Origin of the sequence: Pseudomonas sp. GXZC (assembly GCF_026967615.1) — a bacterium.
Taxonomy (GTDB): domain Bacteria; phylum Pseudomonadota; class Gammaproteobacteria; order Pseudomonadales; family Pseudomonadaceae; genus Aquipseudomonas; species Aquipseudomonas azotoformans_A.
In genome coordinates this window covers 5,744,378-5,800,921 of record NZ_CP114115.1, presented here as the reverse complement: position 1 = coordinate 5,800,921, position 56,544 = coordinate 5,744,378, and the positions used below count along the sequence as shown (strand labels likewise).

The window sequence follows — 56,544 nt, the reverse complement described above, 5'->3', positions numbered from 1 at the left end:
GCAATTGCTCCAGGGTCGGCTGCGGGGCAGGGCGGTTCCAGTACCAATAGCCGCCACCCAGGACCAGGGCGAGCAGCACTACAAAGGCCAATACATACCGCCAGGAGCGTCGAATCATCAGCGTTTCACCAATCCAGTCAAGCCGCCCGCGATCAGGGCGGCGGTATCGGCCAGTGCCACCAGCGGATCAAGTCCTGCGGGCACGGCCATGTAACGGGGTTCCCAGTCAGGCTGGAACTTGTCTTTGAAGCGGCGCAAACCTTGGAAGTTATACAGTTGCTCGCCACGACGGAACACCATCGAACCCAGGCGTTGGGTCAACGGGGCGCCGCGTCGTGGTTGCAGGCCCGACAACGGCACCATGCCGAGGCTGAAGCGGGCGTAGCCGTGACTCTTATAGTGTTGAATCAGGCCGACCATCATGAACTCCATGGTCAGCTTGGGCGCATCCGGGTGGGCGCGCATCAGGTCGAGACTGGCCAGGTCGTGGTTGTAGGTCTCGAGCAGGTTGGCGAAGGCCACCGGGCGCCCTTCGAAGCGAATGATCGCAATACGAAAGTGCTTGAGGTAGTCGTCGCTGAAGCGTCCCAGGGAAAAGCCTTTTTCCCGCACATTCTTGCCGGTCAGCCAGGCATCGGAGATCACCTTGAGCTCGTCCATCGGCGCGGTGCCCGGTTCGCAGATCTCCAGGGACAGGCCGTCCCGCGAGCCACGGTTCCAGGTGTAGCGCAGGTCCTTCATCTCTTTGCCCTTGGCTTCCAGGTCAAAGCGTTTCAGGTCGACACGGGCTTCTTCGCCCAGCTTGATGGCGGTGAGGCCGATGTCCATGTAGTACGGCAGGTTCTCGGCGCGGACCTGGTAGAACACCGGGCGCGCGTGGTGGATGTCGCACAGGTCACGGAACTGCCAGATCATCTCGGCCCGCGGCTGGGTCGGGCCGATCGGGTCGTACAACGCTACCAGGCTACGGCCGCGACGGGCATACATCAGGAACGCTTCATCATTGGGGTGGAACAGCAGCGCCTTGTCACCGGTAAGCGCCAGGCCACCGTCGGGCTGGGACGAGGCCATCAGGATCTTACTGGCGCGCTCCAGTTCGTCGGGTGTCGGCAGGTGGATCACCGGGCGGGCGGTGCGCAGCAGCCAGGTCAGCGACACAACCACCAGCACCACAGCGGCACCCAACAGCGAACGCAGGCCGCGTGGGGCGTTGGCGTCGAGGGTGAACTGCCACCACAGCTGATGGCTGTAAGGCACGTCTTGATAAGCGAACAGCAGCAGCCAGATCGAAGCGCCCAGCACGCAGACACTGGCTACCAGGTACAGCGGCGAGAAGGGCAGTTCGGTCAGGCGGCTGGCGCGATAGAACGAGCGTCTGAAGATCGCCAGCAGGATCGCGGTCATGGTCATCAGGCTGGCTTCTTCCCAGTCGAAACCCTTGAGCAGCGAGAGCAGGGCGCCGACCAACAGCAGCACCATGGTCAGCATCCAGGCGGCCGATAAGCGTCGGCGCAGGCCCTGGGCCAGCAACAGGCACAGCACGCCGATCAGGCTGGCGCCAAAGTGCGAGGCGTCAATCAGGCGGTGGGGAATCAGGAAGCCGATGTTTTCCAGGCGTGAGTCGATTTCGGGCGTGGCGCCAGAGAACAGCAGGACCACGCCGGACAAAAAAACCAGTACGGCCAGCACTGGCGCGGCCAGCCCAGAGGCAACCCGCAGGCTTTGCTGGGTCTGGAACAGTCGCTGCGCTTCGTTGACCAACAGGAACACGCAGGCAATCAACAGCGGCAGCACCACATAGATCATGCGATACAGCAGCAGGGCGGCGGCCAATGGCGCGGCACCCAGTTTGTCAGCGAAGGCCGCCAGCAGGATCGCTTCGAATACGCCCACACCGCCCGGCACGTGGCTGAGCACACCGGCGGCCAAGGCCAGCAGGTACACCAGCAGGAAGGGACCGAACGGTGGCGCTTCCGGCAGCAGCATATAAAGAACAGTGGCGGCAGCGGCCACGTCCAGCGCGGTAATGATCAGTTGCAGGAAGGTCAGGCGGCGACCCGGCAGGCGCAAGGTACGACGACCGGCTTTGACCAACAGGTTATCCGGGTAGGGTTGTTCCGGCAGGCGACGGCGATAGATGCCGATGCACAACACCGCCGACAACAGCAGCACCGCGCCAGCAATACCGCCCAGCACAGCTTGTGGCAAATGCAGGTAGGTCGAAGCGGCGGGCAGGTTGCTCAGTGTCGCCAATGCGGCCAGTGGCGGCAGTGCTGTGCCGAGCGCCAGGCTGGCGAACACTGTCATGTGGGCGACTTCCGAAGCCCCGATGCCATGGCGTGCATATAAACGGTAACGCACCGAACCGCCGGAGAGCATCGACAGGCCAATCGCATTGCCGATGGCAAACGCGGTAAAGCCACCCAGGGCCAGGGTTTTGGCGGGCAGGTTCACGCCCGCGTAGCGCGCACCGGAAAATTCGTAGCCCAATAGAATGACGAAACCGGCGACGGCCGCCGCAAACGCGCCGAGCAGGGCGGGCTTGGGCACTTCCAGGATCGAATCGTGGAGGGCGTAGAGGTCCAGTTCCAGCAGCAGGTGGCGGCAGGCGATCAGGGCGATGGCGAACAACAATAGAGTGACGGCCAGCCCGATGGGTTGCCGGTACTTACTCACCAGATCCAGCCAACGCAAACGGGTGGGTGTGATCGGTTGTTCTGCTGTGACAGTGTCTTGTGGTTCAGACGAGTTGGCGCGCATCAATCACCTCGTGGATTGTGCGCGACAGGATGGAGGTATCCAGCCAAGTTACCAATCCCTATGGACAAAATAATTACAAATATTAACGCGTATCACCGGGTGCGGCGACTGCGGCCATTGGTCGTAGAGGGTAGCGCTTGAGCATTGAGCATAGCTTGCAATGAGATGGACTCTACAAACCGCGTGCGGTTTCATGAAAGATGCCATGCCATTGTTTCAGAAGAACTTTTTCACCGGATACAAAAAAGGCCACTCTTTCGAGTAGCCTTTTTTGATGTTTGGTTGCGGGAGCCGGATTTGAACCGACGACCTTCGGGTTATGAGCCCGACGAGCTACCAGACTGCTCCATCCCGCGTCTGTGGGCGGCATTCTACAGCCCAACGGCGGGGTGTCAACTGTTAATGGATATATCGGTCAAATAACTGCTCAGGCAACCTAAGTTTCAGATTGGAAAAGGTTTTTGGAGTGAGCGGGCTTGCTGTGGTGAGCGGGCTTGCCCCGCGCCAGGTTGCGAAGCAGCCTGCATAACTGACAGACACAAAAAAGGCCACTCTTTCGAGTAGCCTTTTTTGATGTTTGGTTGCGGGAGCCGGATTTGAACCGACGACCTTCGGGTTATGAGCCCGACGAGCTACCAGACTGCTCCATCCCGCGTCTGTGTGTCGGCATTCTACAGAGGAACGCGGGTGTGTCAACCCGTGAATTGAAGAAAAGCGCTTGTGGTTCAATCGGTTAGCTCTCCAAGGAGGCCTCTCGATACCTCGCCAGCCCAGTCTGGCCGAGGCTTTCAGCTCTATCAGCAGGCCAAATTCGATTGAGAAAATAAATTCATCTGGGATTTTTCCTACCGCTCAAGCGGAAGAATCAAACTACTGGTGCTATATACAGGTGTGAATGCGATACTGGCCACCCGTAGGTACACACCCCGTTTATATGACGCAGCGCAAAATCATCCACGTCGACTGTGATTGCTTCTACGCCGCCATCGAGATGCGCGATGACCCGAGCCTGGCGCAAAAACCGCTGGCCGTAGGTGGCTCGGCAGATCGCCGTGGGGTGATCGCCACCTGCAACTACGAGGCGCGGGCCTATGGCGTGCGCTCGGCCATGTCGTCACGCCACGCCTTGAAGCTGTGCCCGGACCTGACCATCGTCAAGCCGCGCATGGATGCCTATAAAGAAGCATCGAAGGAAATCCAGACGATCTTTCGCGACTACACCGACCTGATCGAGCCGTTGTCGCTGGATGAAGCCTATCTGGACGTGTCCGACAGCCCACATTTCGGCGGCAGTGCCACGCGCATCGCCCAGGATATTCGCCGGCGTGTCTCCAACCAATTGCATATCACCGTGTCCGCCGGTGTAGCGCCGAACAAGTTCCTGGCCAAGATCGCCAGCGACTGGAAGAAGCCCAACGGACTCTTTGTGATTACTCCCGACCAGGTCGAAGACTTCGTCTCGCAATTGCGCGTAAGTAAGTTGCACGGCGTAGGCAAAGTCACAGCGGACAAGCTTGCGCGCCTGGGGATCGAAGACTGCCTGCAGTTGCGCGAATGGAACAAGCTGGCGCTGGTGCGCGAATTCGGCAGTTTTGGCGAGCGGCTGTGGAGCCTGGCCCGTGGGATCGATGACCGCGTGGTGCAGAACGACAGTCGCCGGCAGTCGATCAGTGTGGAAAATACCTACGACGTGGATTTGCCGGACCTCTCAAGCTGCCTGGCCAAGCTCCCTGAACTGATGGAAACCCTGGCCGGACGCATGGCGCGCATCGACAGCAGTTATCGGGCGGGCAAGCCGTTCGTTAAGGTGAAATTTCATGATTTTACCCAGACCACCTTGGAGCAGGCGGGGGCAGGGCGGGATCTGGAGAGTTATCAACAGCTGCTGACGCAGGCGTTCAATCGAGGCGGGAAGCCGGTGCGGTTGCTGGGGATTGGGGTGCGGTTGCTGGACCTGAGTAGTGGCAATGAACAGCTGGAGCTGTTCAGCCACTAATCATTTTCAGCGAGCCCCGGGATCCGCCACCAACCGCCCCGCATCCTTGGTCAGCGCTTGCAGGAATTCCTGCTGCAACTCGGGATCATTGCGGGTCAGTTCGATCAGGCTTTGTTCCAGCTCACTGGCTTCTTCTTCCAGGCCCAGCTCAGACAGGCGCTTGACGCGGTGCACCCACTGGCTGACTTCGTCGTCTTCCAGGTCGTCGTAGATCAGGCCGTGCGCTTCCAGCAACTTGTTGCGCAAGGTGCTGCTGACCGCCAGCGTGGAGTCCGAATGCACGTCGTCCTGGCCATCTTCCACGCTGATCTTCAAGGTCGTGACGCGGTTCAGGTCCTGCTCGGCAAATGGGCTGTCCAACAGGTTCAGGCGCAGTACGCCGTTACGGTCGGTGGTCAGCTCATGGACCTGCTTGCCGGCGGTGACTTGCACCGGGCGTTCGCTCCAGGGCAGGCTCGAATACTCCACACGCTTGTCGCGCTGGACTTCATCGATCCCCGCCAGGTTCTGTTGCGCACGGCCGTGGGACTGCACGTTCATGAACGGGTTGAGACCGTCCACGCCGTAGGTCAGCCAGTCACGCGTCACGCTGGTCGGCAGGTTGCCAAGGGCGAAGACGTTCACCACATTGGCGCCCGCGCCGGCCACCAGGGCTACGGCACCCAACGGCATCTCATAGAGTTTGCGCCAGGGCTGGTAGGGCGTGTAGCGGTCGTAACGACGGGTGACTTCGAACTCGGTGACCTCAAAGGTCTTCTGCTCGTGAATACGGACCCGGCGTTGCGGCAGCTCCAGCACTTTGGGTTCGCCTACATCGATCTGCAGGCTGTGGTCGAGCAACTTACGCTCGACCCGCTCCTCGTGCTCACTGCGTTGCGACATCTGGTTGGCGCAGCCGCTGACCAGCAGGGCGCCGCACAAGGCGGCGCCCCCCAGGGCTCTGGTGTTTCGCTTGAACATGACTTCTCTTGATCTGATTTTCAGCGACGAATACGCGCCTGAAGGAAAGACAGCACGTCAGCCACCGGCAACGGTTGGGCTTCGGCTTCGGTCCGGCTCTTGTATTCCAGATTGCCATCGGCCAGGCCGCGGTCACTGACCACGATCCGGTGCGGGATGCCAATCAGTTCCATGTCGGCGAACTTGATGCCTGGGCTGGTTTTCTTGTCCCGGTCATCCAGCAATACTTCAAAACCGGCGGCCGTCAGATCGGCATACAGTTTGTCGGTGGCTTCGCGTACTTGCTCGGTTTCATAACGCAGCGGTACCAGGGCGATCTGGAATGGCGCCAGGGTGTCGCTCCAGATGATGCCGTTCGCGTCGTTGTTCTGCTCGATGGCAGCGGCCACCACGCGGGAAACGCCAATGCCGTAGCAACCCATTTCCAGGATCACCGGCTTGCCGTTCTCGCCCAGCACTTTGCAGTTCATCGCCTGGCTGTACTTGTTACCCAGCTGGAAGATGTGCCCGACTTCGATGCCGCGCTTGATTTCCAGGGTGCCCTTGCCATCCGGGCTTGGGTCACCGGCCACGACGTTACGCAAGTCGGCCACGGTCGGAACCGGCAGGTCACGCTCCCAGTTCACACCGAAGTAGTGCTTGTCGTCGATGTTCGCGCCGATGCCGAAGTCGCTCATCAGCTCGACTGAGCGGTCGATGATGATTGGCAGCGGCAGGTTCAGCGGACCGAGCGAACCCGCGCCGGCGCCAATGGCGTCACGCAGTTCGGCGTCGGTAGCCATGACCAGCGGGCTGGCCACGCCAGGTTGCTGGGCGGCCTTGATTTCGTTGAGTTCGTGATCGCCACGGATCACCAGGGCGATCAGCTTGCCTTCTTCTTCGGCGCGCACGATCAGGGTCTTGATGGTTTTTTCAATCGGCAGATTGAATTTTTCCACCAGGGCCGCGATGGTCTTGGTCTCTGGCGTGTCCACCAGGCGCAGCTCTTCAGCCGGTGCTGGGCGGGAGGTTTCCCGTGGCACGGCTTCGGCTTTCTCGATGTTTGCCGCGTAGTCGGAGCCGTTGCTGAATACGATGTCGTCTTCGCCGGACTCGGCCAGCACGTGGAATTCGTGGGAGCCAGCGCCGCCGATGGAGCCGTTGTCAGCTTCAACCGGGCGGAATTTCAGGCCCAGGCGCGTGAACACGTTGCAATAGGCCTGGTGCATGCGGTCGTAGGTGACCTGCAGCGATGCCTGGTCGGCGTGGAACGAATACGCGTCCTTCATGATGAATTCACGGCCGCGCATCAAACCGAAGCGTGGGCGGATTTCGTCACGGAATTTGGTCTGGATCTGATACAGGTTCAGCGGCAGCTGCTTGTAGCTGCTCAGCTCGTTGCGCATCAGGTCGGTGATCACTTCTTCGTGGGTCGGGCCGGCGCAGAAATCGCGGCCATGACGATCCTTGAAGCGCAGCAACTCAGGGCCGTACTCTTCCCAGCGCCCGGATTCCTGCCACAGTTCAGCCGGTTGGGTGCTCGGCATCAACACTTCCAGAGAGCCGGCAGCGTTCATTTCTTCACGAACGATGGCTTCGACCTTGCGCATCACCTTCAAGCCCATGGGCAGCCAGGTGTACAGGCCGGAGGCCAGTTTGCGGATCATGCCGGCGCGCAGCATCAGCTGATGGCTGATCACGACCGCGTCGGAAGGCGTTTCTTTCTGTGTGGCGAGCAAATATTGACTGGTACGCATGGTAGGCCGTTGTCGGTTGCTTGGACTTGAAATGACTCTGGATTGTACGGGCGCAAACTGTCGCCGTACAGGCATCAGAATGTAGGGCTGTCTGTAGGAGCAGAGCTTGCTGTGGCGAGGGAGCTTGCTCCCGTTCGACTGCGTAGCAGTCGCCGGCTTTTTCAGGGGCGCTTCGCACCTCAGCGCAAGCAAGCTTGCTCACCACAAAAAGCCAGTCTTTAAAGGGTTATTCTTCAACAGCAGGCGGATTCAACTTCGCCCGCCGATTCTCCTGAAACCAATGCAGCGCAATCAGCACCAGCGTCGGCACACCCAGCATGCAGGTGATCAGGAAGAAGTTGTGATAGCCGAACTTCTCCACCATCACCCCCGAATACCCACCGATCAGGCGCGGCAACAGCAGCATGATCGAGCTGAGCAACGCATATTGGGTGGCGGAGAACTTCAGGTTGGTCAGGCTCGAAAGGTAGGCCACGAATGCCGAGGTCGCCAGCCCTGAGCTGAAGTTATCCAGGGAAATGGTGAAGATCAGCATCTGCAGGTCCGGGCCCATGTCGGCGAGCATCACGAACAATAGGTTGGTGCCGGCCGACGCTACGCCGCCGATGAACAGGATCGGCAGGATGCCGAAGCGCACGATCAGCAGGCCGCCCATGCCGGCGCCGACCAGGGTCATGATCAGGCCGAAGATCTTGCTGACCCCGGCGATCTGGTCCTTGGTAAAGCCCTGGTCGATGTAGAACACGTTGGCCATCACGCCCATTACAGTGTCGGACATGCGGTAGGTGGCGATCAGCCCCAGCAGCAACAACGCCTGCCAGCGGTAGCGCAGGATGAAGTCGTTGACCGGCGTCAGCACCGGCGCCAGGCCACGCCGACCCATGGCCGAGAGGCACAGGGAGGTCAGGGTGATATAGAGGATGGCGCGCAGGAACGCGCGGTCTTCCATGAGCAAGTCCCACAGGCTCATGCCGTGGAACAGCACGCTTTCGAAATCGGTGTTGAACAGTTGGGTGAACATCGCCGGCACTGACACCAGCAACACGATCAGTACGAACACCGATGCCAGCTGATGCACGAAGCTGTAACGCCCGGCCTGCAACTGGGTACGCAGTGGCACATTGGGTTCGCGCATGAACAGGGTGGTCAGCAGCGCCGGGATCATCAATAAGCCGAACAGCACATAGGTGCCGGTCCAGGCCGAGTGTTTATAGTTGAAACCGGTGGAACCGAAGCCTTCTGCAAAAAACAGCGCACCCGCCGTGGCGAGCAGGGCGGCGATGCGATAACCGGACATGTAACTGGCGGCCAACGCAGCCTGGCGGCTGTCGTCGGCGATTTCCAGGCGGTAGGCGTCGACGGCGATGTCCTGGGTGGCGGACGCAAAGGCGACGATGACAGCGATAGCGATCAGCCAGGACAAGTGTTTCTGAGGGTCGCAAAAACCCATGCCGATCAACCCAAGGATCACCAGCGACTGGGCCAGCACCAGCCAGGAGCGACGGCGTCCGAGTTTGCCGAGCAGCGGCAGGCGCCACTGGTCGAGCAACGGCGACCACACCCATTTAAAGGCATACGCCAAACCGATCAGGCTCGCATAGCCGATGGTCTCGCGGGCCACACCGGCTTCACGCAACCACACTGAAAGCGTCGAGAACACCAACATGTAAGGCAGGCCGGCGGCAAAGCCGAGCAACAACAGGACTAACGTCGAGGGGCTGGCATAGGCAGCGAGCGCGGCGCGCCAGGTTTTACGGGGCATGGGCTGGAGTCTGCCTCAGATTTGCGGAAACAAAGCGCGCACTCTAACCGCTGTGCTCTACCGGGCGCCAGCCATGGCGCTGAATATCAACGCGATTGTTCAGGATATTGACACCTTCATCGCGCAAACGCGCCCGCTGCTCGTCACCCGAAGCACTGCCCACCGGCAGACTTATCCGACCACCGGCACCCAGCACTCGGTGCCAGGGCAGCCTGGTGTCTTCGGGGAGTTGGCTGAGGGTGCGTCCCACCCAACGCGCCGCACGGCCGAGGCCCGCCAAGTGAGCCAGCTCGCCGTAGCTCACCACGCAGCCTGCGGGCACTTGGGCCAGGGTCAGGTAGAGCGCGGTGCGGCGCATTTCGGCGGGGCTTTGTGGCGTTTCGGCGGGCTGATTCACGGTGGGCATATCCATTGATACCGACGGCACAATTGTAGGAAAGGTCTGTAAGTGTGCTGATGAGAATTGAACTCAACTTAAATCCTTGAGTCAGTCCTAGCTATCTAACACGATAATCGCCCCTTTTTGCCAACCTTGAGCTCCCGATCCGCTTATGTTGTCCAGAACCCTGCTGTGCCTCGCTGTTTTCAGCGCCTCCACGCCCTTGCTCGCCGATACCGTCTGGTTGAAGAACGGTGACCGCCTGACCGGCAAGATCAAGGTCTTCGACGGTGGCAAGCTGCTGATCCAGACCGATTACGCAGGCGCCATCCCGGTGGACTGGAAACAGGTGAAAACCCTGGAGAGTGATCAGGAACTGCTGGTCAAGCAGGACGCCTACACCGGCGAGAAGGCCAAGTCGCTGAAAGCAGCGGATGACGGCAAGGTGGTGCTGGCCAACGGTGAAGCGCCCAAGACCGTCGATTTGGCCAGCATCCAACAGATCATCAAGCCCAAGCCGGTGATCGAAGACCTGGTGTGGAAAGGCAACGTGGACATGGCGCTGGACTATAAACGCGCCGACAAAGACACCAATGACTACGACATCGACTTCAAGACCACCGCCCGCCATGGCCAATGGCGTCACACCGGGCAGGGCGAGTACAACCGCGAGTTCCAGGATGATGTCACCACCACCGACAACTGGGCCCTGGAATACGACCTTGACCGCTTCCTGACCGAGCATTGGTTCTGGCAGGGCCGCTTGACCTACAAGCGCGACAAGGTTGAAGACCTGTCCCGCCAACGCACCGTCGGCACCGGCCCCGGCTATCAGTTCTGGGACGATGAACTCGGCGCGTTCTCCCTGGGCTCGCTGGTCAACCGCACCGACTATGAATACGCCGACGGCGGCAAGGACAACTTCTATTCCCTGGCCATGAAGTGGAACTACAACCGCTACCTGGTGGGCAAGACCGTCGAGTTCTTCACCAACGGCGAAGTGGGCAAGCCGATCGGCGGCCCGGCCGAATACTCGCTGGATGCGGAAATGGGCCTGCGCTACAAAGTCACCGAGTGGGCTTCGCTCAACCTCAAGGCCGAGCGCGACATCATCAGTGGCGACTCCGACAGCAGCTTGAGCAAGACCCGTTACACCGCAGGCTTCGGCGTAGCCTGGTAACACGGGCGAACAAAACCTGCTTGGCAACCTTTGCCGATAATGATTACCTTGCGTTGAGATTCATTCCCATAGGCTCCATAGGCCATGGGCGACTGATTATCCGAGGAGTCATACGTTGAGCGCACAGGTTGCCAAGAACGCCCGAGAGCTGTTGCTCAAGGAATACCGTGGGGCTCTCTCCACACTGTCCAAAGCCATGCCTGGCTTCCCCTTCGGTTCGGTCGTGCCGTATTGCCTGGATGAGCAGGGCCGCCCGCTGATCCTGATCAGCCGCATTGCCCAGCACACCCACAACCTGCAGAAAGACCCCAAGTGCTCGCTGCTGGTGGGTGAGCGCGAGGCGGATGACGTGCAGGCCGTCGGGCGCCTGACCTACCTGGCCGAAGCCGAAAAACTGGAGGAGGGCGCTGCCATCGAGGCGGCTGCCGAGCGTTATTACCGCTATTTCCCCGATTCAGCCAACTATCACAAGGCCCACGACTTCGACTTCTGGGTACTCAAGCCGGTGCGTCACCGTTACATCGGCGGCTTTGGCGCGATTCATTGGGTCGACCAGCTGACATTGGCCAACCCGTTCGCGGGCAAGGCCGAGCGCAGCATGATCGAACACATGAACAGCGATCACACCAAGGCCATTGCCCATTACGTCGACCTCACCGGCCTGCCGACGTCCGAGCCTGCCCAGTTGGCCGGCATCGACAGCGAAGGCATGCACTTGCGTATAGGCCAATCCTTATATTGGTTGCCGTTTGCGGAGTCTTGCAACACGCCGACACAAGTACGCGAAGCCCTGGTTTCATTGGCTCACGCCGAGGTCTGGCCGAAAAAAGAAGCCGCTGACGCTTGAATTCACGAAACGGCGACGTCATCTAAGGTGGACTGGCAAGGCATTCTTGCGTTGAGGAACCATTTGATGCGCCCTTTTTTATTGCTCTTTCTGCTGTTCCCGGTGTTGGAGCTGTTCGTATTCGTTCAAGTCAGCAGTGCGATCGGCTTTTTCCCGGCCCTGTTGCTGATCATTCTCGGCTCGATGCTCGGCGTTCTGGTGCTGCGCGTCGCCGGCCTGGCCACGGCGCTGCGTGCCCGTGAAAGCCTGAACCGTGGCGAGCTGCCCGCCCAGACCATGCTCGAAGGCCTGATGATGGCCCTGGCCGGTGGCCTGTTGATCCTGCCGGGTTTCATCAGCGACGTGGTGGGCCTGGTGATGTTGCTGCCGCTCACCCGCAAACTGCTGGCCGGCAAGATGCGCCAGCGCGCCGAAGAGGCTGCGGTTCGCCAGCGTGCGTTCGCCGATGACCTGCAACCCCGTGGCGGTCCGGCTCCGCGCCAGCCGCTGGGGCGTGAAGGTGATGTGATCGAAGGCGAGTTCGAACACCGCGACAGCAAATAACCGCTTCACTGGCACGGCACCTCTGGGTGCCGTGTTGCTTTGAGCCGTCGGCACACGTAAAAAAATTACGCCGAGGCCCCTTGTAATAAGCTTATGCGCCCTTATGTAACGGTCACCGCAAGGTTTCTGGTGGCGACACCAGACAGACTTCCGCGTCTTGCTTGGCGAGGCGCGACCGGCACAGCCGGAATACAACCCGCCGGTACTGACACCGGCCGATGAAAAACACAATTAGGAGAGATCGACAATGAGCAAGCTTCGTCCTCTGCACGACCGCGTCGTAATCCGTCGCAGCGAAGAAGAAAAGAAAACCGCCGGCGGGATCGTTCTGCCAGGTTCGGCTGCTGAAAAAGCCAACCACGGTGTGATCGTCGCTGCTGGCCCAGGCAAAACCCTGGAAAACGGTGAAGTGCGTGCTCTGGCCGTTAAAGTCGGTGACAAGGTTGTATTCGGCCCTTACTCCGGCAGCAACACTGTGAAAGTTGACGGCGAAGACCTGCTGGTCATGGCTGAGAACGAGATTCTCGCCGTACTGGAAGCGTAATTTCCCCGCTCATTTTCCCGTTACTCCAAAGTATTTAAGGATTATCGATCATGGCTGCTAAAGAAGTTAAATTCGGCGATTCCGCCCGCAAGAAAATGCTCACCGGTGTCAACATCCTGGCTGACGCAGTAAAAGCGACCCTGGGCCCGAAAGGCCGTAACGTGATCATCGAGAAGAGCTTCGGCGCTCCGACCATCACCAAGGACGGCGTTTCCGTAGCCAAAGAAATCGAACTGGAAGACCGTTTCGAAAACATGGGCGCGCAGCTGGTCAAAGACGTTGCCTCCCGTGCCAACGATGACGCAGGCGACGGCACCACCACCGCTACCGTCCTGGCTCAGGCCATCGTCAACGAAGGCTACAAAGCCGTCGCTGCCGGTATGAACCCGATGGACCTGAAGCGCGGTATCGACAAGGCGACCATCGCTATCGTTGCCGAGCTGAAAAACCTGTCCAAGCCATGCGCTGACACCAAGGCAATCGCTCAGGTAGGCACCATCTCTGCCAACTCCGACAGCTCCATCGGCGACATCATTGCCGAAGCCATGGAAAAAGTCGGCAAAGAAGGCGTGATCACCGTTGAAGAAGGCACTGGCCTGGAAAACGAACTGTCGGTTGTAGAAGGCATGCAGTTCGACCGTGGCTACCTGTCCCCGTACTTCGTCAACAAGCCAGAAACCATGGTTGCCGAGCTGGACAGCCCGCTGATCCTGCTGGTCGACAAAAAGATCTCCAACATCCGCGAAATGCTGCCAGTACTGGAAGCCGTTGCCAAAGCCGGCCGCCCACTGCTGATCGTTTCCGAAGACGTTGAAGGCGAAGCCCTGGCAACGCTGGTTGTGAACAACATGCGTGGCATCGTTAAAGTCGCAGCCGTCAAGGCGCCAGGCTTCGGCGACCGTCGCAAGGCCATGCTGCAGGACATCGCCGTCCTGACCGGCGGTACCGTTATCTCCGAAGAGATCGGCCTGAGCCTGGAAAGCGCCACCCTGGAAAACCTGGGCAGTGCAAAGCGCGTGACCATCTCCAAAGAAAACACCATCATCGTTGACGGTGCTGGCGTAGAGCAGGACATCCAGGCTCGCATCACCCAGATCCGTGCCCAGGTTGCCGAGACTTCGTCCGACTACGACCGTGAAAAACTGCAAGAGCGCCTGGCCAAGCTGTCCGGCGGCGTTGCAGTGATCAAGGTTGGCGCCGGTTCCGAAGTTGAAATGAAAGAGAAGAAAGCCCGCGTTGAAGACGCCCTGCACGCAACCCGCGCAGCCGTTGAAGAAGGTGTGGTACCTGGCGGTGGCGTTGCGCTGATCCGTGCTCTGGAAGCCCTGGCCAACCTGACCGGCGACAACGCTGACCAGAACGTCGGTATTGCCGTACTGCGTCGCGCTGTTGAAGCACCACTGCGCCAGATCGCTGCCAACTCCGGCGACGAGCCAAGCGTTGTGGTCAACGAAGTCAAGAACGGCAAAGGTAACTACGGTTACAACGCTGCGACTGGCGTCTACGGCGACATGATCGAAATGGGCATCCTGGACCCTACCAAGGTAACCCGTTCCGCGCTGCAAGCAGCAGCCTCCATCGGCGGTCTGATCCTGACCACCGAAGCTGCAATCGCCGACAAGCCGAAGGCTGAAGGCGCAGCTGGCGGCGGTATGCCAGACATGGGCGGCATGGGTGGCATGGGCGGCATGATGTAAGCCAGCCTTACCCGGCTAATAAAAAACCCGCCTGCAGTGATGCAGGCGGGTTTTTTTATGGGCGACTGTTCGCTCAGCCAATCCCGCGTCGACGCAACAGCTTCTTGAATGTCATCCCGCGGGCCAGGGTGGGTTGGCCGATAAAGAGCACACGTGCAGCGGACCACGATGCAGTCGTACTGTCGAGAGGCTCTTCGGCAGGCACATATGCGCTTGTGCGGGGTATGGGCCTCCCCCAGTGGCAGGCCAGCAGTGAACTGGCGGCGATACACAGCGATAGCATCAACGTAAGCAAATGCTTCTTGGGGGGACGCATGAACGGGCTCTCCAACCTGATCCAAAGGACAGGACCCAGGGCACAGGGCTAATCCTGGATCAGGTGGCGAGGTTACGGAGAATGCCAGCGGTTCACTGTCACAGGCTGTAACACGCGGGTTAGCGTGGGCGTAGGGGCAGGATCAGGGTCAGGCGTGCACCGCCCAAAGGGCTGCGCGTAACGGACAGCTTGCCGCTATGCCATTGGGTCGCACGCCTGGCCAGCGCCAGCCCGAGGCCGAAGCCACCGGGCTCATCGCCGCCAATGGCCAGCCGTACAAAGGGTTCGAATACCTTTTCGCGGTTTTCGGCAAGGATGCCAGGGCCGTCGTCGTCCACGTGCAGCACAAGATGGTGCTCATCCTGGCAGGCCGCGCTGACGCACACCTGTTCGCGGGCGTAGGTGACGGCATTGCTCAACAGGTTGCGTACGATCAAGTGCAATAAGGCGCGGTCGCCGATCAATTGCAGGTCCGCCGGCTCGGTGTCCAGGCTCAGGCGGCGTTGGTGCCCGTCGAGCAAGGCAAACTCCTGATGCAGCCAGTCGCGGATAGGGATGGGCTCATGTTGCAGGTCGGTGGGCGCACCGGCCATCCGGGCAAAGGTCAGGCTGGCGCGGACCAGGGCTTCGAGTTCTTCCACATCGGTTTGCAGGCGTTCCTGCAAGCGGGTACGGGTGAGTGAATCGTCGCTTTTGCTCAGCAAGGTCAAGGCGAAACGCATCCGTGCCAAGGGTGTGCGCAGTTCGTGGGAAACAGCTTGGGACACCTCCCGGTGACGCTCGCTCATGGCCGTAATGTCCTGCGCATGTTGTTGCACGGTTTGCAGCAGCGGCGTCCATTCCTTGCCCATGGCCGGCAGCATGGCGTTGGGCGTGCGAGCCAGGGTGCCCAGGCAGGTATTGAGGGCTTCCACATCGGCGCGACGCTGGCGGCGTGCGCGCAGACCCAGCCACATCCACAGCACCAACGGCAGGCCAGCCACGCACGCGGTGATGCCATACACCGGGAATTGCAGCAGATCCTTGACCTCAGCCGTTCCCCACATCGGGCCGAACTGGATCAGGGTGGTGTCGTCGAGCGGAAAGTAGGTGATGTCTTCATCGCTGCTCTGCGCCGGTTGTTGGTGCTTGAGCATGATCAGGGCTTCGGGCGGCAGTTCGATCGCGTCCAGCTTGACCAGGCTGATCGGGTACTGGAAGCGCGCACGCAGCGCGTCCATGCGCGCTTCACGCTGCGCGGCCGGCAAGGGCTTGAGCTGCTCCGCCACCAGGTAGCCAGGCCCGGCCATCAAGCGCAAAAAGCTGTATTCACCGACAAACACCGAGGCATTCGCGCACAGCCACAACAGATAAAGCGTCAATGCGCCCCAACTGGTGCCCGCCACGATTGCCATCCAGGGTCGTACGTTAGAGAGCATGCTGGGCGCCTTGCGGGATTTCGACAAATAGGTAGCCCTGGGCCGTGATGGTCTGGATGGTCACCGGGCAGTCCAGGCTCATCAACTTCTTGCGCAGACGCGACACGCGCATGTCCACGGAACGATTGAGCCCGTCGTACTCCAGGCCACGCAGGTTTTGCAGGAGCTTTTCGCGGGTCAGTAGCACCCCGCAATGGCGGGCGAAAATCGTGAGCAACTCGAACTCGGCTACTGAAAACTGCAAGGGCACCTCATCGAGCCAGGCGAAGTGGTGGTTGAGGTCCAATCGAAACGTGCCCCACTGGTAATAAGCACGCGAGGCTTGCGGATGGCGACGCAGCAACGAGCGGATCCGGGCCAGCAACAGCAGTGGGTCGACGGGTTTAACCACATAGTCATCCGCGCCAACGTTGAACCCGGTCAATTGCTCGGCGTTTTCGTCCAGCGCCGTCATCATTAGGATCAAACCGGGGTAGTGGTCGCGGATCTGTCGGCACAGGGTAAAACCATCGATGCCCGGCAACATCACATCCAGGATCAGCAACGCCGGCTGCTCATCACGGATGCGCTGGGCCGCGCGATCGCCGCGATGCTCCACCGACACGGTAAACCCTTCGGCGCGCAGGAACTCGGCGGTCAGTGCGGCCAGTGGGCGGTCATCTTCGATCAGCAGCAGGGTGTCGGACATGAAAGGGCGTCGTCGCCGGAGAATGGGCGCAAGTGTTACGCCCTTGCCCCTGCGCAGGCAAGGGCTCGGGGTGACGATCAGCGGGCGCTGATTGCTGGCGTCACGTCCTTCGGCGCTTTCCAGCTCAGCAATTGCTGTTTGAATCCATAGCTGGCGGCCTGGTAGTAAGTGATGGCGCGCAGGATCAGCGGGTCATCGCTGCCCACCCGCAACTCCTGGCTTTCCCCCAGCGCCTGGTCATGGCGACGCAGGCCCTGGCGTGGGCTGAGGATCGCCAGGTCTTTGCCGTCAAACAGTCCCAGGTGCTGGTAGTTGCCGACCACTACACGCGGTGGCAGCGGGTTGTCTTGCAACAGGTTGCGACCGAAGAACGTCGATTCGTAGCTCAAGTTGATCAGCCCCAGCAAGGTCGGCGCCAAGTCGATCTGACTGGCCAGTTGCGCGGTCTCCCGTGCCTCGACCAGCTTGGGGGCATAGATGAACAGGGGAATCTGGTAGTTGGTGATCGGCAGGTCTTCCTTGCCGGCGCTGCCGGCGGTGTGGTCGGCGACGAACACGAAGATCGTGTTGTCGAACCACGGCTTCTGGCGTGCAGCCTCCAGGAATTCGCCGATGGCATGGTCGGTGTATTTCACCGCGCCGTCGCGGCCGTTGCCGGATTTGATATCGATGCGCCCATCGGGATAGGTGTAGGGGCGATGGTTGGACGTGGTCATCAGTTGCAGCAGGAAGGGCTGCTGCTTGGCGTAGTCCGCATCGGCCAATTTCAAGGTTTGTTTATAGAGGTCTTCGTCGGCCATGCCCCAGGCGTTTTTAAACGATATTTGCGACTCGGGCACGCTGCTCTGGTCGACCACCCGGTAGCCGTTACCACTGAAGAACGCGTTCATGTTGTCGAAATAACCGCGCCCGCCGTAGACGAATACACTGTCGTAGCCGATGGCGCTGAGTTGCTGGCCCAGGCTGGCGAAGCCGCTTTCGCGACCGATACGCTTGACGATCGAACGGCCCGGTGTCGGTGGGATCGCCAGGGTGATCGCCTCCAGGCCTCGGTCGGTGCGGGTGCCGGTGGCATAGAAGTTGTTGAAGTACAGGCTTTGTTTGCGCAGGGCATCCAGGTTGGGCGTCAGGTTGCGCTCGTCGCCGTTGCTGCCCATGTACTTGGCACTGAAGCTTTCGATGGTCACCAGCACGATATTGGGTTTGCGCAACGTGCCGGGGTTGGTGATAGCACGGCGGATATCCAGCGGGTCTTTGTCGATGAAGCGGGCGTTGGGCTCACTGAGTTCGGCGCGCACCTGCTTGGCAACCACGTCCGCCGGCAGACTTTTGTAGAACTGGGTGTAGTCCAGTTCGTTGTTACGGAACGCGGCAAAAAACTGATAAGGGCCATTGCTTGCCAGCTCGTTCTTGTAGGCGTTGCCGCCTTGGGTGCGCGGGCTGTCCTGGCTGATCAGTTGCAGGCTGAGGCCTGCGACCACCACAAGGCCCAGGGCGTTGACCAGGCGCCCACGCAGCGGTGGCAAAGGCGCATTCATCGCGGCATTGAACGGTTTGCGCAGGGCCAGGCTCAACACAATCGCGAGCATCGCCAACAGGCTGAGCAGCTTGCCGATCGGGTAGGACTCCAGCACGTTGTTCAGCACTTCATCGGAATACACCAGGTAGTCGACGGCGATAAAGTTGAAGCGCACGCCGAACTCATCCCAGAACAACCATTCGGCGACCGAGGTGAACAGCATGGCAAACAGGCTGACCGTCAGCACCGCCTGCAGGAACCAGCGGTGGCCACGACGACGCCACAGGGCCGGTGGGCAGAGCAGCAGGTACAGACCCAACGGCAGCGCCGCGTAGGCCAAGAAACCCAAGTCGTAGAGCAGGCCCACGCCAAACACCGGTAGCAGGTTGCCACCGACTTCATCCAGGTGAGTGATGAGCAACACGCTGCGCGTGAGCAGGAAAATAACCAGCCAGGCACCGGTTACCAACAGCAAATAGCGCATAGGCGCTGTTTTGAGAAACCCCATGTCTATGTTCCTTATATCAATGGGCGGCGATCTTCGCTCTGACACTGTAGTCAACTTGTGAAGCTATAGTGAAAATCTCGTTCAACTAAAATATCGGTTGAAAACCTTAATCGACGGGCCTTCCAGGTCTATCCCTGAGCCACAGTTGGCCTTAAGCTGCGCGAGCCAACACGGCCGTTACCGCGTACGGAGACACTGCCCATGCGAATTCTATTGGTTGAAGACAACCGCGATATTCTGGCCAACCTGGCCGATTACCTGGGGCTAAAAGGCTATACCGTGGACTGTGCGCAGGACGGTTTGTCGGGCCTGCACCTGGCCGCCACCGAGCATTACGACCTGATCGTGCTCGACATCATGCTGCCCGGCATCGATGGCTACACCCTGTGCAAACGCCTGCGTGAAGATGCGCGCCGTGACACACCGGTGATCATGCTCACCGCCCGCGACCAACTGGATGACCGGCTGCAGGGCTTCAAGTCTGGCGCCGATGACTACCTGCTCAAACCGTTTGCCCTGTCGGAACTGGCCGCGCGCATCGAAGCGGTGCTGCGCCGTGCCCAGGGTGGCGGGCGCCGCGCCCTGCAAGTGGGTGACCTGAGCTACGACCTCGACACCCTGGAAGTGACCCGCGAAGGCCGCCTGCTCAAGCTCAACCCAGTTGGCCTGAAACTGCTGGCGGTGCTGATGCAAAAGAGCCCGCACGTGTTGCGCCGCGAAATTCTCGAAGAAGCCTTGTGGGGCGACGACTGCCCGGACAGCGACAGCCTGCGCAGCCACGTCCACCAATTGCGCCAAGTGATCGACAAACCGTTCGCCAAGCCGTTGCTGCAAACGGTGCACGGCGTCGGTTATCGCCTGGCTGAGGGTCGAGATGGAGTTTAAGCAAAGCCTTGCCCAGCGGATCATCATCGCCTTTGCGTTGATGAGTGCGTTGGTGGCGGGGGCCTTCGCCATGGGCATCGTCGCGACGGTGCACCTGGTGGAAGAGAAGTTGATCTCGGCGGGCCTGGGCGGTGACCTGCAGCGCTTGCTGCTGATGGACACGGTCGAAGACTGGCGGCACCGGCCCGAGCCGGATCAGCTGTTTTACTTCAGCGGTGGCCCTGGCGATTTTGAGTTGCCCAAGGATCTGCGTCACCTTGAGCCCGGCTTCCATGAAGTGTTCCGCGAAGCGTTGTCGTATCACGCCATGGTCGAAGTGGTCGACGGTCGGCGCTACGTGTTGCTGCAGGATCAAAGCGATTTTGAAGAGCGCGAGCGCGTGCTGTTTGCCGTGGTGCTGGTGGGTTTCGTCCTCAGCCTGGCGCTGGCGGTATTCCTCGGCTGGGTGTTGGCGCGCAAGGTGATGGCGCCGGTCGTGCGGCTGGCCCGTCAGGTGCGTCACCGTGACCAACTGCTGGGCCTGGCGCCGCCGTTGGCACCGGATTACGCGGCGGATGAAGTGGGGGAACTGGCCGTGGCCTTCGATGCCACCCTGGGACGCCTGCGTCAGGCGCTGTCCCGTGAGCAGTTGTTCACCAGTGATGTCAGCCATGAATTGCGCACACCGTTAATGGTATTGGCCAGCTCCTGCGAGCTGCTGCTGGAAAACCCGGCCATCGACCAGCGTGGGCGCAACCAGGTGCTGCGTATCGCCCGGGCCTGCGAAGAGATGCGCGAACTGGTGCAGACCTTCCTGATGCTGGCCCGTGCCCAGCATGATGAGTCGGCCATGTCGCCGCAGGTCAGCCTCGCGCAAGTGGCCGATGATCTGCTCGGTATCTGGCGCGAGCCCATCGAGCAAAAAGGCCTGGAGCTGATCTACAACCCCGGTCACCCCCTGGACACGCGCTATAACACCACCTTCCTGCACGCCGTCATGGGCAACCTGCTGCGCAACGCCCTGCACTACACCGAACACGGGTTTATCCGCCTGACCCTGGAACCCACGGGCTTTGTGGTGGAAGACAGCGGGGTCGGTATTCCCGAAGACAAACGTGAGGCGATGTTCGAGCCGTTTGTACGCGGCAGCGAGAAACGCGGAGAAGGCCTGGGCCTGGGGTTGTCGCTGGTCCAGCGCATCTGCGAGAACCAGGGCTGGACCGTGAGCCTCAGCACCATGGAGCCCAATGGCTGCCGCTTTCATGTGCAACTGAGTCAGGTCAACGCCTGACTCCACCCTCTGCCGCTATCCTGCCAGAGATCACCGTCATTCGGCGAAGATGGCCCCATGCCATTGTTTGTGTCTGTAAAGTCTTGAAATGTATGGGGATTGGACAGGACAAGTTTTTCACAACGGGTTGACCTGTTGATCACAGACTGCTGCTTAAGGTTGTAGGCATCAGCAACTGGAGATCCGTTGATGTCTACCCCGACCAAACTCGAATTTTCCGAAAAGTACGACGACGAACACGCCCAAGAGTATTTGCTCAAGCATCAGGACAATCTGGCCCGCCGGTTGTCCCACAAACGCGACGAGCAATTGGCCCGTGGCGCGCTGGCGATGGCCGGTGAGCCTGGCCTGGTGCTGGACTTGCCGTGCGGTGCCGGGCGTTTCTGGCCGCTGCTGGCCGAAAAGCCCAACCGCGTCATCATTGGCGCCGACAACTCGGCGTCGATGTTGAAGGTGGCAACGGTCGCCCAGCCCGCCGATGTGGTGAAACGGGTACGACCCTTGCAGACATCTGCGTTTGATATCGATCTGCCGGATAACTCGGTCGACAGCATTTTTTGTATGCGCCTGTTGCACCACATTGGTGATCCGGCGCACCGACTGGCGATATTGCGGGAGTTTCAGCGCGTTACCCGTGACAGCGTGATCGTTTCGCTGTGGGTCGATGGCAATTTCAAAGCCTGGAAACGCAAGCGTCTCGAAGAGCAGCGTCGCAAAAAAGGTGAGCAGGAAGGTTACCAAAATAGATTTGTGTTACCGGCTGCTACTGTTGAAGCAGAATTCGAAGAAGCCGGTTTCCGTGTTCAGGAGTCCCTGGACTTCATTCCGCTCTACGCCATGTGGCGAGTGTATGTATTGCGCAAGAGGTAACAGGATGGCAGTTGAGTGCGTAGCAGGCAGTCATGTAGCGCCCGAAGAACGCTTTGATTATTTCTGGCGCCAGCAAGGCGAGTGGGTCGAAGAACCCAACCGTCGGCGTGGGGGTGAAAGTGGTGTGCAACGCGTGATGAGTGCCAATGGACGCTTGCTCTACAGCAAGCGCCAGACCGGGCACATCTACCGCAGTTGGTTGCACCCGTTTGGCCGTCCCACTGTGTTGCGTGAGCGGGATGCCATCAAGGGCCTGCGCCTGTTGGATGTACGCGTACCCGAGATGGTTTTTTGCGAGGCGCGCCGCGACCCTGAGCACCACTGGCAGGCACTGTTGGTGACTGCGGCCCTCGATGGCTTCGACGAAATTGAAAACTGGTATGCCGCCGGCGGTCGTGAACAGTACGGCGAACTGGTGCATGAGCGCGTGCTCAAGGAGCTTGCTGGCACCTTGGCGCGTATGCACCGTGGGCGCTGGCAGCATGGCTGCCTGTACATCAAGCACATTTTTGTAAGGGTGACCGGCCAGGGCGACTCGGCCAACGTCGAAGTGGCGCTGCTGGATTTCGAGAAATGCCGCCAACGCTTGACCGCTTATCGGGCCGCCTCCCATGACATGCTGCAACTGCGCCGCCATTCGTCGTGGAACGACACGGACTGGAAGAAACTCAGCTACTTTTACGAGACGGCGTTTGGCAGCGCTATCAAGGGTTTAACCAGATGAAGCTAGAAATAGCACGAGGTTTGTTCCTGGTCGGGGCGTTGGGCGTTGCAGCCTTGGCGCTGGCGGCCTGGGAACAGCCTCGCACACAGGTGCTCAGTGCAACGCAGGGTGGCGCGCAATGCCTGTTGCCGCGCGTCGCCAAGGCGAGCACCGCAGCCAAGCCTGATCATGAGTTGTTGCTGTTCATGTTTGGCATGTCTCAAGGGATGAGGCCACAGAGTTGAAACGATTCAAACCCCCAGGAAAGGGCCTTGCGATGCGAGGCCCTTTTTTTTGCTGTGCGCCAGCTCAGATCAGATGCAGGTGGTTATCCCAGAGCCCGGCGGGCAATTCCAACGGCTTTGCCACCAACGGTTTCTGACGACAATCGTAGAACCGGCAACGACCTTGGCCCGAGGTCACGACAAAACCATCCTCAACGGCGCCGACACCGGCACAGTCGGGCAGTGGTCCATCCAGGCGCAGCTCGCCACTGTCCATGTCCCAGATAAAGAAGCGGTTGCCCCGTGGAGCCGTCAACGCCACCAGGCGCAAATCGCTGTGCACCGCGACGCTGGCGGTGTAGTGCCCCATGGCCTGCAACTGCTCATCGGCCACCGGAAACGCCATGAATGGCTGGCCCGGCCGCTTGATCGCCAGCAACTCGGACCGCTCCTGTGACGCGCCCATGAACTGCTGCCCGGTGAGGATGGTGCCATCGCTGGCAATCCCCATATGGCGCACGCTGTTCATCTGCTGGCCCAGGGTTTCCTTGCTGATCAGGCTGCCGTCGCGGTGCATCAGCACCAGGCTTGGCTCCATGGCATTGAGGTTCATTTCCACGCGGCTTTCGGCTTCGGTGCGAATGCCGCCGTTGGCCACCACCAGCGTCTCACCGTCGGGCATCCACGATACCTGATGCGGGCCGATGCCGTGGGTGGAAATCTCGCCGGTATGCAGCAGCCGCTCGCCTTCGAACTTGTATACGCCGAGCAGGCCACGGCCGGGGTCGGTCGTGTCGTTCTCGGTGGCGTACAGCCAGTCGCCGCTCTTGTGAATGACCGCGTGGCCATAGAAATGGCGGTTCGCCTTGGAGGTGATGGTTTGCAGCAGCGCGCCATCACGCAAGTCGATCAGGTAACTCTCGGTGCCTGGGCGACGGGCGACAAACAGTGCAATTGGCAGCGTCGGGTGGTTGATGATGTCGTGGCAGCGCTGGCCGACCTGGGTGGCAAACACCTGCTTGCCGTCCAGGCGAAAGCCCACGGCATAGTGCTTGCCGTCTGCATCATCCCGCGCCGAGAGCAGCAGCGGGCCCTTGTCTTTCCCTTTGAACAGCGTCCAGCCGCCCAGAGTGAGCGCACTGAGCAGCACGCTGCCAACCGCCAAAGCCTGTCGCCTGAGCATCATTAGTCACCGTCGTTGGCGTTAAAGCCCAGTTGGATACCCAGCGCCTTGGCCAGTTCGCCTTCGTGCAGGCGGTGGACGACGTTGAGGCTGTCGTAGAGATCGTTGAGCTGCTGGCGCCCGGCGTCGTCGGCCAGCAGTTCATTAAGGGTGCGCTGGTTGCTGGCGAACAGCTTCAGCGACGCGGCGTAGGCGGCGTCGATCTTGTCGGCCAACGGCTTCTGCTCGGACGGCAGCAGGCCACGCAGGCCTTTGTTGTCGACGCCGACCCATACGGTCTGGGCGGCGGCAAGGCTGGCTTCGAGGCTTTGCAGGGACGACTGGCTGCGCCATGCATCGGCCTGGAAGGGCTGCGGGATGCCCTTGGTCTGGCGGCCCATTGGCGTGCCGAGTTTTTTCTTCAGAGTGTCCAGTGCGGTCACTTGGACGCGCAGCAGATCGGCAATGGCTTCGTGGGAATCGGCGTAGCGCTGGTTCGGAAACTTGGTCATCTGCGCCAGCATGCCGTCGGTGCTGTTCCAGCTGGCCAGGATCTCTTCGGCCAGTGCTTTTTGACGGTCGCCGATGGCCACCAGCAGTGGGCAGTAACGGGCTTTTTGCGCGTCGTCGGCGATGTCGGTCTTGGCGTCGTAGAGGATGTATTCGTAGGCCGACAGGCCTTGTACCACCACGCTGGACTTGGCCAGGGCGGCGCCATCGATCTGCGGCTGGCTGGCGACCAGTTGCTCGACCTGGCGGCCGACCAGGTTCTTCTTGTCCGGCCAGAACTGCACCTGCCACGAACGGTTGCCCTCGGCCAGCGGGCCGATCAACAGCGGTTGCAGCTCGGCCCAGGCCTTTTGCGCGTGCAGGAAGTCGGCGCGGGCGGTGTCCAGGCTCTCTTTGCCTTGGCAGTAGGCCAGGGCGCTGACGGCCAGTTGGCGGTCGGCTTCGACCCAACGGCTGTAGGTCGGCAGGATCACTTGCTTGGCGATGGCCGCCGAGGTCACCGCTTGCGGGTCTTGCGGCGAGCAGGCACCGAGGGCGAGGGCGGCCAGGCTGGTGAACAACAACTTGGGACGGAACATGTCGAGCTCCCTTCTGTAAGTGGGGCGAAGCTTATAAAGAATTCAGGAACGCCAGCAACGCAGCGCGCTGTTCGGCATTAAAGGACAACACATGCTGCTGCGCCGCGTGTGCTTCACCGCCGTGCCACAGCACGGCCTCCAGCAGGTTGCGGGCGCGGCCGTCATGCAAGAACTGGGTGTGGCCACTCACGGTTTGTGTCAGGCCAATGCCCCACAACGGCGGCGTGCGCCAGTCGCGGCCACCGGCCTTGAATTCGCTGCGGTTGTCGGCCAGGCCTTCGCCCATGTCATGCAGCAGCAGGTCGCTGTACGGACGAATCACTTGGTTGGCCAGCTCAGGTTCAGCGGCATTGGCTGCCGTGGTGAACGCGGGTTTGTGGCAACCCTGGCAACCTGCCTGGTAGAACAGGTTCTTGCCGGCCAGCACCTGTGGCGTGTTGACGCCACGGCGCGCCGGCACGGCGAGGTTGCGGGTGTAGAACAGCACCAGGCGCAGGATGTTGTCGCTGACTTCCGGCTCGCCATCAGGGCCATTGCCGTTGGGGGCCTGCTTGCAGGCGACTTGGGCATCGGTGCAGTCATCGAAGGGTCTCAAAGAGGTGGTGAGGCCCATATCACCAGAAAACGCGTGAACATTTTGTTGATTGAGGTTGGGTTGCCCGGCTTTCCAGCCAAAACGCCCGAACACGGTTTTTTGCTGTGCGTCGTCCCAGACCCAATTGGCGCGGCCGACGATGGCTTCTTTGTCGGCGGTCTTCGGGTCGGTATTGCGCAGGATATCGGCGTCGCTGATGGCTTCGAGCAGGCCCAGGCCGATCATGGGCGGGGCGATGCGTGCGGAGAAGCGTGTATCCGGATGCATCGGGCCGTAGCCGAGCTGGGTGATCTGCAGGTCCGGCTTACGCAACTCGACCACCGTGCCGTCCTTGAACGTCACGTTGACCGGTGTGTAGTCGACCCGCACCTTGCCTTCCGGCAGCACGCCCGGCACAGCCATGTCCTGCAATTGCCCGCCGTAGACCGGCTCGGGCACCACGCCGAGCTGTTCGATGAGCTTGGCATAGGGCGCCGCATCCGGAATCGACAGGCGCACCAGCATCGACACTGCATTCGGTGCGTCGGGCAGCGGCGGGTGCCCACGGCCATCCTTGATATGGCAGTTCTGGCAGGCATTGGTGTTGAACAGCGGTCCAAGTCCATCACGTGCGGTGGTGGTGGACGGCGCGATCACCCAGGGGCTGCGAAAGAAGCTGTTGCCGACGCTGAAATCCAGGCGGCGGGTAGGCGACAGGTTGGCCGAGGGCAGGGAAAACGCGTTCTGGTCGCGCTTGTTCACAGTCGCGGCACCGCCCGCCCGTGATTCACCCGGCTCGGCCTTGGTAAACCTGGGCGCGTCATCGCAGGCGGCCAGGCTCAAGGCCAGCACGGCTGCGGACAGGCGAAAAAGCGAACGGAACATCAAGTTTCCCGGACGAAGGCAAAAAATAAGGTCGCAAAGTCTAACAGGGCGGGGCGCAATGAATAAGAGCAATTATCGTTTGGTCGAATCCGATTCATTCCCGCTAGAATGGCCGCACATTTTTCTCTGGAGGTGGCCAATGCAGGCTCTCGACGCTTTGCTCAACCGTGTTTCCGTGCCGCGTCTGCTGGAACCGGCACCGACCCAGGAGCAGCGCGACGTGCTGTTCGCCGCCGCGATGCGCGCGCCTGACCACGGCCAATTGCGCCCTTGGCGCTTCCTCACCGTTGAAGGTTCCGCTCGCGAACAGATGGGCACGCTGCTGGCCGAGGCTGCGCGCCTGCAAGACGCCGATGCGCCACAAGCCGCCATCGACAAGGCCCAGAACGGCCCGTTGCGTGCGCCGTTGGTGGTGGTGGTGATTGCCCGTTTGCAGGAACACTTCAAGGTGCCGAAATCCGAGCAATTGCTGGCAGCCGCCTGTGCGGCCCACGGCATCCTGCTGGCGGCGTATGCCCAGGGGATTGGCGCCGTGTGGCGCACGGGTGAACTGTCCTATTCGGCCCATGTCGCCAAAGGCCTGGGGCTGACGGCAGACGAGGAAGTGATTGGCTTCCTTTACCTGGGCACGCCGCAGAATCCGCCGCGTACGGCGCCCAAGGAAGATGTGGCGGCGTTTGTCAGTGCCTGGACCGGCGTTTAAACCCTGAACTGATCCATCAGCTTCATCTGCTGGCTGGCCAACGCATTGAGTTGGCTGCTGATGGCCGCCGACTCGGTGGCCTGGCCGGTGAGGGTTTCGGTCACGGTGCGGATCGCCGAGACGTTGCGGTTGACCTCTTCGGCCACGGCGCTCTGTTGTTCGGCGGCGCTGGCGATTTGCAGGTTCATGTCGCTGATCACGGTCACCGCATCGCTGATCTTGCCCAAGGCCTGCACCGCTTGATGGATCTGCCCGGCATTGCTCTGGGCCTGGCTCTGGCTTGAGTGCATGGTCGCCACCACGCCACGGGTGCCGCTCTGGATGCGTTCGATGACCAGGCGGATTTCCTCCACGGAGTCCTGGGTGCGCTTGGCCAGGTTGCGCACTTCGTCGGCCACCACCGCAAAGCCACGTCCGCTTTCTCCGGCGCGTGCCGCTTCGATGGCGGCGTTCAGCGCCAGCAAATTGGTCTGCTCGGCGATGCTGCGGATCACTTCCAGCACCGAACCAATCTGCTCGCTGTTGACCGCCAAGGCTTCGACTTCGCCCACGGCCTTGCTGACTTCTTCGGCCAGGGTGGTGATGTCGCGGGTGCTCTGCTCGATGATCGACATGCCTTCGCGCGCCGACTGATCCGCCCCGCGTGCCGCGCTGGCGGCATTGGAGGCGCTGTTGGCGACGTCGTGGGCAGTCGCGCTCATCTCGTTGGAGGCCGTAGCCACTTGGTCGATTTCGCGGAACTGCACCTGCATGCCTTCGCTGGTCTGGCGCGCGATGGCGGAGGACTGATCGGCGGTGCCACGGGCTTCGGTGATGCTTTGCTTGATCTGGGCGATGGTCGGTTGCAGCTTGTCGAGGAAGCGGTTGAACCAGTTGACCAGTTCACCCAATTCGTCCTTCTTGGCGTAAGCCAGGCGTTGAGTCAGGTCGCCGTCGCCGCTGGCGATGTCTTTGAGCATGGCGGCCACGCTGTTGATTGGGCGAGTTACGCCGGTGGCGGTCAGCCAGATCAGCAGCAGGCCCAGCAAGCCGGCCGCGGCGGCCACCAGCAGCGCCTTGAGGGTGCCGGCGGCCTGGGCGTCGTCGAGTACGCCTTGCAGTTTCACGTTATCGGCGAGCATCACGTCTTTGGGCAGCTTGATCACCACGCCCCAGGCTTTGGCGTCGGCAATCGGCTTGACCGGGTACACGGCCCGAATGGTGCCGTCCTGTTCGCGGATCATGCGGTTATCACTGGCCAGCAACTGCACGATTTCCTTGCCTTCGGCGCCAAGGGTGTCGATCAGGTTCTTGCCGACCTTGGCCGGCTCACCGCTGTAGGCCGCGATCAGGCCGGTGCTTGAAAGGATTTCCAGGTGCGCGGCGCCATTGAACAGGTCTTTCTGTGCGATATCAGTGGTGGCTTGCAACGCATTCAGGGCAATGTCGACGCCCACCACGCCGATAACCTTGCCGTCCACGATCAGCGGCAGCGAGATGGTCGTCATCAACACGGGTTTGCCGGCCACGGTGTCTTCGTACGGGTCCAGCAGGCAAGTGTTACGCGTGTCGCGTGGGCAGGTGTACCAAATGTTGTAGGGCGTGCCGCTGAGGTTGAGGGTGGTCTTGGTCAAGTCGTCCTCGACCATGATGGTGTTCAGGCCTTCGCCTGCGGCGCGGCTCCAGTAACTGGAGAAGCGGCCTTTTTCGTTGGAGACGCGGGCTTTGTCGTCGATGAACTCGCTGTCCTTGCCGTCCAGGCCATTGGGCTCGAATGAAAGCCAGATGCCCAACACCTTATTGTTACGGTCAAAGGCGGTTTTCAGGCTCTGGTTGAGCGCCTCGCGCAACGCCCCAGCTTCAAGCCCGCGCTGGGTGGCCAGCTTGCGCAAGTCCTTGATCTGGTCGGCCAGCGCGGTCACGGCCACCAGGCTGTCGCCGAAGGTTTTCTGCAACTGCACCGCTTGCTCGGCAGCCTTGGCCTGCAGCAATTGCTCAACGCTGGCGGTGAGCATGCGCGAACTGGAGTCGCTGACCAGTTGATCGTTCTGGTTGGTGTTGTAGATGTTGATGCCGACGACCAGCGCGATCACCCCCAACAGGCAAAGGCCCGACAGCAACACGATTTTCAAGCGAATGGAGAGGGTGTCGAACATAGGTTCACTCACGAATGGACTTGTTGGAAGGCACGCAGTGCAGGCCAAGTCCATTCAGCGCTATGTCTGAAACATCGGCGTCATGAATCAATTCATGAGAGAGAGGCGATGAGCGGTAGTAAAAACCCTACACGCGCCGTTATACGGGCGCTGCGAGCCGTTCCGGGCGTGACCAGATCCACAGGTTGCCCAGGCTCATCCCGGCGATCGCCAGGTAGATCGGCCAGCCGTGATCAAGCATCACCAGCATCAGGATGGCGCACAACAGCATGCTCACCGTGGCACTGACTTTGGCGCGGCGGGCGATGATCTTGCCGTTGCGCCAGTTGAACAGGATGGGCCCGAACAGCCGGTGGTTTTCCAGCCAGGCGCTGAGGCGCGGTGAGCTTTTGGTGGCGGCCCAGGCGGCGAGCAGAATGAATTCGGTGGTGGGCAACCCCGGCACGACAATCGCCACCAGCCCGATGCCCAGGCTGACGTAGGCCAGCAGGCCGAAGAGGATCCGGGCGATTTTCGAGGTGGATTGGGTTTTGCGAGTCATGGTGAAGCTTATCTGGTAGGGAAAATGCAGATTATCTGAGCTGGAATGCAATCAAGTGTGGGAGCTGGCTTGCCTGCGATAGCAGTATGTCAGTCAGTGCATCTATATCTGACGCACCGCTATCGCAGGCAAGCCAGCTCCCACATTGATCCGGTTTCTACCGGAACATTACGCCAGTTCAGGGGCGCTAGCGTACGCTTGTTCCAGCAAGACGGTGAAGCGTACAAACGCGTCGATTGCGCCTTTTTCCACCGCAGCCTCTTCTTCGGCGCTGAATTCCAGGGCATCGAGCGTACGGGTGAAGCGCTTCCAGCCTTCGGCACGACCACCGGCGGGCTCACCCAGGTGACGGGCACCGAAGGTTTCGCTCAGGCCCAGGCCCACGGCGCGCTTGATCAGGAACGCAGCGCCCAGCTTGGAGCCTTCGGACACGAACAGCCAGCCCAGGGCTTCGGCTTTGCTCGGGCTCTTCACGGCACCGGCGACCGGTGCAGGCACTTCGGTGTCGAGGTCGCCCAGGTCCAGCTTGGCGGCTTCGGCGCGGCAACGCTCGGCCAGGTCCGGCACGATCTTGATCAGCTCGGCATCGTTGTACAGCGCTACCAGTTCCGACTGGAACAGGTACTGCGCGACCACGAAGCGGGCGAAATTGGCCTGGGTTTCAAACGGCGCGTGGGCTTTGACCAGGGCGTCAAGCTTGGTGTGTGGTTCATTGGTGATCTGGTTCAGGCGCTGGGAGCGAAGGTTTGGGCGTTCTGCGGTTGGAGAAGCGGTCATGAAAAAGTCCTTGAGAAGGGGAGCGCCTGGGTGCCCTAAAGAGAGCTGTTATCAACTAGACGAACAAGAAGACGCGGTACAGTAAAAAATCCTCACCTCGTCGATGAAATTTCGACGAGGTGAGTGGGGCGGATCAGATGTCCCAGATCAGGTTGATCGCAAAGTTGCGACCCGGCTGGGTCAGGCGGTCGAGGTTGGCCGGGGAGGTCACGCCGGCTTCGCCGACGCCGTCGTAGCTGCGTACGTCGTCCCAGTTCCAGTACTTCTTGTCGGTGAGGTTGTAGAGGCCGCCATTGATGGTCACGTCGTTGGTGACCTTGTAGAAGCCGGTCAGGTCGACGATGCCAAAGCCTGGGGTCTTGAACGGGCCCTTGGACTTGTCGCCGTCTGGCGAGAAGAAGGTGGTGCTGTCGACGCGGTTCTGTTTTTTGACCAGTGTCCAACTGACCAACGCGCCGTATTGTTCCTGGTCGTAACCCAGACCGAACACGCCCTTGAGCGGGTTGACGCTGTTGAGAGGTTCGCCGGTCTCATCGTTGCGGCCATAGGCGTACGCCACCGCACCTTGGGTGTACAGGCCTTGGGGCGCGCCAAACGCGTCCAGGTTCATGCGGCCCTTGGCTTCGATGCCCTTGATGGTGGCGCGCTTGATGTTGAACGGCTGGAAGATCGTCCCGGTGGGGGCGACAGAGGTGTTGTCCTCGTCGATGAAGTCTTTGTACTTGTTGTAGAACACTGCGACATCGAAGTTACCCGCGTCGAAGTTACCGCGAATCCCGGTCTCGATGCCTTTGCTGGTTTCCGGCTTGAGGCTCGGGTTTGGCTCGACCACGTACCCTTGCTGGATATTCTCAAAGCGGCCGTACAGGGCCTTGGCTGACGGCGTGCGGAAACCTTCGGCGTATTGGCCGAACCAGGTGTAGTGGTCAGTCAGCGCGTAGGTCAGGCCGAATTTCGGCGAAACACGGTGCCAGGTCTTGGTGTCGTCGTCGTGTGGGTAGATCCGGTTCGGGTCGGTGGCGTTGAGGAAGTCCTCGGTCAGCTTGGGTTTGAGCTGGGTGTAGTCATAGCGAACGCTGGGCAGGAAGGTCCAGTTGTTCCAGGCGATCTGGTCCTGGGCAAACAGCGAATAGGTATTGATGGTCGGGTCCGGGAAGTCGCTGGCCTTTCTCACGCTGTCTGTGGCGGACGGGCTGGGGGCGCCGATGGCGGTACAACCGCTGCCGACGGCCAGGCAGGTGGCGGCACCTTCACGGGAACCGGTGACTTTCTGCTGCTTGAGGGTGGTGCCGTAGGTCACCTGGTGATCGGTCTCGCCGATGCTGAAGGCCTTGTCCAGTTGGGCATCGAATACCCATTGTTTTTCCTGGTAGAGCGTATCGCGGGTCCGCAGCACGCGACGGCCTGCCTGATAGATCTCGGCGGTGGTCTGGTCGGTCTTGGCAATCTGATAGTTGAGGCTGGTCTTGATGCGGTCGGCAATCGGCGATTCGAGCGCGAAGCTGTTTTCCAGGCCGAAGCGCTCACGGGTGATGGTGTCGTTGCCCGAGCGTGCGCGGTACAGGTTGGGGGAGACGGGGGCACCGGTGTTGAACGGCCCGCCTATGGCGTTCTTCTGGTTAGTGTCGCGATCGTCCTTGTACTTCTCGTAGGTCAGGCCGAGGCGATTGTCTTCACCATAATTCCAGCCCAGCTTGGCCAGGATGTTGGTGGTGCGCGCGTCTTCCGGGTTGGCGCCGGTACGGGCCAGGCCGGTGGCGTTGTTGCCGTCGTAGGACTCCATTTCATGACCGTTGCGCTGGCTCAGGTGCAGCAAGCCGTCGAAGTCCTGCACGCGACCAGCGAAGGTGCCGGAGGTCAGCCAGCTTTCATCGGCGGAGCTGTAGCCGGTCTTGAGACGGGCGCCGACGTCCTGGCCAGGCTTGATGATGTCGTCCGGGTCGAGGGTGAAGTAACTCACTGCACCGCCAATGGCGCTGCTGCCGTACAGGGCCGAGGCCGGACCGCGCAGGATCTCGACGCGCTTGACGATTTCCGGGTCGACGTAGTTGCGACGGGTCTTGGCGTAGGGGCCGTTGAAGAAGTTGTCCGGCACTTCCACGCCATCGACCTGGGTGAGGATGCGGTCGCCGTCGATGCCGCGAATGTTGAAACCGGCGTTACCGGCGCGGGTGCCGGCGCCACCGACCGAAACGCCGGGCTCATAGCGCACCAGCTCGCGGATGGTGTTGACGTTCTGGCGGTCCAGCTCTTCGCGGTCATGCACGCTGACGGTGCTCGGTACGCTGCTCACGTCCTGCTCATTGCGAGTGGCGCTGATGGTCACCTGTTGCAGGTTGAGGGTGCTGCCTGCTGCGCGTTTTTCCAGGACGATGTTGTTGCTGCCCAGTTTGCGATAGCTCAGGTTGGTCCCCACCAACAGCCGGTCCAGGGCTTTTTCCGGCGGCAGCGGGCCGCGCACGCCAGGGGACGACACACCCTGGCCCAACTCAGCGGGCAGGCCGACTTGCCAGCCGGTCACGGCGGTAAAGGCGTTGAGGGCCGAGACCAGCGATTGCTGCTCGATGCTGAAGTTGTAGTTGCCGTGACTGCGCGCAGCAGGTTCGGCGGCGGTGGCGCTCATCACTGGCGCACCGGCCAGCAGAATGGCGGCCGTCAGCAAGGACAGGACGGGCGAAGAGGACCGGCGGTTGAAACAAGAGGACATCGAGAGCGCTCCGGGGTACGAATCTTATAGTTGCGAACTGAAACAAATAGGAATCAGTTGCATTGGCTAAGACGAGACGTACCACCCTCAGCTATCGAGTAAAAATAATTCTCATTTAGTTCAAGATCACCAGCGCCGGGTATTCCGACAGCTTGGCCGAAGTGATGTGGGCCAGGGATCGCACCACATCCAGAGGCTGGTCGAGGCGATAGTTGCCGGTGACGGCGACACTGGCCAGTTGGTCATTGGTGTTGACGATCCAACCCGGGTAATAGCGACGCAACTCGGCGAGCACTTCGCTCATCGGGCAGTTTTCGAAAATCAGCCGTCCTTGCACCCAGGCCAGGTCCTTGTTGGCGTCCAGCTTGGCCGGCTGGCCGAAGCCCTTGGGCCCGATGCGGATGCTTTCACCGGCGCTCAGGCGCACGCGGGCATCATCGAAGGTGTTGCTCAGGTCGACATCGCCGCGTTGCACTTGCACCTGGGCTTCGCCATTCAGGTAACGCACGGCGAAAGCCGTATCGCGCACGCTGGCACGGACAGGGCCGGCGTCGATTTCCAGGGGCAGGCCGTGGCTGGGCACGATTTCGAAAAACGCCTCGCCCTGGTACAGGCGGGCGATACGCTGGTGGTCCCTGATACTGCTGGAAAACGCCGAGTTGGTGTTCAGCAGCACCTTGGAGCCGTCGTCCAGTTGCAGGCGCTGGCGTTCGCCCACCACGGTGAGGTGGTCGGCTTGCAGGCGTACCGGCAGGTTGCTGAAGCTAAACAGGCCGATCAGCAGCACGGCGGCGGTAGCCAGTGGTTTCCAATGCGGTTTGATGCGGCGCCAGGCGCTGGGCTTGCGCGGTACGGCCAGTGCGACGGCGGCACTGTGCACCGGCGCGCCACCCCAGGCGGCCTGGGCCTTGGCGAAAGCATGAACGTGGGCGGGATCGCTGGCCAGCCAGGCTTCGAATTCGGCTTGCTGCCCGGGTTGCGGGCACTGCAAGGCGATCAGCCAGTCGAGGGCTTGGTCCATAGCCGTGTCTTGCAACACCTCATGAGCCAGCTCATGGGGCTGCAGTTTATTCGGGTCCGTCACGGTGTTCCTCGGGTCTTCGCCACGTTCTATTCAACTTTCCTACAGCCTGGGTCGACGCTTCTTTCGGGTGAAGCTTAAGGCCGATCCAGCCGTTCGGCCACACCTACACAGATGGCCATGATCAATTTGAGTTCCTTTTGCACGGTGCTCAAGGACACTTCCAGCTGATCGGCAATCTCTTGGTAGCTGCAACCATGCAGGCGGCTGAGGATGAAGATCTGCTGTTGGCGGGCGCTCAACTGGCCCAGGCTGACGCTCAAGGCTTCAAGCATTTGCTCGGCCTGGGTGGCATCTTCGGGGGTGCTGATGGGGGCCGCGACACTTTGCAGGACATCCAGCGGGACATCTTCCTGCAGCGTGCGGGCCTGGATTCTGCGCGCGCGCAGATGATCCAGCGCCAGGTTGCGCGCCGTCTGATAGACAAAAGGTTCAAGGTGATCGATCGGCCGCTCGCTCAGGGCCCGAGTCACGCGCAGGTAGGTTTCCTGCAACAGGTCCTCGGCGGTGCTGTGGTTATTCACCATCCGCTGCAAGGTGCGAAGCAGAACCACCCGTTGGGTGAGAAAAACATGGTTGAAGCGAGATTGGCTCACAGTGATACCAGACCGATTTGCAGTGAATGATAATGCTTATCATCAACTCAAATGGCAAGTAGCTATTTCTGTGAGCCTGTTTTGGCTTACTCGGCGTTACACAGCGCCAGGCAGTTATCCAGCATACGGTTGGAGAAGCCCCACTCGTTGTCATACCAAGCCAGCACTTTCAGCAACTTGCCACTGACCTTGGTGTGATTGGCGTCGAAGATCGACGACAACGGGTTGTGGTTGAAGTCGCTGGAAACCAGCGGCAAGGTGTTGTAACCGAGGATCTTGGAATGCTGGCTGGCATCCTTGAGCAACGCATTGACCTGTTCGGCAGTGGCTTCTTTCTTCAACTGCACGGTGAGGTCCACCAGCGACACGTTGATCACCGGGACACGCACTGCCATGCCGGTCAGCTTGCCCGCCAGTTCCGGCAGCACCAGGCCGACGGCTTCAGCTGCGCCGGTCTTGCTCGGGATCATGTTCTGGGTGGCCGAACGCGCGCGGTACGGGTCGGTGTGGTAGACATCGGTCAGGTTCTGGTCGTTGGTGTAGGCGTGAATCGTGGTCATCAGGCCACTTTCGATGCCCAGCTCGCGGTGCAGCACCTGGGCCACAGGCGCCAGGCAGTTGGTGGTGCACGACGCGTTGGAGATGATCTGGTGGGATTGGCGCAGAATGTCGTGGTTCACACCGTAGACCACGGTGGCGTCCGCGCCCTTGGCCGGTGCCGAGATGATCACCTTGCGCGCGCCGGCGGTAATATGGGCGGCAGCCTTGTCACGGTCGGTGAACAGACCGGTGCATTCGAACACCACGTCGATCTTGTGCGCAGCCCACGGCAGGTCGGCGGGGTTGCGAATGGCACTGACGGCAATCCGGTCACCATTGACGGTCAGGCTTTCCTGATCGTGGGCGACCTCTGCGTCGAAAGTGCCATGCACGGTGTCGTATTTGAGCAGGTGGGCGTTGATCGAACTGTCGCCCAGATCGTTGATGGCGACGATCTGCAAATCCTGGCGGTAGCCTTGGGTATACAGTGCGCGCAGGACATTACGGCCGATACGGCCAAAACCATTGATTGCGATACGAAGAGTCATTGGAAAGTGCCTGTCGTCGATTTGTTGTAAGAATTACAAGATTATTCGCATAAAAATAGAAAACAAGCCTTTTTAGTGGCAATATTTTGTTCAATCTACAACGAGTGACCTGAATCAACTGGTCCGATGATCCAAACGACTCCCTGCCATCCCATGCGCTGCGGGCGTTTGATCAGCATAGACACTCAGGTCGCCACATCCGTTAGCCTGGAGTTCTACACATGCATCCCCGCGTTCTTGAGGTCACCGAACGGCTTATCGCCCGTAGCCGCGCCACCCGCGAGGCCTACCTTGCGCTCATTCGCGGCGCAGCCAGCGACGGTCCGATGCGCGGCAAGCTGCAATGCGCCAACTTCGCCCACGGCGTGGCCGGTTGCGGCACTGAAGATAAAAATAGTCTGCGCATGATGAATGCCGCCAACGTGGCAATTGTTTCGTCATATAACGACATGCTCTCGGCGCACCAGCCGTACGAGCATTTCCCTGAACAAATCAAGAAAGCCTTGCGCGAAGTCGGCTCGGTCGGCCAGTTCGCCGGCGGCACCCCTGCCATGTGTGACGGCGTGACCCAGGGCGAGCCGGGCATGGAGTTGAGCCTGCTCAGCCGTGAAGTCATTGCCATGTCCACGGCGGTAGCGCTGTCCCACAACATGTTCGATGCCGCGCTGATGCTGGGCATTTGCGACAAGATCGTCCCCGGCCTGATGATGGGCGCGTTGCGCTACGGCCACCTGCCGATGATCTTCGTGCCGGGCGGCCCGATGCCGTCGGGCATCTCCAACAAGCAGAAAGCCGACGTGCGCCAGCGTTATGCCGAAGGTAAGGCCACTCGCGAAGAGCTGCTGGAATCGGAGATGAAGTCCTATCACAGCCCCGGCACCTGCACCTTCTACGGCACCGCCAACACCAACCAGCTGCTGATGGAAGTGATGGGCCTGCACCTGCCGGGCGCCTCGTTCGTCAACCCGTACACGCCGCTGCGTGATGCGCTGACCCGCGAAGCCGCGCACCAGGTCACGCGCCTGACCAAAGCCAACGGCAGCTTCATGCCGATCGGCGAGATCGTCGACGAGAAATCCATCGTCAACTCCATCATCGCCCTCAACGCCACCGGCGGTTCGACCAACCACACCCTGCACATGCCGGCCATCGCCATGTCGGCGGGCATCATCCTCACTTGGGACGACATGGCCGACCTCTCCGAGGTGGTGCCGACCCTGTCCCACGTGTATCCAAACGGCAAGGCCGACATCAACCACTTCCAGGCGGCGGGCGGCATGTCGTTCCTGATCCGCGAACTGCTCGAAGCCGGCCTGCTCCATGAAGACGTCAACACCGTGGCCGGTAAGGGCCTGAGCCGCTACACCCAGGAGCCCTTCCTGGTCGACGGCGAACTGATCTGGCGCGATGGCCCGATCGAAAGCCTCGATGAAAGCATCCTGCGCCCGGTGGCCCGTGCGTTCTCGCCGGAGGGCGGCTTGCGCGTGATGGAAGGCAACCTCGGTCGCGGCGTGATGAAGGTGTCTGCCGTTGCCCCTGAGCATCAGATTGTTGAAGCACCGGCGGTGGTGTTCCAGGACCAGCAAGACCTGGCCGACGCGTTCAAGGCCGGCCAGCTGGAAAAAGACTTCGTCGCCGTCATGCGCTTCCAGGGCCCGCGCTCCAATGGCATGCCCGAATTGCACAAGATGACGCCGTTCCTCGGCGTGTTGCAGGACCGTGGCTTCAAAGTCGCACTGGTAACAGACGGGCGTATGTCCGGCGCGTCGGGTAAGATCCCCGCCGCGATTCACGTCAACCCCGAAGCCCAGAGCGGCGGGCCGCTGGCGCGGGTGCGCGATGGCGATATCATTCGCGTGGATGGCGTGAAGGGCACCTTGGAGCTTAAGGTGGACGCCGACGAATTTGCATCGCGCGCGCCTGCCACGGGCCTGTTGGGTAATAACGTGGGGGCCGGTCGCGAGCTGTTTGCATTTATGCGCTTGGCCGCAAGCTCCGCAGAGCAGGGCGCCAGCGCCTTTACCTCTGCCTTGGAGACGCTTAAGTGAAGCTTGCGCTGGTCGGTGATATAGGGGGCACCAACGCCCGTTTCGCGTTGTGGCGCGATCAGGAACTGCATTCGATCCGCGTGCATGCCACGGCGGATCACTCCAGCCCTGAAGACGCGATCAAGGTTTACCTCAACGAGGAAGGCCTGCAAATCGGCGACATCGGTGCGGTGTGCCTGTCGGTGGCCGGGCCGGTGAGCGGCGATGAATTTAAATTCACCAACAACCACTGGCGCCTAAGCAAGACTGCGTTTTGCAAGACGTTGCAGGTCGATGAATTGCTGCTGGTCAATGACTTCTCGGCCATGGCCCTGGGCATGACCCGCCTCAAGCCCGACGAATTCCGTGTGGTTTGCGAGGGTACGCCGGAGCCGTTGCGCCCGGCGGTAGTGATTGGCCCTGGCACAGGCCTGGGAGTCGGGACGCTGCTGGACCTCGGCGCAGGTCGTTTTGCGGCGTTGCCGGGGGAGGGCGGGCATGTCGATCTGCCCCTGAGCAGCCCGCGTGAAACCCAGCTGTGGCAGCACATCTACACTGAGATCGGCCACGTCAGCGCCGAAACTGCCTTGAGCGGTGGCGGCTTGCCGCGTCTGTACCGTGCCATTTGCGCGGTCGACGGCCACACGCCGGTACTGGAAACCCCCGAGGCCATCACGGCCGCAGGCTTGGCCGGCGACCCGGTGGCGATGGAAGTATTGGACCAGTTCAGCATCTGGCTGGGCCGCGTCGCCGGCAACAATGTGCTGACCACCGGTGGACGCGGTGGCGTGTACATCGTAGGCGGGGTGATACCGAGGTTTGCCGACTTCTTTATCAACAGTGGCTTTGCCAAGAGTTTCAGTGACAAAGGCTGCATGAGCGACTACTTCAAGGGCATTCCGGTGTGGTTGGTAACCGCGCCGTATTCCGGGTTGACCGGGGCCGGCGTCGCGTTGGAACAGGCGTTTGCCTGACCTGCAACACTTATAACAACAAGGAGGACCCCGTGAGCGTAATCAGTAAATCGATTCTCCTCGTCGACGACGACCAGGAAATCCGCGAATTGCTGCAGACCTACCTCAGTCGCGCCGGTTTCCAGGTGCGTGGCGTGCCGGATGGCGCGGGGTTCCGCCAAGCGATGAACGAGGCGCCATGCGACCTGGTCATCCTCGATGTGATGTTGCCGGACGAAGACGGTTTCAGCCTTTGCCGCTGGATTCGCCAGCACCCGCGTCAGGCGCAGGTGCCGATCATCATGCTCACCGCCAGCTCCGACGAGGCCGACCGCGTGATCGGTCTGGAGCTGGGCGCCGACGACTACATCGGCAAGCCTTTCAGCCCCCGCGAGTTGCAGGCGCGGATCAAAGCCCTGTTGCGTCGCTGCCAGTTTGGCCAGGAACGCAGCAGTGGTGGCGAAGTGTTGGTGTTTGATGAATGGCGCCTGGATATGATCAGCCACCGCCTGTTCCATGTGGATGGCGAGGAAGTGATCCTTTCCGGGGCCGATTTCGCCCTGCTCAAATTGTTTCTCGACCACCCGCAGCAGATCCTCGACCGCGACACCATCGGCAACGCCACCCGTGGCCGTGACCTGATGCCGCTGGACCGTATCGTCGACATGGCCGTCAGCCGCTTGCGCCAACGCCTGCGCGACACTGAAAAACCCCCGAGGCTGATCCGTACCGTGCGCGGCAGCGGTTATCAACTGGCAGCCAGCGTGGTTGCCGGCAATGCCCACTGAACATCTGACTGAGCGTCGCCGCCGCTTCCCGGTGCCCCGTTCTTTGCTGGGGCGCATGCTGTTGCTGACGCTGCTGGCAGTGTTGTTTGCCCAGGCGCTGTCCAGCGTGATCTGGGTCTCGCAGTTGCGCGCCACCCAGCTCGAAGGCCTGGTCACCAGCGCCCGCAGCCTGGCGCATTCGATGACCGCCAGCGTGAGTTATTTCCGTTCGTTGCCGGTGGCCTACCGTCCGTTGGTCCTCGATCAATTGCGCAGCATGGGCGGCACGCGTTTTGTCGTGACCCTCAATGATCGCCCCTTGGACATGGCCATCCTGCCGCAGACCCCGCGCAAACAAGCGGTGCTCGAAGCGGTCGATGAAGTGCTGAAACAAACCCTCGGCGCCGATGTGCATATCTCGGTGGAGTTCGTCAGCGCCGAAGACCTGCGCATCTTCAATGCCGGCCTGAAACTCGATGAATTGCCGCGTTCATGGGCCCACTACGCATTGACCCTTGAGCCGGTAAACCCGCCGGTGCTGGTCACTCAGATCCAGCTCGCGCCCGGCGAATGGCTGTACATCGCCTCGCTACTACCCGAGCCCTACACCAGTCTGGAAGAACAAGGCCTGCCGTCCCAGCAGGTGTGGTTTATCGTGCTGACCAGCGGTTTCCTGTTGCTGTTCATCGGCCTGCTGGTGCACTGGCAAAGTCGCCCTCTCAAGCGCTTGGCGCGGGCCGCGCGGGACATGTCGCTGGGCGCCGACGTAGAGCCGGTGGCCGAAGGTGGCGGCAGCGAAGTGGTGGAAGTGGGGCGGGCGTTCAATGCCATGCGCGAGCGCATCAGCCGTTACCTGACCGAGCGCAGCCAGTTGTTCAGCGCGATTTCCCACGACTTGCGCACACCGATCACCCGTCTGCGCCTGCGTGTGGAATTGCTGGAAGACGAGAACCTGCAAACCAAGTTCGGCCGCGACCTGGATGAGTTGGAGTTGTTGGTGAAGGGCGCGCTGCAATGCGTGAAAGACACGGATATCCACGAAAACATCGAACCGGTCGACCTGAACCATGTGCTCGACTGCCTGGTGGAACCGTACCTGGCGCCGAACGGCAATGGTCGCGTGACCCAGCATGGCCGGGCGTTGACGACGTATCCGGGCAAGCCGCTGGCGCTCAAGCGTTGCATCGGCAACCTGATCGACAACGCATTGAAGTACGGGCAGAACGCCCATCTGCGCATCGAAGACGACGGCGTGGAATTTATCCTGCATGTGGATGACGAAGGCCCCGGCGTACCCGAGCAACGCCTGGAGCAAGTCTTCGAACCGCACTTCCGCCTGGCCGGGCAGCAACAGGGCTACGGACTGGGGCTGGGGATTGCGCGCAACATTGCCCATAGCCATGGCGGGGAAGTGAGTTTGCAGAATTTGCGTGAGGGTGGGTTGCGGGTGACCCTGCAACTGCCGCGCACGCTCGACTAAATGCTCTGGCGCAGCCGGGCCAAATCTCTGAGGGGGGGCGCCCCAAACAACCGGCTGTATTCGCGGCTGAACTGCGAAGGGCTTTCATACCCCACGCGATACCCGGCCGCCGACGCTTCCAACCCTTCGGCGATCATCAACCGCCGCGCTTCCTGCAAGCGCAGTTGCTTCTGGTACTGCAACGGGCTCATGGCGGTGATCGCCTTGAAGCGGTGGTGCAAGGTCGAGACGCTCAGGTTCACTTCCTTGGCCAGGTCGTCGATGCGCAGCGGTTGCTCGTAGTTGCCGTTCAACCACTTGATCGCCTGGCTGACCCGATGGCTCTGACTGTTGGCCACGGCGATTTCATACAGGCGATAACCCTGTGGACCCCGCAACAGGCGATAAAGAATTTCGCGGTTGATCAGCGGCGCCAGCATGGCGATGTCTTTGGGCGAGTCCAGCAGGCGCGCCAGGCGCAGCACGGCGTCGAGCAGTTGGCCGTCGATACGGTCGACATACATGCCACGGGACGTCGGACGCGACGGCACGCCCATCGGGCCTGCTTCCGCGATCAAGGCCGTGAGCTGCGCCGGGTCGATATTGATGCGCACCGACAGGTTCGGGTCTTCCGGGGTGGCCTCGATGATCCGCCCAGCCACCGGCATCGCTACCGAGAACACCAGGTAATTGAGTGGGTCGTAGGCAAAGATCTCGTCAGCCAGGCGCACTTCCTTGCTGCCGCTGGCCAGGATGCACAGAGCGGGCTCCACCAACACCGGCATGAAGTCACGCGGCGTGTTGTGGCGGTTCAGGAACAAGGTGGTGATGGCGGTACCGTAGGAGCCGTCCTCCCAGGTGTGCCGGTGCACGATGCTGGCCAGTTCGGCGCGCTGCTTTTCCATCTCGGCATCGAGGGGGATGGCTTTATGTTCGGGCGACGACATGGAGCGTCCTCTACTGGCTACTTCGATGGGCTCAGCTTAGCGGCGGCTTTTCAAAAAGTGTTACGTCGATTCTGCACAATCCTTGCCTGATCCTGCGGCGCATCGTGAATCAGGCAATCGCAACGCCTGTCATCTCCCTGAAACAAGGCGTTGGCCCATGGAATAAAACAGCTGCGCCAGACGTCCTCTCTACGCTTCTCGCAGGATTGTGCAATAAGCCGACAGGAATTGACTAACCGCGCTCGCATTCGCGCCGTTATCTTTGATCCTGTGGCAACACGCCCTCACAGTGCTTGCCGAGCATCACTTCTCAACGGGAGAGTCGAACATGTCCACCCCCATTCCCGCGAGCCATATGGCCTTTATCCGCGCCCGCACCGGGTGCAGCACCGAACTCGGTGCACGCTTGAGCAGTTTGATCGAACCGGGCCGTCAGGCTCAGGGTTGCCTGCAATTCTCGTTGCAGCATTCCCAGGTCGATCCCGATGTATGGCTGGTCTCGGGCTTCTGGAGCAGCGAGCAGGCGATGAGTGCCTACTTCAATTCTCCGGCCTTGATGATCTTTACCGAGCTGTTGAACGACATGGTGGTCCGCAGCATGGACTTCCAGACCTTTACCGATGCATCCGCCGCCCATGCCTACGGCGAGTACCTGCAACTGGCCGGTTGAGGGTTAGAATGGCCGACTTTTCCATTGGCCAGGACCTGCAACATGGCACGTAAACAATTTGCCCACCACGAAGCCGTTTCCGCCGTAGTACCGGGGGAGGGTGGCTACAGCGCCGCCGTCGCCGTCAAGGCACTGGATGGCATGGGCGCACCGCGCTTTCACAAGATCCTTGATGGCCAGACGTTCAAGACCGCCTCCGACGCCGATGATGCGGCCACCCTGCAATTGGAGCGGTTGGTCGATGTCGACGAAGAAGGTCAGTTGGCGTGGGCTGCCGAATCCTAAGCCTTGGGTCGATGCATCTTGAACAGGGCCTCAGGGCCCAACTGGAAGTAATCCGCCGGGCCGCCACCGCGTAAAATCGGCTCGGCGGCGGCGGTGTCGTAGATGCCGTCCTTGAGCAGCCATTTGGCGATATGCACCGCGACCACTTCGCCGAGCACCAGCCAGCTAGGCACCAATGCTTTGTCGGCGCGCTGAAGCTGGATGATCTGCGTCACCTTGCACTCGAACGACACCGGGCTCTCGCCCACCCGTGGCACGCCCACGATTTTCGAAGCCACCGGCGTCAGGCCGGACAATTCGAACTCATTCACCTCGGGTGATACCGGGGCGCAACTCTGGTTCATCTGCTCGGCCAGCGGGCGGGTCGCCAGGTTCCACACAAACTCGCCGGTCTGTTCGATGTTGTTCAGGCTGTCTTTGCGCCCGACACTGGAAAACCCGATGATCGGCGGAATGTAGTTGAACGCATTGAAAAAACTGTAGGGCGCCAGGTTCAGGCGGCCTTGGCTGTCGTGGGACGAAATCCAGCCAATGGGCCGGGGGCCGACGATGGCATTGAACGGGTCATGGGGCAGGCCGTGGCCGTTGGCGGGTTCGTAGAAATGGATATCGTCAGGCATGGCCGATGTTCCTGCAGTGGGCTTCGATGAAGTGGCCATACTATGGAATTTTCATTCATCGCCCACCTATTTTTCACAGCTCCACCGTCAGTCTGCGCCCAATGTCGACCGCCCAATCAGTCGGCCTATTGAGAGACTGCGCTTCGGAGCCTTGCCCCCATGAATAAACTTCCTCAGATCACCCTGGCGTTCTGGGTCATGAAAATCTGCGCAACCACCCTGGGCGAGACCGCCGGGGATTTGCTGTCGATGACCCTGGATGTCGGCTACGCCATCAGTTCGATGATGCTGATCAGCGTGTTCCTGCTCACCCTGGTGACGCAGCTGCGCTCGAAAACCTATAACCCGGTGCTGTACTGGATCGTGATCTTGTCCACCAGCACGGCGGGCACCACCATGTCGGACTTCATGGATCGCACCCTCGGCCTGGGTTATGCCACAGGGTCGATGATCCTGATCGTGATCCTGATGATCATTTTCGCGCTCTGGCACCTCAGTGGCGATTCGCTGAACGTGAACAAGGTGCAGACCTTCCGGGGCGAGTTGTTCTACTGGATGGCGATCCTGTTTTCCAACACCTTGGGGACCGCGTTGGGTGATTTCCTGGCGGACGACTCCGGGCTGGGTTTTGCTGGGGGCGCGTTGTTGATCGGCTCAACCATCGCCGCGGTGGTTGCGCTCAAGTACTTCACGCAGATTTCGTCGGTGTTGTTGTTCTGGGTGGCGTTTGTGTTGACGCGGCCATTCGGTGCAACGCTGGGGGACTTTCTCACCAAGCCCCATGAAAAGGGCGGATTGGACTTTGGCACGGTGGGTTCGTCGGCGGTGTTGGCGGGTGTGTTGCTGGTGATGATTGTGGGCGCTTCGTATGCGCAGCGGCGGTATGGGCAGCGTGAGGTTGCAGAACTGTCCTGATCCCATAAAAAAGGGCTGTGTCATCTACTGACACAGCCCTTTTTGCAGGAATGGCGAAACCTTAGTCGGTGGTGATGCGCGAGTGTTTGCGCGTGTCCTTCATGGTCACATAGACCACCAGCGACACCGCGATACACGCGGTCACATACCAGTAGTAGCCGGTTTCCATGCCGATGCTCTTGAACCACAGCGCGATGTATTCAGCGGTGCCGCCGAAGATCGAGACGGTCAGGGCGTACGGCAGGCCCACGCCCAGGGCGCGGATTTCGGTGGGGAACAGCTCGGCCTTCACCACGGCGTTGATCGAGGTGTAGCCGCTGACGATGATCAGCGCCGCCATGATCAGGAAGAACGCACCCCACCAGCTCTGGATGGTGTGCAGGGTGGTGAGGATCGGCACGGTGAACAGGGTACCGAGGATGCCGAAGGCGATCAGGATCGGACGACGGCCGACTTTGTCCGACAGCCCTCCGACGATGGGTTGCAGGCACATGAACAGGAACAGCGTCGCCGCCGAGATGGTGGTGGAGTCGGAAATGCTCATGCCGACCGTGTTCACCAGGTATTTCTGCATGTAAGTGGTGTAGGTGTAGAACGCCAGGGTGCCACCCATGGTCAGGCCGACCACGGTCAGCAGCTCCTTGGGATGGCGCATCAAGGTGCGCATCGCGCTTTCCTTGGCTTTTTCCTTCTTGGTGAACGACTCGGTTTCTTCCATGCCACGACGCAGGTACAGCGCGACCACTGCGCACAGTGCGCCGATAGCGAACGGGATACGCCAGCCCCACGCGTACAGCTGCTCGGTGGTCAGCAGTTGTTGCAGCACGATCAGCACGGCCAAAGCGATGAGCTGGCCGGAGATCAGGGTTACATACTGGAAGCTGGAGTAGAAACCACGGCGTTCCTTGGTCGCCATCTCGCTGAGGTAAGTGGCGGAGGTGCCGTATTCGCCGCCGACCGACAGCCCCTGCAGCAAACGAGCAAACACCAGCAGGATCGGCGCACCGATGCCGATGATTTCATAGCCTGGGCTCAGGGCAATCAGCAGCGAGCCGAAGCACATCAGGTAGACCGAGGCCATCAGGGCTTTTTTACGCCCGACTTTGTCGGCATACAGGCCCATCAGCCAGCCACCGATCGGGCGCATCAGGAAGCCCACGGCGAAGATCGCGGCGGTGTTGAGCAGTTGGGCGGTGGTGTCGCCTTTCGGGAAGAAGGTCTTGGCGAAGTACAGCGAGAACGCGGCGTAGACGTACCAGTCGTACCACTCGACCATGTTGCCGACGGAACCACTGAAAATCGATTTGATGCGGCTGGAGGTAGTGCGCTCTTTCGTCGGCGCGGCCGCCGACCCCAGAGGCAGGGCGTTGGAGTTATCCATTGAAGGATCCTTCATCTAGTTGTTTTTATGGAGCGGCGCGTGCGCAGCCTGGCTCGAGCTATAGCAGGAGCTGTGCCAGGTGGATGAAGGCCCGGAATAGAAGGGTTGCAGGATTTTATTGAGCGGAAAGCCGCTGATGATTTTCAGGTGATGAGCGGAAATCCGCTCATTCGTCCTTCAGGAACATGTCGCGGGCGAGCCCGTGGCGCTGCATCTTTTCATTGAAGGTACGGCGTGGCAGTTGAAGCTCGGCCAGCACCGCCTTGATATCACCCTTGTGCCGGGTCAGCGCGGCTTTCAGGCAGTGGGCTTCGAAGGCCTCCTGCTGCGCGGCCAGGGATTGCCCGGCCTCGATGCCTTCCGGTTCCGGCTCGCCAAGGCCGAGTACCTGGCGTTCGGCGACGTTGGCCAGTTCGCGCACATTGCCCGGCCAGTCGTGGCTGAGCAGGCGCCCCAGTTGCGCGCCGCTCAGGGGCTCGACGTTGCGGCCCAGGCGCTCGGCGGCACTCTGTGCAAAGTGGTCGAACAGCAGCGGGATATCTTCGCGGCGTTCACGCAAGGGCGGCAGGCGCAATTGTGCGACGTTCAAGCGATAGGCCAGGTCTTCGCGAAAGCGCCCGGCGCGGGCCTCTTCCAGCAGGTCCGGCTTGGTCGCGGCGATGATGCGCAGGTCGACGTGGATACTTTGGTTGGAGCCCAGTCGCTCCAGTTTCTGTTCCTGCAACACGCGCAGCAGCTTCACCTGTTGGGCCAGTGGCATGCTTTCGATTTCATCGAGGAACAGCGTGCCACCATGGGCATATTCCAGTTTACCGATGCGCTTGCCCTGGGCGCCGGTAAACGCGCCGCTTTCGTGGCCGAACAACTCGGCTTCAAACAGCTGCTCGGGGATGGCGGCGCAGTTGAGCGCGACAAAGGGTTTCTTCGACCGAGGGCCGAAATCATGCAGGCAACGGGCGACCATTTCCTTGCCGCTGCCGGTCTCGCCACGGATCAGTACGTTGACCGGCAGGCTCGCCAGGTCCAGCACCTGGCGGCGCAAGGTTTGCAAACCACGGGACACGCCGAGCAGGGTGGATTCCAACTGTGCGCGATGATCGGCCTGTTGATGCAGGCGGCGGTTCTCCAGGATCAGCCCGCGCTTGTCCAAGGCACGGCGCAGGCTGTTGAGCAGGGCGTCGGGGCTGAAGGGTTTTTCCAGGAAGTCGTAGGCACCGTCGCGCATGGCCTCAACCGCCATCGGCACATCGCCGTGGCCAGTAAGCAGGATTACGGGCAAATCGGCATCGCGGCGTTGCACTTCGGCCAGCAGTTCGAGCCCGCTGAGTCCGGGCATGCGCACATCGCTCAGGATCACGCCGGGGAAATCTTTGGGTAATTGCGCCAAGCATTCCTCGGCGCGACTGAACAACTGCACCTCGAACCCCGAGAGGCTCAGCCACTGCTCGACGGCCGTGCGGATGCTGGCTTCGTCATCGACCACAATCACTGCGTTCAGCATAGGTCGGGCGTCTCCAGCGCGATAGGCAGGCTCAGGGTGAATACCGCGCCGTCGCCACGATTGCCGGCGATCAGGCGCCCACCCAATTCGTGCACGATAGCGTAGGACACCGCCAGCCCCAAGCCGAGACCATCGCCCACAGGCTTGGTGGTGAAGAACGGGTCGAACACGCTGTTCAGGTGCTCGTCGGCAATCCCGCCGCCGCTGTCGCTGACGGTCAACTTCCACAGCTGTTGGTCGGCATGCAGGCGGATTTCCAGGCGTTTGCGCGGTTTATCGGCCATGGCATCGAGGGCGTTGCGCAGCAGGTTGATCAGCACCTGCTCCAGGCGGATCGCATCGCCGCGCACCCAGGCGGGGCGGGTCAGGTCCAGCACTACGCCGATGGATTCATCGCGCAGGCGCGCATCGAGCAAGTGCAGGGACTGGTCGACCACGGTGGACAGGTCCAGGCGTTCACGCAGGCCGCTCGGGCTTTTGCGCGCGAAGGTCTTGAGGTGGCCGGTGAGGGCGGCCATGCGCGTGAGCATGTCGTCCAGTGGCGTGAGCGCCTGGTAGGCATCGTCGACACGACCGTGATCCAGCAGCAGGCGCAATGTGGCCAATTGCATGCGTTGGGCGGTGAGTGGCTGATTGATTTCATGGGCGAGGGCGGCGGACATCTGCCCCAGCGCCGCGAGCTTGGCCGATTGCACCAGGCCATCCTGGGCCGTGCGTAGCGCCTGGGTGCGTTCTTCCACCAGTTGCTCAAGCTCTTCGCGACTGCGCTGACGCAAGCGGGCCAGGCGCCAACGTTGGGTCAGGAACAGCACCAGGAACACCAGCGCCAGCCAGGAACCGGCGGCGGCCAACCCGGCGTTGCGCTGATCTTCAAAGGCGAACTGCGGCTTGCGCAGCAGGTGCAGGGTCCAGCCTTCGGCCTTCAGCGGCAGAGATTCCCAGATGTAATTGGCACTGCCATCCGGACCGTTGACGCGCATCAAATGGCTGTTTTCGTCGAAGCGTTGCAGGGTGCTGGTTTCGAGTGCCTGCAGTTGTTTTTTGTCGTACTGGCGAGTGGCCTTGAGCTCGGCCAGGTCGCTGGCCGACAATGGTCGCAGGTTGCGGTAACGCCAGCCGGGTTGATTGGCGATGAACACGATGCCACGTGCATCGCTGACCAGCAGCAGGTCATTGCCCTGGGCCCATTCGCGTTCAAGTTCGGGGAACTCCAGTTTCACAACCATCGCACCGAGGAACTGTTCGTGTTCGTCGACCACCGCGCTGGAGAGGAAGTAACCGGGGATGCCGGTCGTTACGCCCACCGCATAGAAGCGTCCGGTGCCCTGGCTCAAGGTCTGGCTGAAGTAGGGGCGAAACGCGTAGTTGTGCCCCACATAACTGCTCGGCAGGTTCCAGTTGCTGGCGGCCACGGCCAGGCCGGTGCGGTCCATCAATTCCAGGGTGGACGACTGCGCCGCGCCGTTGATGCGCTCCAGTTTGCGGTTGAGCAGATCCTGGGTCGCGGTATCCAGCGGGCCCTTCAAGGCATTGATCATCTCCGAGTCCAGCGCCAGCACCGCAGGCAGGGCGCGGTAGCGTTCGATCAGGGTATGCAGCGAGTTGGCGTACAGCGCGAGCTGCTGATTGGCACGGGCGGCGTCGTCCACCAGCGCCTGGCGTTCGGCATGGCGCGTGGCCCAGGCTGCGGCCAGTAGCGCGCCGGCGATGATCAGCAGGGAATAGAAGGTCAGGCGCAGGGGGCGAGGGATCACGATCATACGGTGAGGGGCAGGCACGGTAAGGGAGTGCACCATAGCATGCACCATCGGGGTTTTGTGGTGAGTGGGACTTTTGTGGCAGGCAGGCTTTCTGTGGCGAGCGGGCTTGTTGTGGCGAGCGGGCTTGCCCCGCGTTGGGCTGCGTAGCGGCCCCAATAAGGCCGCTGCAGTGTGTCAGAAATATCTCGATGGCAGGTTTTAGGGCGGCTCTGCCACCCAACGCGGGGCAAGCCCGCTCGCCACAGGAATCTCACTGGCCACAGAAAGCCCGGTTGCCACTGGAGAATTACCAGGCATGAAAAAGGCGACTGGGCCGTGGAGCCGCAGTCGCCTTTATCCCAGCAGGGAAGCGCTTACTGCACTTCTACCGCCAGGCTTTCACTGATCTTTTTCTGCCAGATGGCAGGACCGGTGATGTGCACGGATTCGCCTTTGCTGTCGACAGCAACGGTGACCGGCATGTCCTTCACGTCGAACTCGTAGATCGCTTCCATGCCCAGTTCGGCGAAGGCCACCACGCGCGACTTCTTGATGGCTTGCGCCACCAGGTAAGCAGCGCCGCCCACGGCCATCAGGTACACGGCCTTGTGGTCCTTGATCGCTTCGATCGCAGTCGGGCCGCGCTCGGATTTGCCGATCATGCCCAGCAGGCCGGTTTGCTCGAGGATCTGACGGGTGAACTTGTCCATCCGCGTCGCGGTGGTCGGGCCGGCTGGGCCAACCACTTCTTCGCGCACCGGATCAACCGGGCCGACGTAGTAGATGAAGCGACCCTTGAGGTCCACCGGCAGGGTTTCGCCCTTGTTCAGCATCTCGACCATGCGCTTGTGCGCGGCGTCGCGACCGGTGAGCATCTTGCCGTTGAGCAATACGGTTTCGCCCGGCTGCCAGCTCTGCACTTCTTCCGGGGTCAGGGTGTCGAGGTTGACGCGACGGGCCGATGGGCCGGCTTCCCAGACGATTTCCGGGTAGGCGTCCAGCGGTGGCGCTTCCAGCGATGCCGGGCCCGAACCGTCGAGCACGAAGTGCGCGTGACGGGTGGCGGCGCAGTTGGGGATCATGCACACCGGCAAGGACGCGGCGTGGGTCGGGTAGTCCATGATCTTCACGTCGAGCACGGTGGTCAGGCCACCCAGACCCTGGGCGCCGATGCCCAGTTGGTTGACCTTCTCGAACAGCTCCAGGCGCATCTCTTCGATACGGTTCTGTGGGCCGCGCTTTTTCAGCTCGTGGATGTCGATGGATTCCATCAACACTTCCTTGGCCATTACCGCGGCTTTCTCGGCGGTGCCGCCGATGCCGATGCCGAGCATGCCCGGTGGGCACCAGCCGGCGCCCATGGTCGGAACGGTCTTCAATACCCAGTCAACGATCGAGTCGGACGGGTTGAGCATGGCCATTTTCGACTTGTTCTCGGAACCGCCGCCCTTGGCCGCCACGTCCACTTCCACGGTGTTGCCCGGGACGATGGAGTAGTGGATGACCGCCGGGGTGTTGTCCTTGGTGTTTTTGCGCGCGCCTGCCGGGTCGGCCAGGATAGACGCACGCAGGACGTTTTCCGGCAGGTTGTAGGCGCGACGCACGCCTTCGTTGATCATGTCGTCCAGGCCCATGGTGGCGCCATCCCAACGCACGTCCATGCCCACGCGCACGAACACGGTAACGATACCGGTGTCCTGGCAGATCGGGCGATGGCCGGTGGCGCACATGCGCGAGTTGATCAGGATCTGGGCGATGGAGTCACGGGCCGCTGGCGATTCTTCGCGCAGGTAGGCTTCGTGCATGGCCTGGATGAAATCCACGGGGTGGTAGTAGGAAATGAATTGCAGGGCGTCGGCAACGCTCTGAATCAGGTCGTCTTGCTTGATCACGGTCATGAGTCGCGCTCCTCTATAAGGGAACATTCAATAAAGGTGGGCTCAGTGTTGCATCGGTCGGCTGAGCTCACCTTTCCAAGGCACGCCAAAGTGGTGCAGGCGCGACGCTAAAAAGGCGCGGCAGTATAACCCGGCTCGGTGGCCGATACACCCGACTATGGTCAAACTGTCGCAGGCATGATTCCCTGTGCGCGCCCCTTGTGATTGAGCCCTTATATGCCTGAACTCTACGTCGGCGAACGCCATTGGTCGGTATCTTCCGGCAGCAACCTGCTGGATGCCTTGAACCAGGCCGGTGTGGCCGTGCCCTACAGTTGCCGCGCCGGCAGTTGCCATGCGTGCCTGGTGCGATGCCTGGGGCAGGTCGAGGACAAGCAGCCTGAGGCCCTGAGCCCGGCGCAACGCCAGGACGGCTGGCGCTTGGCTTGCCAGTGCCAGGTCAGCGGAGACCTGCGCGTTGAAACCTTTGACCCGACGCGTGACGGGTTGCCGGCCCTGGTGCTGGGTGTGGATTGGTTGAGCCCGAGCGTGCTGCGCTTGCGTCTGCAACCCGAGCGTGGTTTGCGCTATCGGGCCGGGCAGCACCTGGTGCTGTGGGCGGGGCAGGTAGCGCGGCCGTATTCCCTGGCGAGTTTGCCCCAGGAGGATGGTTTCCTGGAGTTTCACCTCGATTGCCGTCTGCCTGGCGAGTTCAGTGATCTTGCTCGCCAGTTGCAGGTGGGCGACCGTCTGCGTCTGGGCGAATTGCGCGGTGGCGCGCTGCAATACGATCCTGACTGGCAAAGCCGGCCGTTGTGGCTGCTGGCATCCGGCACCGGCCTTGGCCCGCTTTGGGGGGTGTTGCGTGAGGCCTTGCGCCAGGATCATCAGGGCGACATTCGCGTGATTCACCTGGCCCATGATGCAGAGGGGCATTACCTGGCTGAACCCCTGGCGCAGCTGGCGGCACAGCATCCCAACGTGACGGTGGAGTTGTGGACGGCGGCGCAGGCGACCCAGGCATTGGCGCAACTGCGGCTTGTTTCGCGGCAAACTCTGGCTTTACTCTGCGGGCACCCGGCCAGTGTCGAGGCGTTTTCCAAGCGTCTGTTCCTGGCGGGCCTGCCGCGCAATCAACTGCTGGCCGATGTGTTCCTGCCCCGTGGTTGAGCGCTGAATTCTACAGCCGCGAGATTCGCCATGACCGATGCCATCCTGCAACACCGCGAACGCGGGTTGCTGACCTTGCAGCTCAATCGCCCCGACAAGAAAAACGCCCTGACCCGCGTCATGTACACGCAACTGGCCGAGGCCCTGGAGCAGGCCGATGCAGATGATGCCATCCGCTGCGTGCTGATCCAGGGCAGCAGTGACTGTTTCACCGCCGGCAACGACATTGGCGATTTTCTTGAACAGCCGCCCAGCGATCTCGACAGCCCACCGTTTTACTTCATGAAAAGCCTGCTCAACTGCCGCAAACCGGTGATTGCCGCCGTGGCGGGCGCTGCGGTGGGTATCGGCACGACCCTGCTGCTGCATTGCGACCTGGTCTACATCAGCCGTGATGCGCGGCTGCGCATGCCATTCGTCAACCTGGGGCTGTGCCCGGAGTTTGGTTCAAGTCTGATCCTGCCGAGGTTGTTGGGGCACGCGAAGGCTGCGGAATTATTGCTTCTGGGCGAAGGCTTTACCGGCGAGCAGGCGGCAGCCTGGGGGATTGCTACCGAGGCGCTGGGCAGCGGCGAGGCGGCGTTGGCCAAGGCGCGGGAAATGGCCGAGCGCTTTGAGACCTTGGCGCCGGGGGCTGTGCAGGTGACCAAGCAATTGATGAAGAGCGTTGACCGTGAGCAATTGCGCCAGGTGATTGAGGAAGAGGGCGCTTTGTTTGTCCAGCGGTTGAAGTCGCCGGAAGCGATTGCGGCGTTGTCGGGGTTTATCAACCGGTCCTGAGAAAGCAAAAAGCCCCGCCATTCACAGGGCGGGGCTTTTGTTTTTCAGCGTGTCACTCAGACCTGTGGGTCGCCCACGTGCAGGATCTTCATGCCATTGGTGCCACCGGTGGTGTGGTAGCTGTCGCCCTTGGTCAGGATGACCCAGTCGCCTTTCTCTACGACGCCACGCTTGACCAGCTCGTCGATAGCTTTCTGGCTGACTTCGTTCGGTGCCAGCGAAGCCGGATCGAACGGAACGGTGTACACACCACGGAACAGCGCGGTGCGCGCCTGGGCTTCGCGGTGCGGGGTGAACGCGTAGATTGGCACCGAGGAACGGATGCGCGACATGATCAACGGCGTGTAGCCACTTTCGGTCAGCGCGATGATCGCCTTCACGCCCGGGAAGTGGTTCGCGGTGTACATGGCCGCCAGGGCGATGCTCTGGTCGCAGCTTTCGAACTCTTTGCCGATGCGGTGGCTGGAGGTCTTGCTGGTCGGGTGCTTTTCAGCGCCGAGGCAGATACGTGCCATGGCTTGCACGGCTTCCAGCGGGTACGGGCCAGCGGCGCTTTCGGCGGAGAGCATCACGGCGTCGGTGTAGTCGAGCACGGCGTTGGCCACGTCGGACACTTCGGCGCGGGTCGGCATCGGGTTCTGGATCATCGACTCCATCATCTGGGTCGCCACGATCACCGCTTTGTTGTGACGGCGTGCGTGCAGGATGATCTTCTTCTGGATACCGATCAGCTCGGCGTCACCGATTTCCACGCCCAGGTCGCCACGGGCAACCATCACCGCGTCGGAAGCCTTGATCAGGCCGTCGAGGGTTTCGTCATCGGCCACGGCTTCGGCGCGTTCAATCTTCGCCACCAGCCAGGCAGTGCCACCGGCTTCGTCGCGCAGTTTACGGGCGTATTCCATGTCGGCGGCGTCGCGCGGGAAGGACACGGCGAGGTAGTCCACTTCCATTTCGGCGGCGAGCTTGATGTCGGCCTTGTCTTTTTCAGTCAGGGCTGGTGCGGTCAAGCCACCGCCACGACGGTTGATGCCTTTGTGGTCCGACAGTGGGCCGCCGATGATCACGGTGCAGTGCAGTTCAGTCGGGGTGGCGGTGTCGACGCGCATCACGACGCGGCCGTCGTCCAGCAGCAGTTCGTCGCCGACGCCGCAGTCCTTGACCAGGTCCGGATAGTCGATACCCACGACTTGCTGGTTGCCTTCGGTCAACGGGTGGCTGGTGGAGAAGGTGAATTGATCACCGATCTTCAGCTCGATCCGCTTGTTGGCGAATTTGGCGATACGGATTTTCGGGCCTTGCAGGTCACCCAGCAGTGCGACGAAGCGGCCGTGCTTGGCGGCCAGGTCACGCACCAGCTTGGCGCGAGCCTTGTGCTCGTCCGGGGTGCCGTGGGAGAAGTTCAGACGGGCAACGTCCAAACCAGCCAGAATCAGCTGTTCGAGGACTTCCGGCGAGTTGCTGGCCGGGCCAAGGGTGGCGACGATTTTGGTACGACGGACGGACATGCACAGACTCCTGAGTTCAAGCGCTGAGGAAGGCTACTATGCTCTTTCGTTGTAGTCATTGTTCGTTTGCACTACTTATCGACGATTGACTTGTTTTCGTTGCGGCTGAATACGAACATCCTTGAAGATTTTCGACGGGGGGTCGATACACTGCACAAGACAGGAGAACCCTCATGCGAATTTTGCTCATTGCTGCCCTGGCCGTCAGTGTTGTCGGCTGCACCCGTTGGTCGATGGACCATCACCTGAACAATGCCTACCGCGCCTACAAGGTCGGTGACTGCGAGCGCGTTACCCTGGAATTGTCCCAGGTCGACCGTGAAAGTCGCACCCGACGTTATGTACAGCCGGAAGTCTCGATGTTGCGCGGCCAGTGCCTGGAACGGCAGAAACTGTTCGTCGACGCGATACAGACTTATCAGTTCATCATCAATCAATACCCGTCGAGTGAATACGCCTACCGTGCCCGCGCGAGGCTCGACACCCTGCAACAGCTGGGGCATTACCCCGGCGCAAGCGTCGCGCAACCGCGTCCAGCGTCCTTGTGATGATATTCGTCATTCAATAACTGGCCCGTCGCCAGTCTTGGGCTATTCTTTGAATGTTCGTTTGTATAAGTTTCTATGCAAATGGATGTTGGGCCCGGACTGGGTGGCTGTCTAGCGGCAGGCAATTGCCTGTTGTCGCACCGAAATCCAGGGAGAGTGGGCGACGTCGCCCGTTCCGAATCACTGGCACGGCCGCAGTCATGGCCACTGGATGGCGATTTCATCATGTTTACCGACCGACGGATCGAGCGGCATCAGCTTCCTTATTTCCTGCAAGTGTTTAATCGTCTCACCGACAAGCCCATCGGCTTTTTGGGCAATGTCTCGGAAGACGGGCTGATGTTAATCAGCCAATTGCCCATGATGGTCGACGTGGACTTCGAACTGCGCTTGAAGATTCCAGGCGCTGACGACACTTTCCACCCCATCGATCTCACGGTGACCTGTCTGTGGAGCCATGAGGACATCAACCCGCAACACTACGATTCCGGGTTCAGGGTGCTCCAGGCACCCGAGGAATATGGGCAGTTGATCAACGTCTTGTTGAATTACTTCAGCTTTGATCCTTTGCAGGCTTCGGCTTAGATAAGGCGCTTCGGCGGGCCCTTTTCAGAGCACGCCGGCTTTCTTCCACCCCAGGTAACGTGTGACCAAGGCCGGTCCCAGTTCAGACGGTAAAGTGTCTAGTAGGGACAGGCCTTGGGCGCTGAGCCGGTCGTGCAGTTCGTTGCGGGTATTCAGGTAGTCGATGGTGCCGCTGTAGGCCAAGGCTTCGGGCAGGGTTTGTACGGGGGCTTGGCGCAGTTGATCAAGGGCTTCCTCGCGCAAACTGGCCACCAGCACCCGGTGATGGCGGCTGATGCGATTGACGGCCGTCAGCAGTGTTTCATCATCCTCATCCCGCAGGTTGGATATCACGATCACCAAAGCGCGCCGTTTCTGCCGAGCCAGCAGTTGGCTTGCTGCAGCCTGATAATCGGCAGCCCGCCGGGTGGTATCAAGGTCGTATACCGCGTTGAGCAACCGGTTCAACTGGCTACTGCCTTTGACCGGCGCCAGGTAGCGTGGCTGGTCGCCGGCAAAGGTGCACAGCCCAACCGCATCCCCCTGGCGCAACGCGACGTAGCTGAGCAGCAGGCAGGCATTCAGGGCATGGTCAAAGTGGGACAGTTGGTCATCCTGGCTGCGCATGCCGCGGCCGCAATCGAGCATGAACACGATCTGCTGGTCACGCTCATCCTGATATTCACGGGCG

At 61.0% G+C, this 56,544-nt stretch carries 50 protein-coding genes, 2 tRNA genes and 1 pseudogene (2 of these 53 only partly in view); 23 read left to right on the top strand and 30 right to left on the bottom strand.

Annotation, left to right across the window (positions count from 1 at the left end; translation table 11 throughout):
- The 4 genes from OZ428_RS27425 to OZ428_RS27410 form a co-directional block, all read right to left on the bottom strand.
- A protein-coding gene (locus OZ428_RS27425) for a virulence factor family protein (protein ID WP_269131916.1) crosses the window boundary here: on the bottom strand, positions 1–118 show its beginning. Its footprint begins 1,163 nt before the window's first position; only the first 118 of its 1,281 coding nucleotides appear in the window; the start codon lies at positions 116–118; its stop codon lies beyond the left edge, outside the window.
- Complete coding sequence (gene mprF, locus OZ428_RS27420) at positions 118–2,760, bottom strand: bifunctional lysylphosphatidylglycerol flippase/synthetase MprF (protein ID WP_016977730.1); 2,643 nt, start codon at positions 2,758–2,760, stop codon at positions 118–120. The genes OZ428_RS27425 and mprF overlap by 1 nt, the downstream gene beginning before the upstream one ends.
- A 279-nt stretch (positions 2,761–3,039) precedes the next feature.
- Positions 3,040–3,116, bottom strand: a tRNA-Met gene (locus OZ428_RS27415).
- A 222-nt stretch (positions 3,117–3,338) separates the two neighbouring features.
- Positions 3,339–3,415: transfer RNA gene (locus OZ428_RS27410), tRNA-Met, on the bottom strand.
- Between the two features lie 279 nt (positions 3,416–3,694).
- On the opposite strand from OZ428_RS27410, the gene dinB reads away from it, so the two are divergent.
- Complete coding sequence (gene dinB, locus OZ428_RS27405) at positions 3,695–4,756, top strand: DNA polymerase IV (protein ID WP_269131915.1); 1,062 nt, start codon at positions 3,695–3,697, stop codon at positions 4,754–4,756.
- A 6-nt stretch (positions 4,757–4,762) separates the two neighbouring features.
- Here the strand turns inward: dinB and OZ428_RS27400 are convergent, their stop codons facing one another.
- The 4 genes from OZ428_RS27400 to OZ428_RS27385 form a co-directional block, all read right to left on the bottom strand.
- The gene (locus OZ428_RS27400; RefSeq protein ID WP_061433949.1) at positions 4,763–5,716 is read right to left on the bottom strand and encodes a hypothetical protein; all 954 of its coding nucleotides are present in this window, start codon (positions 5,714–5,716) and stop codon (positions 4,763–4,765) included.
- Positions 5,717–5,736: 20 nt separating this feature from the next.
- On the bottom strand, positions 5,737–7,452 hold the full coding sequence (locus OZ428_RS27395; protein ID WP_033898568.1) for a proline--tRNA ligase: 1,716 nt from the start codon (positions 7,450–7,452) through the stop codon (positions 5,737–5,739).
- A 226-nt stretch (positions 7,453–7,678) separates the two neighbouring features.
- Entirely contained in the window at positions 7,679–9,214 is a 1,536-nt protein-coding gene (locus OZ428_RS27390) for an AmpG family muropeptide MFS transporter (protein WP_269131914.1), read from the bottom strand.
- 43 nt (positions 9,215–9,257) lie between these two features.
- Entirely contained in the window at positions 9,258–9,620 is a 363-nt protein-coding gene (locus OZ428_RS27385) for an MGMT family protein (RefSeq protein WP_269131913.1), read from the bottom strand.
- 145 nt (positions 9,621–9,765) lie between these two features.
- Between OZ428_RS27385 and OZ428_RS27380 the strand changes: the two genes are divergently transcribed.
- The 5 genes from OZ428_RS27380 (at position 9,766) to groL (ending at position 14,404) form a co-directional block, all read left to right on the top strand.
- Positions 9,766–10,773, top strand: a complete 1,008-nt coding sequence (locus OZ428_RS27380) for a DUF481 domain-containing protein (RefSeq protein ID WP_033898563.1) — start codon at positions 9,766–9,768, stop codon at positions 10,771–10,773.
- A 115-nt stretch (positions 10,774–10,888) separates the two neighbouring features.
- Positions 10,889–11,620: a HugZ family pyridoxamine 5'-phosphate oxidase gene (locus OZ428_RS27375; RefSeq protein WP_269131912.1), complete on the top strand. Its 732-nt coding sequence runs from the start codon at positions 10,889–10,891 to the stop codon at positions 11,618–11,620.
- Positions 11,621–11,686: 66 nt separating this feature from the next.
- Complete coding sequence (locus OZ428_RS27370; RefSeq protein ID WP_269131911.1) at positions 11,687–12,163, top strand: FxsA family protein; 477 nt, start codon at positions 11,687–11,689, stop codon at positions 12,161–12,163.
- A gap of 247 nt (positions 12,164–12,410) precedes the next feature.
- The gene (locus OZ428_RS27365) at positions 12,411–12,707 is read left to right on the top strand and encodes a co-chaperone GroES (protein ID WP_016975516.1); all 297 of its coding nucleotides are present in this window, start codon (positions 12,411–12,413) and stop codon (positions 12,705–12,707) included.
- A gap of 50 nt (positions 12,708–12,757) precedes the next feature.
- Complete coding sequence (gene groL, locus OZ428_RS27360; RefSeq protein WP_028617795.1) at positions 12,758–14,404, top strand: chaperonin GroEL; 1,647 nt, start codon at positions 12,758–12,760, stop codon at positions 14,402–14,404.
- A gap of 435 nt (positions 14,405–14,839) precedes the next feature.
- Here the strand turns inward: groL and OZ428_RS27355 are convergent, their stop codons facing one another.
- The 3 genes from OZ428_RS27355 to OZ428_RS27345 form a co-directional block, all read right to left on the bottom strand.
- On the bottom strand, positions 14,840–16,138 hold the full coding sequence (locus tag OZ428_RS27355; RefSeq protein WP_269131910.1) for a sensor histidine kinase: 1,299 nt from the start codon (positions 16,136–16,138) through the stop codon (positions 14,840–14,842).
- Positions 16,128–16,826 (bottom strand): response regulator transcription factor, encoded by a 699-nt coding sequence (locus OZ428_RS27350; protein WP_269131909.1) that lies wholly within the window; start codon positions 16,824–16,826, stop codon positions 16,128–16,130. The genes OZ428_RS27355 and OZ428_RS27350 overlap by 11 nt, the downstream gene beginning before the upstream one ends.
- 77 nt (positions 16,827–16,903) lie before the next feature.
- Positions 16,904–18,853 (bottom strand): LTA synthase family protein, encoded by a 1,950-nt coding sequence (locus OZ428_RS27345; RefSeq protein ID WP_269131908.1) that lies wholly within the window; start codon positions 18,851–18,853, stop codon positions 16,904–16,906.
- Positions 18,854–19,054: 201 nt separating this feature from the next.
- Here OZ428_RS27345 and colR point away from each other — a divergent pair, with 201 nt between their 5' ends.
- From colR to OZ428_RS27320, 5 genes are all read left to right on the top strand, one after another.
- Positions 19,055–19,738, top strand: a complete 684-nt coding sequence (gene colR, locus OZ428_RS27340) for a two-component system response regulator ColR (protein WP_003175870.1) — start codon at positions 19,055–19,057, stop codon at positions 19,736–19,738.
- Complete coding sequence (locus tag OZ428_RS27335) at positions 19,728–21,008, top strand: sensor histidine kinase (protein WP_033898552.1); 1,281 nt, start codon at positions 19,728–19,730, stop codon at positions 21,006–21,008. Before colR ends, OZ428_RS27335 begins: the two co-directional genes overlap by 11 nt.
- Before the next feature lie 189 nt (positions 21,009–21,197).
- Entirely contained in the window at positions 21,198–21,878 is a 681-nt protein-coding gene (locus OZ428_RS27330; protein ID WP_269131907.1) for a class I SAM-dependent methyltransferase, read from the top strand.
- A 4-nt stretch (positions 21,879–21,882) separates the two neighbouring features.
- Positions 21,883–22,602 (top strand): lipopolysaccharide kinase InaA family protein, encoded by a 720-nt coding sequence (locus OZ428_RS27325; protein WP_033898549.1) that lies wholly within the window; start codon positions 21,883–21,885, stop codon positions 22,600–22,602.
- A complete protein-coding gene (locus tag OZ428_RS27320; RefSeq protein WP_028617789.1) occupies positions 22,599–22,826 on the top strand; it encodes a hypothetical protein in 228 nt (75 codons plus the stop codon). Before OZ428_RS27325 ends, OZ428_RS27320 begins: the two co-directional genes overlap by 4 nt.
- Positions 22,827–22,890: 64 nt before the next feature.
- Here the strand turns inward: OZ428_RS27320 and OZ428_RS27315 are convergent, their stop codons facing one another.
- From OZ428_RS27315 to OZ428_RS27305, 3 genes are read right to left on the bottom strand one after another with little or no spacing between them, the layout of a single operon-like run.
- Positions 22,891–23,988: a DUF1513 domain-containing protein gene (locus tag OZ428_RS27315; RefSeq protein ID WP_269134228.1), complete on the bottom strand. Its 1,098-nt coding sequence runs from the start codon at positions 23,986–23,988 to the stop codon at positions 22,891–22,893.
- Positions 23,989–23,990: 2 nt separating this feature from the next.
- Positions 23,991–25,055, bottom strand: coding sequence for an imelysin family protein (locus tag OZ428_RS27310; RefSeq protein WP_033898548.1), 1,065 nt, complete (start codon positions 25,053–25,055; stop codon positions 23,991–23,993).
- Between the two features lie 31 nt (positions 25,056–25,086).
- Positions 25,087–26,514: a di-heme oxidoreductase family protein gene (locus OZ428_RS27305; protein WP_269131906.1), complete on the bottom strand. Its 1,428-nt coding sequence runs from the start codon at positions 26,512–26,514 to the stop codon at positions 25,087–25,089.
- A 139-nt stretch (positions 26,515–26,653) separates the two neighbouring features.
- On the opposite strand from OZ428_RS27305, the gene OZ428_RS27300 reads away from it, so the two are divergent.
- Entirely contained in the window at positions 26,654–27,217 is a 564-nt protein-coding gene (locus tag OZ428_RS27300) for an NAD(P)H nitroreductase (RefSeq protein WP_269131905.1), read from the top strand.
- Here the strand turns inward: OZ428_RS27300 and OZ428_RS34790 are convergent.
- The 8 genes and pseudogenes from OZ428_RS34790 to gap all read right to left on the bottom strand — a co-directional run bounded on the left by OZ428_RS34790 (position 27,214) and on the right by gap (position 36,142).
- The gene (locus OZ428_RS34790; protein ID WP_370468593.1) at positions 27,214–27,969 is read right to left on the bottom strand and encodes a methyl-accepting chemotaxis protein; all 756 of its coding nucleotides are present in this window, start codon (positions 27,967–27,969) and stop codon (positions 27,214–27,216) included. The genes OZ428_RS27300 and OZ428_RS34790 overlap by 4 nt on opposite strands.
- Before the next feature lie 102 nt (positions 27,970–28,071).
- Positions 28,072–29,211: pseudogene (locus OZ428_RS34785) on the bottom strand (PDC sensor domain-containing protein); the annotation flags it as partial.
- Positions 29,212–29,491: 280 nt separating this feature from the next.
- A complete protein-coding gene (locus OZ428_RS27290; protein ID WP_269131904.1) occupies positions 29,492–29,893 on the bottom strand; it encodes a YbaN family protein in 402 nt (133 codons plus the stop codon).
- A 168-nt stretch (positions 29,894–30,061) separates the two neighbouring features.
- Complete coding sequence (locus OZ428_RS27285; RefSeq protein ID WP_269131903.1) at positions 30,062–30,670, bottom strand: biliverdin-producing heme oxygenase; 609 nt, start codon at positions 30,668–30,670, stop codon at positions 30,062–30,064.
- 133 nt (positions 30,671–30,803) lie between these two features.
- Positions 30,804–33,377 carry a TonB-dependent receptor gene (locus OZ428_RS27280; protein ID WP_269131902.1) on the bottom strand — a complete coding sequence of 858 codons (2,574 nt, stop codon included), beginning with the start codon at positions 33,375–33,377 and terminating at the stop codon, positions 30,804–30,806.
- Positions 33,378–33,492: 115 nt separating this feature from the next.
- On the bottom strand, positions 33,493–34,461 hold the full coding sequence (locus OZ428_RS27275) for a FecR family protein (RefSeq protein ID WP_269131901.1): 969 nt from the start codon (positions 34,459–34,461) through the stop codon (positions 33,493–33,495).
- Between the two features lie 74 nt (positions 34,462–34,535).
- Positions 34,536–35,054, bottom strand: coding sequence for an RNA polymerase sigma factor (locus tag OZ428_RS27270; RefSeq protein WP_033898538.1), 519 nt, complete (start codon positions 35,052–35,054; stop codon positions 34,536–34,538).
- Positions 35,055–35,140: 86 nt separating this feature from the next.
- Positions 35,141–36,142, bottom strand: a complete 1,002-nt coding sequence (gene gap / locus OZ428_RS27265; RefSeq protein ID WP_038845935.1) for a type I glyceraldehyde-3-phosphate dehydrogenase — start codon at positions 36,140–36,142, stop codon at positions 35,141–35,143.
- Between the two features lie 221 nt (positions 36,143–36,363).
- On the opposite strand from gap, the gene edd reads away from it, so the two are divergent.
- Genes edd through OZ428_RS27245 form a run of 4 tightly spaced genes read left to right on the top strand, consistent with a single transcriptional unit; the run spans position 36,364 to position 41,369 of the window.
- Entirely contained in the window at positions 36,364–38,190 is a 1,827-nt protein-coding gene (edd, locus tag OZ428_RS27260) for a phosphogluconate dehydratase (RefSeq protein WP_269131900.1), read from the top strand.
- On the top strand, positions 38,187–39,143 hold the full coding sequence (locus OZ428_RS27255; RefSeq protein ID WP_038845937.1) for a glucokinase: 957 nt from the start codon (positions 38,187–38,189) through the stop codon (positions 39,141–39,143). The genes edd and OZ428_RS27255 overlap by 4 nt, the downstream gene beginning before the upstream one ends.
- Before the next feature lie 32 nt (positions 39,144–39,175).
- Entirely contained in the window at positions 39,176–39,910 is a 735-nt protein-coding gene (locus tag OZ428_RS27250; RefSeq protein WP_016975493.1) for a response regulator, read from the top strand.
- A gap of 31 nt (positions 39,911–39,941) precedes the next feature.
- On the top strand, positions 39,942–41,369 hold the full coding sequence (locus OZ428_RS27245) for an ATP-binding protein (protein WP_161630237.1): 1,428 nt from the start codon (positions 39,942–39,944) through the stop codon (positions 41,367–41,369).
- On the opposite strand, the gene OZ428_RS27240 is transcribed toward OZ428_RS27245, so the two are convergent.
- Entirely contained in the window at positions 41,366–42,295 is a 930-nt protein-coding gene (locus OZ428_RS27240) for an AraC family transcriptional regulator (RefSeq protein WP_016975491.1), read from the bottom strand. The two genes, OZ428_RS27245 and OZ428_RS27240, sit on opposite strands and share 4 nt — an antisense overlap.
- Before the next feature lie 328 nt (positions 42,296–42,623).
- Here OZ428_RS27240 and OZ428_RS27235 point away from each other — a divergent pair, with 328 nt between their 5' ends.
- Positions 42,624–42,965, top strand: coding sequence for an antibiotic biosynthesis monooxygenase family protein (locus OZ428_RS27235; protein ID WP_016975490.1), 342 nt, complete (start codon positions 42,624–42,626; stop codon positions 42,963–42,965).
- A gap of 42 nt (positions 42,966–43,007) precedes the next feature.
- The gene (locus OZ428_RS27230; protein ID WP_033898533.1) at positions 43,008–43,250 is read left to right on the top strand and encodes a hypothetical protein; all 243 of its coding nucleotides are present in this window, start codon (positions 43,008–43,010) and stop codon (positions 43,248–43,250) included.
- Here the strand turns inward: OZ428_RS27230 and OZ428_RS27225 are convergent.
- Positions 43,247–43,870 (bottom strand): flavin reductase family protein, encoded by a 624-nt coding sequence (locus tag OZ428_RS27225; RefSeq protein WP_269131899.1) that lies wholly within the window; start codon positions 43,868–43,870, stop codon positions 43,247–43,249. The two genes, OZ428_RS27230 and OZ428_RS27225, sit on opposite strands and share 4 nt — an antisense overlap.
- Positions 43,871–44,029: 159 nt before the next feature.
- Here OZ428_RS27225 and OZ428_RS27220 point away from each other — a divergent pair, with 159 nt between their 5' ends.
- Positions 44,030–44,785: a COG4705 family protein gene (locus OZ428_RS27220; protein WP_016975487.1), complete on the top strand. Its 756-nt coding sequence runs from the start codon at positions 44,030–44,032 to the stop codon at positions 44,783–44,785.
- Positions 44,786–44,846: 61 nt separating this feature from the next.
- Here OZ428_RS27220 and OZ428_RS27215 read toward each other — a convergent pair whose 3' ends face one another.
- The 4 genes from OZ428_RS27215 to OZ428_RS27200 all read right to left on the bottom strand — a co-directional run bounded on the left by OZ428_RS27215 (position 44,847) and on the right by OZ428_RS27200 (position 51,304).
- A complete protein-coding gene (locus OZ428_RS27215) occupies positions 44,847–46,166 on the bottom strand; it encodes an MFS transporter (protein WP_269131898.1) in 1,320 nt (439 codons plus the stop codon).
- Positions 46,167–46,332: 166 nt separating this feature from the next.
- Entirely contained in the window at positions 46,333–47,667 is a 1,335-nt protein-coding gene (locus OZ428_RS27210; protein WP_269131897.1) for a sigma-54-dependent transcriptional regulator, read from the bottom strand.
- On the bottom strand, positions 47,661–49,427 hold the full coding sequence (locus OZ428_RS27205) for an ATP-binding protein (RefSeq protein WP_269134226.1): 1,767 nt from the start codon (positions 49,425–49,427) through the stop codon (positions 47,661–47,663). The genes OZ428_RS27210 and OZ428_RS27205 overlap by 7 nt, the downstream gene beginning before the upstream one ends.
- 353 nt (positions 49,428–49,780) lie before the next feature.
- Positions 49,781–51,304 carry a fumarate hydratase gene (locus OZ428_RS27200; RefSeq protein WP_016971118.1) on the bottom strand — a complete coding sequence of 508 codons (1,524 nt, stop codon included), beginning with the start codon at positions 51,302–51,304 and terminating at the stop codon, positions 49,781–49,783.
- A 216-nt stretch (positions 51,305–51,520) separates the two neighbouring features.
- Here OZ428_RS27200 and OZ428_RS27195 point away from each other — a divergent pair, with 216 nt between their 5' ends.
- Both OZ428_RS27195 and OZ428_RS27190 read left to right on the top strand, forming a co-directional pair.
- Positions 51,521–52,453 carry an iron-sulfur-binding ferredoxin reductase gene (locus tag OZ428_RS27195; protein WP_269131895.1) on the top strand — a complete coding sequence of 311 codons (933 nt, stop codon included), beginning with the start codon at positions 51,521–51,523 and terminating at the stop codon, positions 52,451–52,453.
- A 30-nt stretch (positions 52,454–52,483) separates the two neighbouring features.
- Complete coding sequence (locus OZ428_RS27190) at positions 52,484–53,233, top strand: enoyl-CoA hydratase-related protein (RefSeq protein WP_269131894.1); 750 nt, start codon at positions 52,484–52,486, stop codon at positions 53,231–53,233.
- 56 nt (positions 53,234–53,289) lie between these two features.
- Here the strand turns inward: OZ428_RS27190 and pyk are convergent, their stop codons facing one another.
- Positions 53,290–54,741: a pyruvate kinase gene (pyk, locus tag OZ428_RS27185; protein WP_269131893.1), complete on the bottom strand. Its 1,452-nt coding sequence runs from the start codon at positions 54,739–54,741 to the stop codon at positions 53,290–53,292.
- Between the two features lie 173 nt (positions 54,742–54,914).
- Here pyk and OZ428_RS27180 point away from each other — a divergent pair, with 173 nt between their 5' ends.
- The gene (locus OZ428_RS27180; protein ID WP_269131892.1) at positions 54,915–55,289 is read left to right on the top strand and encodes a tetratricopeptide repeat protein; all 375 of its coding nucleotides are present in this window, start codon (positions 54,915–54,917) and stop codon (positions 55,287–55,289) included.
- A 225-nt stretch (positions 55,290–55,514) separates the two neighbouring features.
- Positions 55,515–55,874 (top strand): PilZ domain-containing protein, encoded by a 360-nt coding sequence (locus OZ428_RS27175; RefSeq protein WP_016975477.1) that lies wholly within the window; start codon positions 55,515–55,517, stop codon positions 55,872–55,874.
- Positions 55,875–55,898: 24 nt separating this feature from the next.
- Here OZ428_RS27175 and OZ428_RS27170 read toward each other — a convergent pair whose 3' ends face one another.
- Positions 55,899–56,544, bottom strand: partial view of a DUF58 domain-containing protein gene (locus OZ428_RS27170; protein WP_269131891.1) — the 3' end only. The gene runs 686 nt beyond the window's last position; 646 of the gene's 1,332 nt are visible here — the last part of the coding sequence; its start codon lies off the right edge, out of view; it ends in the stop codon at positions 55,899–55,901.

What these genes read in the sequence shown, in the direction of transcription:
- OZ428_RS27190 (WP_269131894.1), top strand. Translation starts at nt 52,484, where the DNA reads ATGACCGATGCCATCCTGCAACACCGCGAACGCGGGTTGCTGACCTTG.
- OZ428_RS27230 (WP_033898533.1), top strand. Translation starts at nt 43,008, where the DNA reads ATGGCACGTAAACAATTTGCCCACCACGAAGCCGTTTCCGCCGTAGTA.
- OZ428_RS27390 (WP_269131914.1), bottom strand. Translation starts at nt 9,214, where the DNA reads ATGCCCCGTAAAACCTGGCGCGCCGCGCTCGCTGCCTATGCCAGCCCC.
- OZ428_RS27240 (WP_016975491.1), bottom strand. Translation starts at nt 42,295, where the DNA reads ATGTCGTCGCCCGAACATAAAGCCATCCCCCTCGATGCCGAGATGGAA.
- OZ428_RS27175 (WP_016975477.1), top strand. Translation starts at nt 55,515, where the DNA reads ATGTTTACCGACCGACGGATCGAGCGGCATCAGCTTCCTTATTTCCTG.
- OZ428_RS27300 (WP_269131905.1), top strand. Translation starts at nt 26,654, where the DNA reads ATGCAGGCTCTCGACGCTTTGCTCAACCGTGTTTCCGTGCCGCGTCTG.
- OZ428_RS27220 (WP_016975487.1), top strand. Translation starts at nt 44,030, where the DNA reads ATGAATAAACTTCCTCAGATCACCCTGGCGTTCTGGGTCATGAAAATC.
- OZ428_RS27335 (WP_033898552.1), top strand. Translation starts at nt 19,728, where the DNA reads ATGGAGTTTAAGCAAAGCCTTGCCCAGCGGATCATCATCGCCTTTGCG.
- gap (WP_038845935.1), bottom strand. Translation starts at nt 36,142, where the DNA reads ATGACTCTTCGTATCGCAATCAATGGTTTTGGCCGTATCGGCCGTAAT.
- pyk (WP_269131893.1), bottom strand. Translation starts at nt 54,741, where the DNA reads ATGTCCGTCCGTCGTACCAAAATCGTCGCCACCCTTGGCCCGGCCAGC.
- OZ428_RS27345 (WP_269131908.1), bottom strand. Translation starts at nt 18,853, where the DNA reads ATGGGGTTTCTCAAAACAGCGCCTATGCGCTATTTGCTGTTGGTAACC.
- OZ428_RS27205 (WP_269134226.1), bottom strand. Translation starts at nt 49,427, where the DNA reads ATGATCGTGATCCCTCGCCCCCTGCGCCTGACCTTCTATTCCCTGCTG.
- groL (WP_028617795.1), top strand. Translation starts at nt 12,758, where the DNA reads ATGGCTGCTAAAGAAGTTAAATTCGGCGATTCCGCCCGCAAGAAAATG.
- OZ428_RS27315 (WP_269134228.1), bottom strand. Translation starts at nt 23,988, where the DNA reads ATGCTCAGGCGACAGGCTTTGGCGGTTGGCAGCGTGCTGCTCAGTGCG.
- OZ428_RS27180 (WP_269131892.1), top strand. Translation starts at nt 54,915, where the DNA reads ATGCGAATTTTGCTCATTGCTGCCCTGGCCGTCAGTGTTGTCGGCTGC.
- OZ428_RS27330 (WP_269131907.1), top strand. Translation starts at nt 21,198, where the DNA reads ATGTCTACCCCGACCAAACTCGAATTTTCCGAAAAGTACGACGACGAA.
- colR (WP_003175870.1), top strand. Translation starts at nt 19,055, where the DNA reads ATGCGAATTCTATTGGTTGAAGACAACCGCGATATTCTGGCCAACCTG.
- OZ428_RS27225 (WP_269131899.1), bottom strand. Translation starts at nt 43,870, where the DNA reads ATGCCTGACGATATCCATTTCTACGAACCCGCCAACGGCCACGGCCTG.
- OZ428_RS27305 (WP_269131906.1), bottom strand. Translation starts at nt 26,514, where the DNA reads ATGTTCCGTTCGCTTTTTCGCCTGTCCGCAGCCGTGCTGGCCTTGAGC.
- OZ428_RS27200 (WP_016971118.1), bottom strand. Translation starts at nt 51,304, where the DNA reads ATGACCGTGATCAAGCAAGACGACCTGATTCAGAGCGTTGCCGACGCC.
- OZ428_RS27355 (WP_269131910.1), bottom strand. Translation starts at nt 16,138, where the DNA reads ATGCTCTCTAACGTACGACCCTGGATGGCAATCGTGGCGGGCACCAGT.
- OZ428_RS27285 (WP_269131903.1), bottom strand. Translation starts at nt 30,670, where the DNA reads ATGACCGCTTCTCCAACCGCAGAACGCCCAAACCTTCGCTCCCAGCGC.
- OZ428_RS27385 (WP_269131913.1), bottom strand. Translation starts at nt 9,620, where the DNA reads ATGCCCACCGTGAATCAGCCCGCCGAAACGCCACAAAGCCCCGCCGAA.
- OZ428_RS27195 (WP_269131895.1), top strand. Translation starts at nt 51,521, where the DNA reads ATGCCTGAACTCTACGTCGGCGAACGCCATTGGTCGGTATCTTCCGGC.
- OZ428_RS27310 (WP_033898548.1), bottom strand. Translation starts at nt 25,055, where the DNA reads ATGTTCCGTCCCAAGTTGTTGTTCACCAGCCTGGCCGCCCTCGCCCTC.
- edd (WP_269131900.1), top strand. Translation starts at nt 36,364, where the DNA reads ATGCATCCCCGCGTTCTTGAGGTCACCGAACGGCTTATCGCCCGTAGC.
- mprF (WP_016977730.1), bottom strand. Translation starts at nt 2,760, where the DNA reads ATGCGCGCCAACTCGTCTGAACCACAAGACACTGTCACAGCAGAACAA.
- OZ428_RS27365 (WP_016975516.1), top strand. Translation starts at nt 12,411, where the DNA reads ATGAGCAAGCTTCGTCCTCTGCACGACCGCGTCGTAATCCGTCGCAGC.
- OZ428_RS27395 (WP_033898568.1), bottom strand. Translation starts at nt 7,452, where the DNA reads ATGCGTACCAGTCAATATTTGCTCGCCACACAGAAAGAAACGCCTTCC.
- OZ428_RS27370 (WP_269131911.1), top strand. Translation starts at nt 11,687, where the DNA reads ATGCGCCCTTTTTTATTGCTCTTTCTGCTGTTCCCGGTGTTGGAGCTG.
- OZ428_RS27325 (WP_033898549.1), top strand. Translation starts at nt 21,883, where the DNA reads ATGGCAGTTGAGTGCGTAGCAGGCAGTCATGTAGCGCCCGAAGAACGC.
- OZ428_RS27215 (WP_269131898.1), bottom strand. Translation starts at nt 46,166, where the DNA reads ATGGATAACTCCAACGCCCTGCCTCTGGGGTCGGCGGCCGCGCCGACG.
- OZ428_RS27320 (WP_028617789.1), top strand. Translation starts at nt 22,599, where the DNA reads ATGAAGCTAGAAATAGCACGAGGTTTGTTCCTGGTCGGGGCGTTGGGC.
- OZ428_RS27380 (WP_033898563.1), top strand. Translation starts at nt 9,766, where the DNA reads ATGTTGTCCAGAACCCTGCTGTGCCTCGCTGTTTTCAGCGCCTCCACG.
- OZ428_RS27210 (WP_269131897.1), bottom strand. Translation starts at nt 47,667, where the DNA reads ATGCTGAACGCAGTGATTGTGGTCGATGACGAAGCCAGCATCCGCACG.
- OZ428_RS27290 (WP_269131904.1), bottom strand. Translation starts at nt 29,893, where the DNA reads ATGACTCGCAAAACCCAATCCACCTCGAAAATCGCCCGGATCCTCTTC.
- OZ428_RS27235 (WP_016975490.1), top strand. Translation starts at nt 42,624, where the DNA reads ATGTCCACCCCCATTCCCGCGAGCCATATGGCCTTTATCCGCGCCCGC.
- OZ428_RS34790 (WP_370468593.1), bottom strand. Translation starts at nt 27,969, where the DNA reads ATGCAGGTGCAGTTCCGCGAAATCGACCAAGTGGCTACGGCCTCCAAC.
- OZ428_RS27350 (WP_269131909.1), bottom strand. Translation starts at nt 16,826, where the DNA reads ATGTCCGACACCCTGCTGCTGATCGAAGATGACCGCCCACTGGCCGCA.
- dinB (WP_269131915.1), top strand. Translation starts at nt 3,695, where the DNA reads ATGACGCAGCGCAAAATCATCCACGTCGACTGTGATTGCTTCTACGCC.
- OZ428_RS27400 (WP_061433949.1), bottom strand. Translation starts at nt 5,716, where the DNA reads ATGTTCAAGCGAAACACCAGAGCCCTGGGGGGCGCCGCCTTGTGCGGC.
- OZ428_RS27280 (WP_269131902.1), bottom strand. Translation starts at nt 33,377, where the DNA reads ATGTCCTCTTGTTTCAACCGCCGGTCCTCTTCGCCCGTCCTGTCCTTG.